Origin of the sequence: Klebsiella electrica, assembly GCF_006711645.1 — a bacterium.
Lineage (GTDB): Bacteria > Pseudomonadota > Gammaproteobacteria > Enterobacterales > Enterobacteriaceae > Klebsiella > Klebsiella electrica.
The window spans coordinates 3,950,723-4,006,700 of record NZ_CP041247.1 but is presented as its reverse complement, the minus strand read 5'-3'; the positions used below and the strand labels follow the sequence as shown (position 1 = coordinate 4,006,700).

General features: G+C 56.9%; 54 protein-coding genes, 1 tRNA gene, 4 pseudogenes and 1 other annotated feature (2 of these 60 cut by a window edge). Of the genes and pseudogenes, 25 read left to right on the top strand and 34 right to left on the bottom strand.

What is annotated here, in order from left to right:
• The 8 genes from apt to Electrica_RS19140 all read left to right on the top strand — a co-directional run.
• Positions 1 to 174: the 3' portion of an adenine phosphoribosyltransferase gene (gene apt, locus Electrica_RS19175; protein WP_100683178.1), read on the top strand. Its footprint begins 378 nt before the window's first position; only the last 174 of its 552 coding nucleotides appear in the window; its start codon lies off the left edge, out of view; the stop codon is at positions 172 to 174.
• A 91-nt stretch (positions 175 to 265) separates the two neighbouring features.
• Positions 266 to 2,176 (top strand): DNA polymerase III subunit gamma/tau, encoded by a 1,911-nt coding sequence (gene dnaX, locus Electrica_RS19170; RefSeq protein ID WP_141965198.1) that lies wholly within the window; start codon positions 266 to 268, stop codon positions 2,174 to 2,176.
• Positions 1,506 to 1,570, top strand: a sequence feature (DnaX frameshifting element). It overlaps the preceding gene by 65 nt.
• Positions 2,177 to 2,233: 57 nt before the next feature.
• Positions 2,234 to 2,566, top strand: coding sequence for a YbaB/EbfC family nucleoid-associated protein (locus Electrica_RS19165; protein WP_004858807.1), 333 nt, complete (start codon positions 2,234 to 2,236; stop codon positions 2,564 to 2,566).
• Complete coding sequence (gene recR / locus Electrica_RS19160) at positions 2,566 to 3,171, top strand: recombination mediator RecR (protein ID WP_100683180.1); 606 nt, start codon at positions 2,566 to 2,568, stop codon at positions 3,169 to 3,171. The genes Electrica_RS19165 and recR overlap by 1 nt, the downstream gene beginning before the upstream one ends.
• 111 nt (positions 3,172 to 3,282) lie before the next feature.
• The gene (gene htpG, locus Electrica_RS19155; protein ID WP_100683181.1) at positions 3,283 to 5,157 is read left to right on the top strand and encodes a molecular chaperone HtpG; all 1,875 of its coding nucleotides are present in this window, start codon (positions 3,283 to 3,285) and stop codon (positions 5,155 to 5,157) included.
• Between the two features lie 194 nt (positions 5,158 to 5,351).
• The gene (gene adk / locus Electrica_RS19150) at positions 5,352 to 5,996 is read left to right on the top strand and encodes an adenylate kinase (protein WP_100683182.1); all 645 of its coding nucleotides are present in this window, start codon (positions 5,352 to 5,354) and stop codon (positions 5,994 to 5,996) included.
• A 127-nt stretch (positions 5,997 to 6,123) separates the two neighbouring features.
• The gene (hemH, locus tag Electrica_RS19145; protein WP_131047527.1) at positions 6,124 to 7,086 is read left to right on the top strand and encodes a ferrochelatase; all 963 of its coding nucleotides are present in this window, start codon (positions 6,124 to 6,126) and stop codon (positions 7,084 to 7,086) included.
• A 63-nt stretch (positions 7,087 to 7,149) separates the two neighbouring features.
• The gene (locus Electrica_RS19140) at positions 7,150 to 8,454 is read left to right on the top strand and encodes an inosine/guanosine kinase (protein WP_100683184.1); all 1,305 of its coding nucleotides are present in this window, start codon (positions 7,150 to 7,152) and stop codon (positions 8,452 to 8,454) included.
• Positions 8,455 to 8,564: 110 nt separating this feature from the next.
• On the opposite strand, the gene ybaL is transcribed toward Electrica_RS19140, so the two are convergent.
• Positions 8,565 to 10,241 carry a YbaL family putative K(+) efflux transporter gene (gene ybaL, locus Electrica_RS19135; RefSeq protein WP_100683185.1) on the bottom strand — a complete coding sequence of 559 codons (1,677 nt, stop codon included), beginning with the start codon at positions 10,239 to 10,241 and terminating at the stop codon, positions 8,565 to 8,567.
• A 335-nt stretch (positions 10,242 to 10,576) separates the two neighbouring features.
• Positions 10,577 to 11,797 (bottom strand): MFS transporter, encoded by a 1,221-nt coding sequence (locus tag Electrica_RS19130; protein ID WP_141965197.1) that lies wholly within the window; start codon positions 11,795 to 11,797, stop codon positions 10,577 to 10,579.
• Positions 11,798 to 11,960: 163 nt separating this feature from the next.
• On the opposite strand from Electrica_RS19130, the gene ushA reads away from it, so the two are divergent.
• Positions 11,961 to 13,613 carry a bifunctional UDP-sugar hydrolase/5'-nucleotidase UshA gene (gene ushA, locus Electrica_RS19125; RefSeq protein ID WP_100683187.1) on the top strand — a complete coding sequence of 551 codons (1,653 nt, stop codon included), beginning with the start codon at positions 11,961 to 11,963 and terminating at the stop codon, positions 13,611 to 13,613.
• A 131-nt stretch (positions 13,614 to 13,744) separates the two neighbouring features.
• Here ushA and ybaK read toward each other — a convergent pair whose 3' ends face one another.
• The 14 genes and pseudogenes from ybaK to Electrica_RS19050 form a co-directional block, all read right to left on the bottom strand.
• On the bottom strand, positions 13,745 to 14,224 hold the full coding sequence (gene ybaK / locus Electrica_RS19120) for a Cys-tRNA(Pro)/Cys-tRNA(Cys) deacylase YbaK (protein WP_100683188.1): 480 nt from the start codon (positions 14,222 to 14,224) through the stop codon (positions 13,745 to 13,747).
• Between the two features lie 201 nt (positions 14,225 to 14,425).
• Entirely contained in the window at positions 14,426 to 15,220 is a 795-nt protein-coding gene (locus Electrica_RS19110) for a TraB/GumN family protein (protein WP_141965195.1), read from the bottom strand.
• Positions 15,221 to 15,271: 51 nt separating this feature from the next.
• Complete coding sequence (gene copA / locus Electrica_RS19105) at positions 15,272 to 17,773, bottom strand: copper-exporting P-type ATPase CopA (RefSeq protein ID WP_131047531.1); 2,502 nt, start codon at positions 17,771 to 17,773, stop codon at positions 15,272 to 15,274.
• 75 nt (positions 17,774 to 17,848) lie between these two features.
• Positions 17,849 to 18,465 (bottom strand): annotated as a pseudogene (locus Electrica_RS19100) (MgtC/SapB family protein).
• Positions 18,466 to 18,525: 60 nt separating this feature from the next.
• The gene (locus Electrica_RS19095) at positions 18,526 to 19,509 is read right to left on the bottom strand and encodes a nucleoside hydrolase (RefSeq protein WP_142255924.1); all 984 of its coding nucleotides are present in this window, start codon (positions 19,507 to 19,509) and stop codon (positions 18,526 to 18,528) included.
• Between the two features lie 10 nt (positions 19,510 to 19,519).
• Positions 19,520 to 20,551, bottom strand: a complete 1,032-nt coding sequence (locus Electrica_RS19090; protein ID WP_141965194.1) for a LacI family DNA-binding transcriptional regulator — start codon at positions 20,549 to 20,551, stop codon at positions 19,520 to 19,522.
• 106 nt (positions 20,552 to 20,657) lie between these two features.
• Positions 20,658 to 22,052 (bottom strand): MFS transporter, encoded by a 1,395-nt coding sequence (locus Electrica_RS19085; protein WP_004858838.1) that lies wholly within the window; start codon positions 22,050 to 22,052, stop codon positions 20,658 to 20,660.
• A 206-nt stretch (positions 22,053 to 22,258) separates the two neighbouring features.
• Positions 22,259 to 23,029: a heme ABC transporter ATP-binding protein gene (locus tag Electrica_RS19080; RefSeq protein WP_141965193.1), complete on the bottom strand. Its 771-nt coding sequence runs from the start codon at positions 23,027 to 23,029 to the stop codon at positions 22,259 to 22,261.
• Complete coding sequence (locus Electrica_RS19075; protein WP_208764233.1) at positions 23,026 to 24,018, bottom strand: FecCD family ABC transporter permease; 993 nt, start codon at positions 24,016 to 24,018, stop codon at positions 23,026 to 23,028. Before Electrica_RS19075 ends, Electrica_RS19080 begins: the two co-directional genes overlap by 4 nt.
• 51 nt (positions 24,019 to 24,069) lie before the next feature.
• Positions 24,070 to 24,693, bottom strand: a complete 624-nt coding sequence (gene chuY / locus Electrica_RS19070) for an anaerobilin reductase (RefSeq protein WP_141965191.1) — start codon at positions 24,691 to 24,693, stop codon at positions 24,070 to 24,072.
• Entirely contained in the window at positions 24,693 to 25,187 is a 495-nt protein-coding gene (gene hutX, locus Electrica_RS19065) for a heme utilization cystosolic carrier protein HutX (RefSeq protein WP_141965190.1), read from the bottom strand. Before hutX ends, chuY begins: the two co-directional genes overlap by 1 nt.
• 12 nt (positions 25,188 to 25,199) lie before the next feature.
• Positions 25,200 to 26,534 (bottom strand): heme anaerobic degradation radical SAM methyltransferase ChuW/HutW, encoded by a 1,335-nt coding sequence (gene hutW, locus Electrica_RS19060; protein ID WP_141965189.1) that lies wholly within the window; start codon positions 26,532 to 26,534, stop codon positions 25,200 to 25,202.
• A 19-nt stretch (positions 26,535 to 26,553) separates the two neighbouring features.
• Complete coding sequence (locus Electrica_RS19055) at positions 26,554 to 27,375, bottom strand: heme/hemin ABC transporter substrate-binding protein (RefSeq protein ID WP_141965188.1); 822 nt, start codon at positions 27,373 to 27,375, stop codon at positions 26,554 to 26,556.
• Between the two features lie 2 nt (positions 27,376 to 27,377).
• Positions 27,378 to 29,498, bottom strand: coding sequence for a TonB-dependent receptor plug domain-containing protein (locus tag Electrica_RS19050; protein ID WP_141965187.1), 2,121 nt, complete (start codon positions 29,496 to 29,498; stop codon positions 27,378 to 27,380).
• A 285-nt stretch (positions 29,499 to 29,783) separates the two neighbouring features.
• Between Electrica_RS19050 and cueR the strand changes: the two genes are divergently transcribed.
• The gene (cueR, locus tag Electrica_RS19045; protein WP_131047532.1) at positions 29,784 to 30,194 is read left to right on the top strand and encodes a Cu(I)-responsive transcriptional regulator; all 411 of its coding nucleotides are present in this window, start codon (positions 29,784 to 29,786) and stop codon (positions 30,192 to 30,194) included.
• On the opposite strand, the gene Electrica_RS19040 is transcribed toward cueR, so the two are convergent.
• Both Electrica_RS19040 and Electrica_RS19035 read right to left on the bottom strand, forming a co-directional pair.
• A complete protein-coding gene (locus Electrica_RS19040) occupies positions 30,191 to 30,655 on the bottom strand; it encodes an NfeD family protein (RefSeq protein WP_131047533.1) in 465 nt (154 codons plus the stop codon). The genes cueR and Electrica_RS19040 overlap by 4 nt on opposite strands.
• Entirely contained in the window at positions 30,652 to 31,569 is a 918-nt protein-coding gene (locus Electrica_RS19035; protein ID WP_004858844.1) for an SPFH domain-containing protein, read from the bottom strand. The genes Electrica_RS19040 and Electrica_RS19035 overlap by 4 nt, the downstream gene beginning before the upstream one ends.
• Before the next feature lie 139 nt (positions 31,570 to 31,708).
• Here Electrica_RS19035 and fetA point away from each other — a divergent pair, with 139 nt between their 5' ends.
• The gene (gene fetA / locus Electrica_RS19030) at positions 31,709 to 32,386 is read left to right on the top strand and encodes an iron efflux ABC transporter ATP-binding subunit FetA (protein ID WP_131047534.1); all 678 of its coding nucleotides are present in this window, start codon (positions 31,709 to 31,711) and stop codon (positions 32,384 to 32,386) included.
• Positions 32,373 to 33,155 (top strand): iron efflux ABC transporter permease subunit FetB, encoded by a 783-nt coding sequence (gene fetB, locus Electrica_RS19025; RefSeq protein ID WP_131047535.1) that lies wholly within the window; start codon positions 32,373 to 32,375, stop codon positions 33,153 to 33,155. The genes fetA and fetB overlap by 14 nt, the downstream gene beginning before the upstream one ends.
• 157 nt (positions 33,156 to 33,312) lie before the next feature.
• On the opposite strand, the gene Electrica_RS19015 is transcribed toward fetB, so the two are convergent.
• The 3 genes from Electrica_RS19015 to tesA are packed head-to-tail and all read right to left on the bottom strand — an operon-like array spanning position 33,313 to position 35,651.
• Complete coding sequence (locus Electrica_RS19015) at positions 33,313 to 34,167, bottom strand: thioredoxin family protein (protein WP_141965186.1); 855 nt, start codon at positions 34,165 to 34,167, stop codon at positions 33,313 to 33,315.
• 58 nt (positions 34,168 to 34,225) lie between these two features.
• On the bottom strand, positions 34,226 to 35,035 hold the full coding sequence (locus Electrica_RS19010) for an SDR family oxidoreductase (RefSeq protein WP_167686249.1): 810 nt from the start codon (positions 35,033 to 35,035) through the stop codon (positions 34,226 to 34,228).
• Entirely contained in the window at positions 35,025 to 35,651 is a 627-nt protein-coding gene (gene tesA, locus Electrica_RS19005; RefSeq protein ID WP_131047538.1) for a multifunctional acyl-CoA thioesterase I/protease I/lysophospholipase L1, read from the bottom strand. The genes Electrica_RS19010 and tesA overlap by 11 nt, the downstream gene beginning before the upstream one ends.
• Between tesA and ybbA the strand changes: the two genes are divergently transcribed.
• Both ybbA and ybbP read left to right on the top strand, forming a co-directional pair.
• Positions 35,619 to 36,305, top strand: coding sequence for a putative ABC transporter ATP-binding protein YbbA (gene ybbA / locus Electrica_RS19000; protein ID WP_141965184.1), 687 nt, complete (start codon positions 35,619 to 35,621; stop codon positions 36,303 to 36,305). The genes tesA and ybbA overlap by 33 nt on opposite strands.
• Positions 36,302 to 38,716, top strand: a complete 2,415-nt coding sequence (gene ybbP / locus Electrica_RS18995; RefSeq protein WP_141965183.1) for a putative ABC transporter permease subunit YbbP — start codon at positions 36,302 to 36,304, stop codon at positions 38,714 to 38,716. The genes ybbA and ybbP overlap by 4 nt, the downstream gene beginning before the upstream one ends.
• A gap of 13 nt (positions 38,717 to 38,729) precedes the next feature.
• On the opposite strand, the gene Electrica_RS18990 is transcribed toward ybbP, so the two are convergent.
• Positions 38,730 to 39,194 (bottom strand): hypothetical protein, encoded by a 465-nt coding sequence (locus tag Electrica_RS18990; RefSeq protein ID WP_141965182.1) that lies wholly within the window; start codon positions 39,192 to 39,194, stop codon positions 38,730 to 38,732.
• A 199-nt stretch (positions 39,195 to 39,393) separates the two neighbouring features.
• Positions 39,394 to 39,702, bottom strand: coding sequence for a monooxygenase (locus tag Electrica_RS18985; protein WP_141965181.1), 309 nt, complete (start codon positions 39,700 to 39,702; stop codon positions 39,394 to 39,396).
• Positions 39,703 to 39,911: 209 nt separating this feature from the next.
• On the opposite strand from Electrica_RS18985, the gene Electrica_RS18980 reads away from it, so the two are divergent.
• Positions 39,912 to 41,057, top strand: a complete 1,146-nt coding sequence (locus tag Electrica_RS18980) for a porin (protein WP_141965180.1) — start codon at positions 39,912 to 39,914, stop codon at positions 41,055 to 41,057.
• A 75-nt stretch (positions 41,058 to 41,132) separates the two neighbouring features.
• On the opposite strand, the gene mnmH is transcribed toward Electrica_RS18980, so the two are convergent.
• From mnmH to ppiB, 5 genes are all read right to left on the bottom strand, one after another.
• On the bottom strand, positions 41,133 to 42,251 hold the full coding sequence (mnmH, locus tag Electrica_RS18975) for a tRNA 2-selenouridine(34) synthase MnmH (protein ID WP_141965179.1): 1,119 nt from the start codon (positions 42,249 to 42,251) through the stop codon (positions 41,133 to 41,135).
• 184 nt (positions 42,252 to 42,435) lie between these two features.
• The gene (gene purK / locus Electrica_RS18970) at positions 42,436 to 43,503 is read right to left on the bottom strand and encodes a 5-(carboxyamino)imidazole ribonucleotide synthase (protein ID WP_141965178.1); all 1,068 of its coding nucleotides are present in this window, start codon (positions 43,501 to 43,503) and stop codon (positions 42,436 to 42,438) included.
• Positions 43,500 to 44,009, bottom strand: coding sequence for a 5-(carboxyamino)imidazole ribonucleotide mutase (gene purE, locus Electrica_RS18965; RefSeq protein ID WP_045854285.1), 510 nt, complete (start codon positions 44,007 to 44,009; stop codon positions 43,500 to 43,502). Before purE ends, purK begins: the two co-directional genes overlap by 4 nt.
• Before the next feature lie 118 nt (positions 44,010 to 44,127).
• Positions 44,128 to 44,850 carry a UDP-2,3-diacylglucosamine diphosphatase gene (lpxH, locus tag Electrica_RS18960; protein ID WP_131047545.1) on the bottom strand — a complete coding sequence of 241 codons (723 nt, stop codon included), beginning with the start codon at positions 44,848 to 44,850 and terminating at the stop codon, positions 44,128 to 44,130.
• Positions 44,851 to 44,853: 3 nt separating this feature from the next.
• Complete coding sequence (ppiB, locus tag Electrica_RS18955) at positions 44,854 to 45,348, bottom strand: peptidylprolyl isomerase B (RefSeq protein ID WP_141965177.1); 495 nt, start codon at positions 45,346 to 45,348, stop codon at positions 44,854 to 44,856.
• A gap of 174 nt (positions 45,349 to 45,522) precedes the next feature.
• Here ppiB and cysS point away from each other — a divergent pair, with 174 nt between their 5' ends.
• Positions 45,523 to 46,908, top strand: a complete 1,386-nt coding sequence (gene cysS, locus Electrica_RS18950; RefSeq protein ID WP_141965176.1) for a cysteine--tRNA ligase — start codon at positions 45,523 to 45,525, stop codon at positions 46,906 to 46,908.
• Positions 46,909 to 46,953: 45 nt separating this feature from the next.
• Here the strand turns inward: cysS and ybcJ are convergent, their stop codons facing one another.
• Entirely contained in the window at positions 46,954 to 47,166 is a 213-nt protein-coding gene (ybcJ, locus tag Electrica_RS18945; protein WP_100686602.1) for a ribosome-associated protein YbcJ, read from the bottom strand.
• 1 nt (position 47,167) lies between these two features.
• Positions 47,168 to 48,034: a bifunctional methylenetetrahydrofolate dehydrogenase/methenyltetrahydrofolate cyclohydrolase FolD gene (gene folD / locus Electrica_RS18940; protein ID WP_141965175.1), complete on the bottom strand. Its 867-nt coding sequence runs from the start codon at positions 48,032 to 48,034 to the stop codon at positions 47,168 to 47,170.
• Between the two features lie 355 nt (positions 48,035 to 48,389).
• Here folD and Electrica_RS18935 point away from each other — a divergent pair.
• Positions 48,390 to 48,466, top strand: a tRNA-Arg gene (locus tag Electrica_RS18935).
• Between the two features lie 72 nt (positions 48,467 to 48,538).
• Here Electrica_RS18935 and Electrica_RS28965 read toward each other — a convergent pair.
• A pseudogene (locus tag Electrica_RS28965) lies at positions 48,539 to 48,722 on the bottom strand (tyrosine-type recombinase/integrase); the annotation flags it as partial.
• Positions 48,723 to 48,841: 119 nt separating this feature from the next.
• On the opposite strand from Electrica_RS28965, the gene Electrica_RS28480 reads away from it, so the two are divergent.
• The 4 genes from Electrica_RS28480 (at position 48,842) to Electrica_RS18915 (ending at position 50,911) form a co-directional block, all read left to right on the top strand.
• A complete protein-coding gene (locus Electrica_RS28480; protein ID WP_165457115.1) occupies positions 48,842 to 49,015 on the top strand; it encodes a hypothetical protein in 174 nt (57 codons plus the stop codon).
• A 592-nt stretch (positions 49,016 to 49,607) separates the two neighbouring features.
• Positions 49,608 to 49,868, top strand: coding sequence for a hypothetical protein (locus Electrica_RS18925; RefSeq protein ID WP_100686648.1), 261 nt, complete (start codon positions 49,608 to 49,610; stop codon positions 49,866 to 49,868).
• Between the two features lie 282 nt (positions 49,869 to 50,150).
• On the top strand, positions 50,151 to 50,510 hold the full coding sequence (locus Electrica_RS18920; RefSeq protein ID WP_141965174.1) for a hypothetical protein: 360 nt from the start codon (positions 50,151 to 50,153) through the stop codon (positions 50,508 to 50,510).
• Positions 50,511 to 50,572: 62 nt separating this feature from the next.
• Positions 50,573 to 50,911 carry a hypothetical protein gene (locus Electrica_RS18915; protein WP_141965173.1) on the top strand — a complete coding sequence of 113 codons (339 nt, stop codon included), beginning with the start codon at positions 50,573 to 50,575 and terminating at the stop codon, positions 50,909 to 50,911.
• 116 nt (positions 50,912 to 51,027) lie between these two features.
• Here Electrica_RS18915 and Electrica_RS18910 read toward each other — a convergent pair.
• Positions 51,028 to 51,123: pseudogene (locus tag Electrica_RS18910) on the bottom strand (electron transport complex subunit RsxA); the annotation flags it as partial.
• Between the two features lie 78 nt (positions 51,124 to 51,201).
• On the opposite strand from Electrica_RS18910, the gene tnpA reads away from it, so the two are divergent.
• From tnpA to tnpC, 3 genes are read left to right on the top strand one after another with little or no spacing between them, the layout of a single operon-like run.
• Positions 51,202 to 51,876, top strand: a complete 675-nt coding sequence (tnpA, locus tag Electrica_RS18905) for an IS66-like element accessory protein TnpA (protein WP_141964153.1) — start codon at positions 51,202 to 51,204, stop codon at positions 51,874 to 51,876.
• Positions 51,873 to 52,220 carry an IS66 family insertion sequence element accessory protein TnpB gene (tnpB, locus tag Electrica_RS18900; protein WP_141964154.1) on the top strand — a complete coding sequence of 116 codons (348 nt, stop codon included), beginning with the start codon at positions 51,873 to 51,875 and terminating at the stop codon, positions 52,218 to 52,220. Before tnpA ends, tnpB begins: the two co-directional genes overlap by 4 nt.
• 19 nt (positions 52,221 to 52,239) lie before the next feature.
• Positions 52,240 to 53,796, top strand: coding sequence for an IS66 family transposase (gene tnpC, locus Electrica_RS18895; protein WP_141965172.1), 1,557 nt, complete (start codon positions 52,240 to 52,242; stop codon positions 53,794 to 53,796).
• A gap of 20 nt (positions 53,797 to 53,816) precedes the next feature.
• Here the strand turns inward: tnpC and rsxA are convergent.
• Positions 53,817 to 54,326 (bottom strand): annotated as a pseudogene (gene rsxA, locus Electrica_RS18890) (electron transport complex subunit RsxA); the annotation flags it as partial.
• Between the two features lie 165 nt (positions 54,327 to 54,491).
• Positions 54,492 to 55,391 (bottom strand): LysR family transcriptional regulator, encoded by a 900-nt coding sequence (locus Electrica_RS18885; RefSeq protein WP_141965170.1) that lies wholly within the window; start codon positions 55,389 to 55,391, stop codon positions 54,492 to 54,494.
• Between the two features lie 115 nt (positions 55,392 to 55,506).
• On the opposite strand from Electrica_RS18885, the gene Electrica_RS18880 reads away from it, so the two are divergent.
• Positions 55,507 to 55,978, top strand: the 5' portion of a protein-coding gene (locus Electrica_RS18880) for a serine hydrolase domain-containing protein (RefSeq protein WP_141965169.1). It continues 722 nt past the right edge of the window; 472 of the gene's 1,194 nt are visible here — the first part of the coding sequence; its start codon is at positions 55,507 to 55,509; the stop codon falls past the right edge of the window.

Genomic DNA, 55,978 nt, shown 5'->3' with positions numbered 1-55,978 from the left:
GATCTGCTGGCCACCGGCGGCACCATTGACGCCACCGTGAAGCTGATCCGTCGTCTGGGCGGTGAGGTTCATGATGCCGCGTTTATTATCAACCTGTTTGATCTGGGCGGCGAACAGCGCCTTGAGAAAGCGGGCATTCACTGTTATAGCCTGGTTCCATTCCCGGGCCACTAAGCATTTCCCGAGACATAGCCTCGCCGATCGGGCGGGGCTGTGATAGCATGACCCCTCGTGATTTCACCTTCCAGCGTTTCAGAGCCAGCCCATGAGTTATCAGGTCTTAGCCCGTAAATGGCGCCCACAAACCTTTGCTGACGTTGTCGGCCAGGAACATGTGCTGACCGCACTGGCGAACGGCTTATCGTTAGGGCGCATTCATCACGCTTATCTCTTTTCCGGCACCCGCGGGGTAGGGAAAACCTCCATCGCGCGCTTGCTCGCAAAAGGGTTGAACTGTGAAACCGGTATTACCGCCACGCCGTGCGGCGTGTGCGATAACTGCCGCGAAATAGAGCAGGGGCGCTTTGTCGATCTGATTGAGATTGATGCCGCTTCCCGTACCAAAGTCGAAGATACCCGCGACCTGCTGGACAATGTCCAGTATGCGCCGGCCCGTGGCCGCTTTAAAGTCTATCTGATCGATGAAGTCCACATGCTGTCGCGCCACAGCTTCAACGCGTTGTTAAAAACGCTGGAGGAGCCGCCTGCGCACGTCAAATTCCTGCTGGCGACCACCGATCCGCAGAAGCTGCCGGTGACTATCCTGTCGCGTTGTCTGCAGTTCCATCTTAAGGCGCTGGATGTCGAACAGATCCGCCATCAGCTTGAGCATATTCTCGGTGCAGAGCAGATTACTTTTGAATCCCGCGCGCTGCAGCTGCTGTCGCGCGCGGCGGACGGCAGCCTGCGCGATGCCTTAAGCCTGACCGATCAGGCGATTGCCAGCGGCGATGGTCGTCTGACGGCGGAGTCGGTCAGTACGATGCTCGGCACCCTCGACGACGATCAGGCGCTATCGTTAATTGAGGCGCTGGTGGCGGCCGATGGCGAACGCGTTATGGCGGGGGTCAACGAAGCGGCCTCCCGCGGCGTTGAGTGGGAAGCGCTGCTGGTTGAAATGCAGAGTCTGCTGCACCGCATTGCGATGGTTCAGCTCTCTCCTTCGGCGCTGGGCGCCGATATGGCCGCGGTGGAGCTGCGGATGCGTGAACTCGCGCGCACCGTGCCGCCTACCGATATACAATTGTACTATCAGACGCTCCTGATTGGCCGCAAAGAGCTGCCGTATGCGCCGGACAGGCGTATGGGGGTGGAAATGACGCTGCTGCGCGCGCTGGCATTCCATCCGCAGGCGCCGCTGCCGGAACCCGAGGTGAAGCCGCTACCGGCAACGCCGTCCGCGCCTGTGCAGGCGGCGCCCGTCTCCGCTCCGCCGGTGCAGCCGCCGCAGAATCTGCCGCAAACCACCAGTCAGGTACTGGCGGCACGCAGTCATCTGCAGCGCAACCAGGGAGCACCCAGTCCAAAAAAGAGTGAACCGGCAGCCGCATCCCGCGCGCGGCCGGTGAATAACGCTGCGCTGGAGCGACTGAGTTCAATCACCGAGCGCGTGCAGTCCCGTCCGGCCGTTGCTGCGGTGCAGGAAAAGGTTCCGGCCAAAAAAGAAGCCTATCGCTGGAAAGCGACGACGATTGTCGAAACGGTGAAAGAAGAGGTCGCGACGCCGAAGGCGCTGAAGAAAGCGCTGGAGCATGAAAAAACGCCGGAGCTGGCGGCAAAACTGGCGCTGGAAGCGGTCGAACGCGACGGCTGGGCGGCGGAAGTTAACCAACTGGTGGTGCCGAAACTGGTAGAGCAGGTGGCGCTGAACGCGTGGAAAGAGCAGGACGGTAGTCGTATCTGCCTGCATCTGCGTCCGAGCCAGCGGCATCTCAATTCCGCTGGCGCGCAGCAAAAGTTGGCTGAAGCGCTCGGCGTGTTGTACGGTTCAGCGGTTGAATTGACCATCGTGGAAGACGATAATCCTGCGATGCGCACGCCGCTGGAGTGGCGGCAGGCAATTTATGAAGAGAAGCTCGCGCAAGCGCGTGACGCGATTATTGCGGATAACAACATCCAGACGCTGCGCCGGTTCTTCGATGCGGATCTGGATGAAGAGAGTATCCGCCCCATTTGATTGCAAGTTTGACTTGCGGTCAGCATCCTTAACGATGACTTACTGAGAGAGAAGCCTATGTTTGGTGGAAAAGGCGGTCTGGGTAACCTGATGAAGCAGGCCCAGCAGATGCAAGACAAAATGCAGAAAATGCAGGAAGAGATCGCGCAGCTGGAAGTGACCGGCGAATCCGGCGCAGGTCTGGTTAAAGTGACCATTAACGGCGCGCATAACTGCCGTCGCGTGGAAATTGACCCGAGCCTTCTGGAAGACGACAAAGATATGCTGGAAGATCTTGTCGCTGCGGCGTTCAACGATGCGGCGCGCCGTATTGAAGAGACCCAGAAAGAGAAGATGGCTTCCGTCTCCTCCGGCATGCAGCTGCCGCCTGGCTTTAAGATGCCGTTCTGATGCAAACCAGCCCGCTGTTAACTCAGCTTATGGAAGCATTGCGCTGCCTGCCGGGCGTTGGCCCGAAGTCAGCGCAGCGCATGGCGTTTACGCTACTTCAGCGCGATCGTAGCGGCGGGATGCGTCTGGCGCAGTCATTGACGCGCGCGATGTCGGAAATCGGCCACTGCGCCGATTGCCGCACCTTCACCGAGCAGGAGGTGTGCAATATTTGCAGCAACCCGCGCCGCCGTGAAAACGGCCAGATTTGCGTGGTGGAAAGCCCCGCAGACATCTATGCCATTGAGCAGACCGGGCAGTTTTCCGGGCGCTACTTTGTCCTGATGGGCCACCTGTCGCCGCTTGATGGCATCGGGCCGGACGATATCGGGCTCGATCGTCTGGAGCAGCGCCTGCGCGACGAATCGATGCGGGAAGTGATCCTCGCCACCAACCCGACGGTGGAAGGCGAAGCGACCGCCAACTACATCGCCGAACTCTGCGCGCAGTATGGTGTGGAAGCCAGCCGTATCGCCCACGGCGTACCGGTAGGCGGCGAGCTGGAGATGGTTGACGGCACCACGCTGTCGCACTCCCTTGCCGGCCGGCACAAGATTCGTTTTTAACCAAACGGAGGCGCTTTTTGGCGCCCCCGCTTGAAAATTTCTCCCCCAGTCCCCATCTCCCCTTCATCGGTTTTTTTACCATTAACAATGGCATTGTTGAGGTTGATTTAGATGAAAGGACAAGAAACTCGTGGTTTTCAGTCAGAGGTTAAACAGCTTCTGCACCTGATGATCCATTCTCTTTATTCCAATAAAGAAATTTTCCTGCGTGAACTGATTTCCAACGCCTCCGATGCGGCCGACAAGCTGCGTTTCCGCGCGCTGTCCCAGCCGGACCTGTATGAAGGCGACGGCGAGCTGCGCGTGCGCGTCTCTTTTGACAAAGATAACCGCACCTTGACCATCGCCGATAATGGCATCGGGATGAATCGCGATGAAGTGATTGACCACCTTGGGACGATTGCCAAATCCGGCACCAAATCGTTCCTCGAATCCATGGGCTCCGATCAGGCGAAAGACAGCCAGCTGATTGGCCAGTTTGGCGTCGGCTTCTACTCGGCGTTTATCGTGGCCGATAAAGTCACCGTGCGCACCCGTGCGGCGGGCGATAGCGCGGAAAACGGCGTGTTCTGGGAGTCTGCCGGCGAAGGCGATTACACCGTTGCCGATATCACCAAAGCCGATCGCGGCACTGAAATTACCCTGCACCTGCGTGAAGGCGAGGATGATTTCCTCAACGACTGGCGCGTGCGTTCGATCATCAGCAAATATTCCGATCATATCGCGCTGCCGGTAGAGATTGAAAAGCGCGAAGAGGTTGACGGTGAAACGGTGATCTCCTGGGAGAAAATCAACAAGGCCCAGGCGCTGTGGACGCGTAATAAGTCGGAAATCAAAGACGACGAATATAACGAATTCTATAAACACATTGCCCACGACTACAGCGATCCGCTGACCTGGAGCCACAACCGCGTGGAAGGCAAGCAGGAGTACACCAGCCTGCTGTATATCCCGTCGCAGGCGCCGTGGGATATGTGGAACCGCGATCACAAGCATGGCCTGAAGCTGTACGTGCAGCGCGTCTTCATCATGGATGAAGCCGAGCAGTTCATGCCGAACTATCTGCGCTTTGTCCGCGGCCTCGTCGACTCCAACGATCTGCCGCTGAACGTGTCGCGTGAAATTCTGCAAGACAGCAGCGTCACCCGCAACCTGCGCACCGCCCTGAGCAAACGCGCGCTGCAGATGCTGGAAAAACTGGCCAAAGACGACGCGGAAAAATATCAGACCTTCTGGCAGCAGTTTGGCCTGGTGCTGAAAGAAGGCCCGGCGGAGGACAGCGCGAATCAGCAGACGATTGCGAAGCTGCTGCGTTTCGCCTCTACCCATACCGATTCCGCCGCGCAGAGCGTGTCGCTGGAAGAGTATGTCTCGCGCATGAAAGAAGGGCAGGAGAAGATCTACTACATCACCGCCGACAGCTATGCCGCGGCGAAGAGCAGCCCGCACCTCGAGCTGCTGCGTAAGAAAGGCATCGAAGTACTGCTGCTTTCTGACCGCATCGACGAGTGGATGATGAGCTACCTGACCGAGTTCGATGGCAAGGCGTTCCAGTCGGTCGCGAAAGCCGACGAATCGCTGGATAAGCTGGCGGATGAGGTCGACGAAAGCACCAAAGAGGCCGAAAAGGCGCTGGAACCGTTCGTTGAGCGCGTGAAAACGCTGCTGGGCGAGCGGGTGAAAGAGGTCCGTCTGACGCACCGTCTGACCGACACCCCGGCGATTGTCACCACCGATGCGGACGAAATGAGCACCCAGATGGCGAAGCTGTTTGCCGCTGCGGGTCAGTCTGCGCCGGAAGTGAAGTACATTTTCGAACTGAACCCGGCGCACCCGCTGGTGAAACGTGCCGCCGATACTCAGGATAACGCGCAGTTCGGTGAGTGGGTCGAGCTGCTGCTCGATCAGGCCCTGCTGGCTGAACGCGGTACCCTGGAAGATCCTAACCAGTTTATTCGCCGCATGAACCAGCTGCTGGCTTCCTGATCCCTTTGTTGTTTGTCCACACCGGTCCGGCCGGTGTGGACGCCTCCTCCGATAGCGTAAAATCTGCCTTTCAGGCAAAATAAACCTTCCATTAACCGTTTCAGCCGCTCTGCCTTCCTTGAGCCATCCGCATTCTGGTGGTATCGTTTAGCGCTTTTTGAAAAATTGAATCAACTTTTGAGGGGATTTTCGTAATGCGTATTATTCTGCTTGGCGCTCCGGGCGCGGGTAAAGGAACTCAGGCTCAGTTCATCATGGAGAAATACGGAATTCCGCAAATCTCTACCGGTGACATGCTGCGCGCTGCGGTGAAATCTGGCTCCGAGCTGGGCAAACAGGCCAAAGACATCATGGACGCTGGCAAGCTGGTGACTGACGAACTGGTTATTGCGCTGGTGAAAGAGCGTATCACCCAGGAAGATTGCCGTAACGGTTTCCTGCTCGATGGCTTCCCGCGCACCATTCCGCAGGCTGACGCCATGAAAGAAGCGGGCATCGCCGTTGATTACGTTCTGGAATTTGATGTGCCAGACGAACTGATCGTTGACCGTATCATTGGTCGTCGCGTTCACGCGGCTTCCGGTCGCGTATACCACATCAAATTCAACCCGCCGAAGGTTGAAGGCAAAGACGACGTGACCGGCGAAGAGCTGACCACCCGTAAAGATGACCAGGAAGAGACCGTCCGTAAGCGCCTGGTGGAATACCATCAGATGACGGCGCCGCTGATCGGTTACTATCAGAAAGAAGCTGAAGCGGGCAACACCCGGTACGCGAAGGTTGACGGTACCAAAGCCGTTGCCGACGTGCGCGTTGAACTGGAAAAAATCCTCGGTTAATCCCGTTGGTTCTCATCCTACGACGGTGGGATGAGAACATCTCTTATTATACCTTTTTCTATGATTGGTTCCGTTTAGCGCCATTTCAGCTACAATTGTCAGCGATTCAAATGGTTAAGAGGCGGTAATGCATCAGACGAAAACAGGTATCTTGTTAGCCAACTTAGGCACTCCCGATGCGCCCACGCCCGATGCGGTGAAGCGCTATCTGCGACAATTTCTCAGCGACAAGCGGGTAGTTGATACGCCCCGTCTGCTGTGGTGGCCGCTCCTGCGCGGCGTGATACTGCCCCTGCGCGCGCCGCGGGTCGCGAAACTTTATCAGTCCGTGTGGATGGAAGAGGGCTCGCCGCTGATGGTTTACAGCCGTCGACAGCAGCAGGCGCTGGCCGCGCGTCTACCCGATACGCCGGTTGCCTTAGGCATGAGCTACGGCTCGCCTGCGCTGGAAAGCGCGGTGGATGAACTGCTGGCCCAGGGCGTGGACCATATCGTGGTGCTGCCGCTGTATCCGCAGTACTCCTGCTCCACCGTGGCAGCCGTGTGGGATGAACTGGCGAGAATTCTGGCTAAAAAACGGGCCATCCCGGGTATCTCCTTTATTCGCGATTATGCCGATGATGCCAGCTATATCGATGCGCTGGCCGCCAGCGTGCGCGCATCGTTTGCCGTGCACGGCGAACCGGATGTGCTGCTGCTTTCTTATCACGGCATCCCGCAGCGTTTTGCCCACGAAGGCGATGATTACCCGCAGCGCTGCCGCGATACCACCCGCGAGCTGGTCTCCGCGTTGGGACTGGCGCCGGACCGTGTCATGATGACCTTCCAGTCGCGCTTTGGCCGCGAGCCGTGGCTGACGCCCTACACCGACGAGACTTTGAAAATGTTGGGCGAGAAGGGCGTGAAGCATATTCAGGTGATCTGTCCGGGCTTTGCTGCCGATTGTCTGGAAACGCTGGAGGAGATTGCGGTACAGAACCGGGAAGTCTTCCTCGAAGCTGGCGGGCAGAAATATGAATATATCCCGGCGCTTAATGCGGACAGCGCGCATATCGAAATGATGGTCAACCTGACGGCACCGTATCGCTAATCGCGTGCGGCAAGGGGAATATGCTATTATTCCCCGCTTGTTCACTGCCATTAAATCGCCACTATGAAATTTCCCGGTAAACGCAAATCCAAACACTACTTTCCCGTCAATGCCCGCGATCCGCTGCTGCAACAAACGCAGCCGGAAAATGAATCCAGCATCGCGTGGGTGGTCGGCATCGATCAAACGCTGGTTGATATCGAAGCCAAAGTAGATGAGGCGTTTATCGTGCGCTACGGCCTCAGCGCCGGCCATTCGCTGGTCATCGAAGATGATGTCGCTGAGACGCTCTATCAGGAGCTGGTACGGAATCATTTAATTACCCACCAGTTTGCCGGTGGTACGATCGGCAATACCATGCACAATTACTCGGTGCTGGCGGATGACCGCTCGGTATTGCTGGGCGTCATGTGCAGCAACATCGAAATCGGCGGCTACGCCTATCGCTATCTGTGCAACACCTCCAGTCGTACTGACCTGAACTATCTGCAAGGGGTCGACGGGGCCATTGGTCGCTGCTTTACCCTGATTAGCGACGCGGGCGAACGCACCTTTGCCATCAGTCCGGGCCACATGAATAAGCTGCGTCCGGAAAGCATTCCTGAAGAGGTGATTGCCGGTGCCTCTGCGCTGGTGCTGACCTCCTATCTGGTGCGCTGCAAGCCCGGCGAGCCGATGCCGGACGCGACGATGAAAGCCATCGAGTATGCCAAAAAGCATGATGTGCCGGTGGTGCTGACGCTGGGAACGAAGTATGTCATTGCCGATAACCCGCAATGGTGGCAGCAGTTCCTCAAGGAGAACGTCTCTATTCTGGCGATGAATGAAGAAGAGGCCGAAGCGCTGACCGGGCTGTCCGATCCGCTGCTGGCTTCGGATAAGGCGCTGGAGTGGGTGGACCTGGTCCTGTGTACCGCCGGACCTGCGGGGCTGTATATGGCCAGCTTTACGGAAGACGAGGCCAAACGTAAAACCCAGCATCCGCTGCTACCAGGGGCGATTGCCGAATTCAACCAGTATGAGTTTAGCCGCGCAATGCGTCATCAGGATTGCGTGAACCCTTTACGGATTTATTCGCATATCGCGCCGTATATGGGGGGGCCTGAGAAAATTATGAATACCAACGGTGCCGGTGACGGGGCGCTGGCGGCGCTGCTGCACGATATTACCGCCAATAACTATCACCGCAATAACGTACCAAACTCCAGCAAGCACAAGTGCAAGTGGCTGACCTACTCGTCGCTGGCGCAGGTGTGCAAATACGCGAACCGCGTCAGCTATCAGGTATTGAACCAGCACTCTCCGCGTTTAACTCGCGGCCTGCCGGAACGAGAAGATAGTCTGGAAGAGGCATACTGGGAGCGTTAAACCCGTTTCCCCTCTTGCGCCGCGAGAGGGGAATAAGGTAGCAACAGCAGGGACCGGCTGAGTACGCCTCTCGCTGCCCGAGAGGCGCTAAGGTAGCATCGGGAACGGGATTATCCGGTAACCACTTCACCCGCCGGCGGCGTCTCCAGCAGTAGCAGCATGGCGCGTGCGATTTCACGCTCGCCCATCACCACCTGATTCGCGCCGCGTTCGGTAATGTAATCCACTTCATCGTCATAATGCGCCCGAGCGATAATCTCGATATTCGGGCATTTCTCGCGGGCGGCAGCGACGATTTCCCCCGCCTCATAGCCGTTAGGAATGGTCAGCAGCAGCCAGCGGGCGCAGTCCAGATGCGCCAGATTCATGATCTCTTCATTCGCCGCATTGCCCAGCACCGCGCGAATACCGCGCGCGCGCAGTTCATCGACGCGGGTACGCGAGGTTTCGATAACCACCAGCGGAATCCCCTGGGCCATCAGCTTTTCGCCCAGCAGGCTCCCGACGCGGCCAAAGCCCACCAGCAGCGCGTGGTTGCAAATATCGACCGGAATCTGCTTCTCTTCCTCAAGCACTTCTTCGAAGGTCTGCTCGTCCAGCGTCTCGGTTTTATCGAGGTATTTTTCCAGCACGGCGAACAGCACCGGGTTAAGCATGATGGAGATAATCGCCCCGGCCAGGACCAGATTTTGTCCGGCCTGCGGCAGCAGATTCAGCGCCATGCCAAGCCCGGCAAGGATAAAGGCGAACTCACCGATTTGCGCGAGGCTGGCGGCGATAGTCAGCGCGGTGCGCGGCGAGTGGCCGAACATCCGCACGAGGAAAAAGGCGGCCACCGACTTACCGAAGATAATGATAGCCAGCGTCGCCAGCACCGCCAGCGGTTGCTCCAGCAGGATCATCGGATCAAACAGCATGCCCACGGAGACAAAGAACAGCACGGCGAACGCATCGCGCAACGGCAGCGTATCGTGCGCGGCGCGGTGGCTGAGTTCGGATTCGTTCAGCACCATTCCGGCGAAAAATGCGCCAAGCGCAAAGGAGACGTCGAACAGCTCAACCGCACCGAAGGCGATCCCGAGAGCGAGGGCCAGCACCGACAGGGTAAACAGTTCGCGGGAGCCGGTGGCGGCGCTGCGGGACATAATCCACGGTACCAGACGACGGCCCACCAGCATCATAATGGCGATAAAGGCGATCACTTTGCCGATGGTGATCCCCATATCGACGGCCAGCGACGCCAGGCCAACATTGCCTTTTTCCGCCATACCGGCGACGGCCGGCAGCAGAACCAGCGTCAGAACCATCACTAAATCTTCGACGATAAGCCAGCCGATGGCTATCTGCCCTCGTTGGCTATCAATAAGCTGCCGTTCTTCCAACGCGCGCAGCAGCACCACGGTACTGGCGGTAGAGAGACACAGGCCAAATACGATGCCGGTCATCAGCGACCAGCCCAGCACGGCAGAAAGCGCCATACCCAGCAGCGTTGCCACGGCTATCTGGGCAATCGCGCCGGGAATGGCTATCGACTTTACCGCCATCAAATCCTTTAAGGAGAAGTGCAGCCCGACGCCGAACATCAGCAATATGACGCCCAGCTCAGCCAGCTCCGGCGCCAGTTTGGTATCGGCAACGAAGCCTGGTGTAAAGGGACCAGATAACACGCCTGCTAATAGATAGCCCACCAGTGGCGAAATGCGCAGCTTATTGGCAATCATGCCGAAGATAAAAGCGAGTACGAGCCCACCGACAATGGTGGTGATAAGCGGTGTTGCGTGGTGCATTCCGTCTCCTTGTATGTGGTGAGCCAATCCATTTTCAGTATTAAACACGCCATCCTGCAGGCCGGTGCGCCGTTCTCCGGGGGATTTATGCACCCATGGATGCACACTCGCTGCCGCGCTGCAACGCGGATGGTGCGGTGTCTAAACCTAAAAAACCGAGTAATAGTTTATGACAGTTTTAGCCATTTTGTTTATGAATAATTGTTGAATTATGCAGAAAAGTGGAATTTAACTGCAAAAAGGCACAGATCGGAAAACTACGGCAGCTAATGAGCGCGAGTGCTGGCAGGATAAGGGATTACCGCGGCCAAAGTTTCACTTTAGCCGCCGGATAATCAGGATTTTTGACGGTTGTCAGGAAGGAATATCGTCAATATGCCGATAAGTGGCAGGAAAGCACAGATTTTATAAACCAGCTCGATACTGGTGTGGTCCGCTAACAGCCCCAGAACGGCGGCTCCGAGCCCCCCCATACCAAATGCGAAACCGAAAAACAGACCGGAAACCATGCCGATACGCCCCGGTAACAGCTCCTGAGCGTAGACCAGAATAGCCGAAAATGCCGAGGCGAGGATAAATCCAATGATCATGGTCAAAATCCCCGTCCACTCCAGCGTGGCGTAGGGTAAAACGAGGGTAAAGGGGGCTACGCCGAGGATCGAGCCCCAAATTACATATTTACGCCCAATCTTATCGCCAACTGGCCCGCCAATCACTGTACCTGCGGCAACGGCAAACAGGAAAATAAACAGATGAACTTGCGCATTCTGGATCGATAATCCGAATTTATGCATCAAATAAAAGGTGTAATAGCTGCTGATACTCGCCATATAGAAATATTTCGAGAAAATCAGCATCAGCAGGATGCCGACCGCCAGAATCACTTTGTTTTTCGGCAGCGGACTGGCGACGACGGTCTTTGGTTTACCTTTATTCATCCGATGCTGCGCGGCATACCAGCGACTGATTTGCGACAGCACGACGATGGCCAGCAGCGCGGCCAGGACGAACCACGCGACGTTACCTTTGCCGTAGGGCGCGATAATCACCGCCGCCAGCAGCGGGCCCAGAGAGCTACCAAAGTTACCGCCAACCTGGAATAGCGACTGCGCCAGTCCGTGACGGCCGCCGGAGGCCATCCGCGCCACGCGCGACGATTCCGGGTGGAAGACCGAAGAACCGGTCCCCACCAGCGCGGCGGCAAGCAGGACCGTGCCAAAACTCCCCGCCAGCGCCAGCAAAACCAGGCCGCAGAGCGTAAAACACATGCCGATCGGCAGCGACCATGGCATCGAATGTTTATCGGTCCAGTAGCCGACCACCGGCTGAAGCAGCGAAGAGGCCAGTTGGAAGGTCAGGGTGATCATCCCGATTTGCACGAAGGTCAGGGAAAACTCCGACTGAAGCAGCGGGTAAATCGCCAGAATCAGCGACTGGATCATATCGTTCAGCAGATGGGACAGGCTGATTGCGCCCAGAATACCAAACGAGGTGCGTGCTTTTTGCGGCGCAGCAGCGGGGCCGGATAAGGGTTGAACAGTCTGATTCGTCGCCATAGGTTCACTTTAAGAGCGTCATTGTGGATGCAGATGAAATTATTATCTGCCTAACATACCTGTCCCTGAGGTGTGAAGGAAGACTCAATGCGCAAAACATATTTGCCTGGCGACGTAACTCGCTATACTTTCGGCACTTGTTTATTAAGTCAGGGAGAGAAAGATGCATTTTTTAAAACGGGCGGTGGCACTGGGGCTATTTACCGCACTGTCTCTGGGAAGCTTATCTGCACGGGCTTATGAGCAGGATAAAACCTATAAAATCACTATTCTGCATACCAACGATCACCACGGGCATTTCTGGCGTAATGATTACGGCGAATATGGGCTGGCGGCGCAAAAGACGTTGGTCGACGGGATTCGCAAAGAGGTCGCCGCTGAGGGCGGCAGCGTTCTGCTGTTATCCGGCGGCGATATTAATACCGGCGTACCGGAGTCCGATTTACAGGATGCGGAGCCAGATTTTCGCGGCATGAACCTGATTGGTTATGATGCGATGGCGGTAGGTAACCACGAGTTTGATAACCCGCTCAGCGTGTTACGCCAGCAGGAAAAGTGGTCAAAGTTTCCGTTCCTCTCCGCCAATATTTACCAAAAAAGTACCGGTGAGCGTCTGTTTAAACCCTGGGCGCTGTTCAAACGCGGCGGGTTAAAAATCGCGGTCATTGGCCTGACCACCGATGACACGGCGAAGATAGGCAACCCGGAGTATTTCACCGACATCGAATTCCGCAAACCGGCGGACGAGGCCAAACTGGTTATCCAGGAACTGCAGCAAAATGAAAAACCGGATGTGATTCTGGCAACCACTCACATGGGCCATTATGACAATGGAAATCATGGTTCTAATGCCCCGGGCGATGTTGAAATGGCGCGCAGCCTGCCGGCAGGAGCGCTGGCGATGATCGTCGGCGGCCATTCGCAGGACCCGGTCTGTATGGCTTCTGAGAATAAAAAACAGGTCGATTATGTGCCGGGCACGCCGTGCGCGCCGGACAGACAGAACGGGATCTGGATCGTGCAGGCGCATGAGTGGGGGAAATATGTCGGACGCGCCGATTTTGAGTTCCGCAACGGCGAGATGAAGCTGGTGCACTATCAGCTGATCCCGGTCAACCTGAAGAAGAAAGTGACCTATGATAACGGCCAGAGCGAGCGGGTGCTCTATACGCCGCAAATACCGGAAAACCCGCAGATGATGTCGCTGCTGACGCCATTCCAGAATAAAGGCAAAGCCCAGCTTCAGGTCAAAGTGGGCAGCGTGAACGGGCATCTTGAAGGCGATCGCAGCAAGGTGCGTTTCGTGCAGACTAATATGGGACGTTTGCTGCTGGCGGCGCAAATGGCGCGTAGCAATGCCGATTTTGCCGTGATGAGCGGCGGCGGTATTCGCGACTCCATCGAAGCCGGGGACATTACCTATAAAGATGTCATGAAGGTGCAGCCGTTCGGCAACGTGCTGGTGTATGTCGATATGAGCGGCAAGGAAGTGACGGAATATCTGACCGCCGTGGCGCAGATGAAACCAGACTCCGGCGCCTATCCGCAGTTCGCCAACGTCAGTTTCGTGGCGAAAGACGGCAAGCTGAATGATTTGAAAATCAAAGGCGAACCGGTCGATCCGACGAAGACTTACCGGATGGCGACGCTGAGTTTTAACGGTACCGGCGGCGACGGCTATCCGCATATCGACAATAAGCCGGGTTATGTGAATACCGGTTTTATCGATGCCGAAGTGCTGAAAGAGTATATCCAGAAAAACTCACCGCTGGATGCGGCCGCCTATGAGCCGAAAGGCGAGGTGAGCTGGCAGTAACGCGCGAGGATTTCCCGGCGGCGCGGCGCTGAGCGAGCTACGGATTTGCCACGATCGGGGGGATCCGTCGTCTGGTCAGACGCCACGCGCCGCCTTCGGGATTATCCCGGTCTGTCTACGCTGAAGCGTGATTAATCGCGGCGGGCGATATCGGCGAATTTGGCGTCGAGAATCTTCGCTAAATCGCTGGCCGCCAGTTCAATATCCAGCCCGCGTTTGCCGCCAGAAATATAAATGGCGTTAAACGTCTGGGCCGGGGCATCAATCAGCGTCGGTAGCCGTTTCTTCTGCCCGAGCGGGCTGATGCCGCCGACCAGATAGCCGGTCGTACGCTGGGCGACCATGGGATCCGCCATGTCCACCTTCTTCGCGCCGAGGGCTTTGGCCACTTTTTTCAAGTCCAGCTGTCCGGCTACCGGCGTCACCGCCACGGCGAGATGTTTCATATCCCCGTTGACTGCAACCAGCAGCGTCTTATAAACCTGGTCTGCATTCAGCCCCAGTTTGCGGACTACTTCGTCGCCAAAGTTGGTTTCATTGGGGTCGTGATCGTAGCTGTGGATCTTAAAAGCAATTTTGTTTTTTTCGAGTAACTTAACGGCGGGAGTCATACTTATCCTTCTTACCAACCGATCTCATGTGCTGTCAGCATACGCCTGTTGAATGTGTAAAAAATAGTACTATCTTGCGCAATAGTATTGGCAGTGATGGTCGCTTTGAGCGACAATCGAACGAGCCGGAATGTCAATTCCGGGATAATAATAATGATGAAATTCCTCTTTGACGGGCCAATAGAAATATTGGCCATTTTTTTACGTCAGCATATCAGGCAGATTCCCTTCACCGTATAAATGCAGCGCGCCGACGGCGACAACATAGCGCCCCGGCGGCAGCGCCAGCAGCGTCTCGCGCCACGCCTGGTTACGCTGGTGCATGAGCACATCGTACAGCGACTGGCTAAAGGTTGTCGGCAGCGTGGTGACGCCTTTAGCGGGCGGCTGCTCCAGCCACCAGCCGATCATCACCTGCAAAAGTCGGGCATTCGTGCGCCAGTGGGTCAACGTATCCGCCAGCAGCGCCAGTCCGCCATCCGGAAGGTCGCGCAGCAGCGCTATCTGGCTGTCGGTTCCTTCAAGCTCCATGACCCGCACGTGACTCTCACGCGCCGCCATCAGCAGCTGGTAGTCAATACCGTAATCCGCACGCAGCCCCAGCTTCTGCGCCTGGGTTGCCTGCAACACCATGGCGACCTGCCAGAGCGGCTGGCTGTCAAACGGCGCCGTCGACAAGCCAAGTTCCGCAGCCCGGCTTTCCAGTTCGACGAGCTGTTGTGGACTTAAACGTTCAGCCAGCGGCGGGCAGGCGGGGAGGCCAGCAAAGGGCGTTTCGTTTCCGGTAATATCCGCCTCAACGATAAGGGCGTCGGCCTGACGAATTTTTTTCAGCAGCCTGGCGGGGGGAGGGGACATATCGCGGGTGCCCATATGAATACTGCCGACCAGATGCAAATAGCGCTCTCCGGGAAGGGTAATATCCAGTGCGGGCCAGGAATAAGACGCGCCGACGGCGGCACGCCACAGCATTTTTATTCGGTTTAACAGGCCCATACGCGCTCCGTAGTGTGAAGCCTTCATGCTAGCGCGTATGGGTCATAACATCTAGTCCTTCGGCTTAAAGCGCAGCAGCCGGTTTGCGTTGCTGACCACGGTAATGGAAGAGAGCGCCATGGCGGCACCGGCTACCACCGGGTTAAGCAGAGTTCCGGTCAGCGGCCATAAGATCCCGGCGGCGATGGGGATCCCCAGCGAGTTGTACACAAAGGCCCCCAGCAGGTTCTGCTTCATGTTGCGCAGCGTGGCTTTTGAAATCGCCAGCGCATCCGCCACGCCGTTCAGGCTATGGCGCATCAGGGTGATGGCCGCCGTCTCAATCGCCACATCGCTCCCGCCGCCCATCGCAATCCCGACGTCGGCCTGGGCCAGCGCCGGCGCGTCGTTGATGCCGTCACCGACCATCGCCACCTGATGCCCCTGGCTTTGCAGGCGCTTGATAGCGTCAGCTTTGCCGTCCGGCAGCACGCCGGCAATCACGTCGTCGATGCCTGCCTCTTTGGCAATCGCGTTAGCGGTCGTCGGGTTATCTCCGGTCAACATCACCAGACGATAGCCCTGGCGGTGCAGACGAGCCAGCGCAGCGACGCTATCGTCGCGCAGCGGGTCGCGAATAGCGAACAGGGCGGCGACCTGGCCATCGATCGCCAGTAGCACTGGCGTTGTCCCTTGCGATGCCTGGGCGGCTATCTCGCTTTCTACGGCGGCGGTGGCAATCTTTTGCTCGTTGAGCAGCGCCTGGTTGCCGAGCAGCAGGGCATGGCCTTCGGCCTCGCCGCTGACGCCGAGTCCGCGCAGGGTACGGAAGTTATCGACTACCGGCAGCAGGCTATCGGCAGCTTTTTCGAGGATCGCCCGCGCCAGCGGATGGCTGGAGCCTTGCTCCAGCGCCGCCGCGAGACGTAACGCCGTAGGCTCATCAACATCGGCAAAGGTTTTTATCGCCACAACCTGCGGTTTACCTTCGGTCAGGGTACCCGTTTTATCAAAAACAAGGGTATCGAGCTGGCTGGCGCGCTGGAGCGCATCGGCATCGCGAACCAGTACGCCATATTCCGCCGCGCGGCCCACGCCGGAGATAATCGACATTGGCGTCGCCAGACCCAGCGCACAAGGACAGGCGATAATCAGCACCGTGGTGGCGATCACCAGGGTATAGACAATTTGCGGCGCCGGTCCGAAGAAGTACCAGATTGCCGCACTGAACAGGGCGATAGCCACCACGGCCGGCACGAACACGGCGGAGATTTTATCCGCCAGCTGGCCGATTTCCGGTTTGCTGCTTTGTGCCTGACGCACCATGCGAATGATGCGGGCCAATGTCGTCTGGCTGCCGACGGCGCTGGCGGTGAACAGAACGCTGCCGTCCTGGACCACGGTGCCGGCATGCAGCGTGTCGCCATCCGCTTTTTGTTGCGGAATGGGTTCGCCGGTCAGCATCGCCTCATCCAGCCAGGCTTCGCCCTGGCTTATCACGCCGTCCACCGGAACCCGGTCGCCGGTCGTCAGGCGCAGGGTCATCCCCGGCTGAACCTCGGCCAGCGGCACGCTTTTCTCACCCTCTTCGCTGACAACCCGCGCCGACGGCGGCGTCAGGTCGAGCAGTTTTTCCAGCGCTTTTGAGGAGCGCTGACGGGCGCGGGCTTCCAGCATATGACCGAGGTTAATTAAACCGATAATCATCGCGCTGGCTTCATAGTAGAGATGGCGAGCCTCCATCGGGAACCACTGCGGCCACAGGTTGACGCTCATGGAATAGAGCCATGCTACGCCGGTTCCCAGCGCCACCAGCGTATCCATGGTGGCGGTACCGTTTTTCAGGCTTTTCCATGCGCTGCGATAGAAATGGCCGCCGGCGAAGACCATCACCGCGAGGGTAGCAAGCCCGATAGCCAGCCACAGGGAACGGTTATCATCGCTGACCATCATATTGTCACCGATCATGCCCCAGACCATGACCGGCACCCCCACCAGCAGCGCAACGATCGCCTGCCAGCGGAATCGTTTCATGGTGGCGATAGCGGTTTCCTGCTGGCGTTCGCGGCGAAGCTGGTCATCTTCGATCGCTTCCGCGCCGTAGCCTGCCTTCTCCACCGCCTGGACTAATTCTGCGGCGGACGCGCTGCCCATAACCAGCGCAGTGCGTTCCGCGAGGTTTACCCGTGCCTGCGTGACGCCCGGTACGCTTTGCAGCGCATTTTGTACCCGGGAAACACAGCTGGCGCAGCTCATGCCGCTTAACAGCAGCTGTTGGCTTTCATCATCAGCCGTCGCTGCCGGAAGCTCAGAAGAGACCGCTGTCAGTGCTTCCGACGGGATTGATGACTCCGCCAGCGGTTTAGCCTTTGGGTGGCTTAACTCTGCGCCGTAACCGGCCTGTTTGATCGTGTCGATAAGCGCTTCGGCACTGGCGCTACCGGTGACGTGTGCTTCGGTGACGGTGACTTCCGCCAGCTCAACGTCCGGGCGCTGTTCGAGACTTTCTTTCACGCGTTTGACGCAGTGACCGCAGGACAAACCGTCCAGGGCCAGGTCGATAGTTTGAGACATAACACACTCCTTTATGACAGGGATGACTGACTGTGATAAAGGTTAAACCTTCCAGCAAGGGGAAGGTCAAGGTGTTTATTGGCGACGGCGTTTTTCGTGTTCCAGCGCAATCGCGCAGACATGTTCCAGAGAGGGAAGGCTGCGGTACCGTTCGGGTAAAGTCATTTTTTTCTCACCACCATCTTGAGGTTGAGCCCTGTTTTCCTTTTTTAAATCATGAATGGTGATGGTTTCGATAATATTTTTTTGCTGCGTAATACTCGCTATTAACGTTTCTAAGCCGGATGTTTCATCAAGAATAATGCGGATTTTTACTTTACCGGGTGACTGATTTTTAGTTTGTAAAAAAATAACGCAATAGCTGAGCTTGATTGCCAGCAGAAATAATCCGGTGGCGAGAAGAGCATGCAGATAAAAACCGGCGCCGCTGATGATCTGTGCCGCCAGGCGCATTGGATCGCTGCGGATATTGGCGAAGATCTCAGCGTAATACTCCGCTGACTGATCGAGACAATCGTCAGGGCGCAGCTGGCTACGGAAATAATCACGCAGGTTTTAAAACCAACCGGTTTACCTTTTGATTCTATCTCCAGACCGATGATTCCGCCGAGAATAAAAGCCACGCCAATTTTGCATAGCGTAATGAAAACAGATTCTCCCTCGCCAGATAAGATGACCGCCAACGTATTCATTTTTCCTCCGCCAAACCCTGCCCGCGAAGGCATGGTATTTCTCTTGCCAGTGCCGGAATGCTAGGCGCGGTAACGGTGAATATAGTGTTCGAGCAGCGCCAGAAGATGGGTGTTATCGATACTTTCGAGGATGCGTACTCTCGCGCCTTGCGGCTCGGGAATACCCACGTCCAGGCGCAGGCCGTCGCGGCCGTAGCGGCAGGTCATACCGCGAGTGATGCCTTCCAGAGAGACGTCGAGGTAATCTTCTGTCGTCGTCGCCATCGTCGGATCGAGCAACCAGGCAACGGTTACAACATCATGGATCCAGCATCCGGGCAGGTTGCGGGTCTGAATCGAGTAGGCGATCCACGGGCGAACAGTCTGGGCCAGGTAACGGCTAAGCCCGTTTTTTACCGAAGTCAGACGATCCAGATCGCGATGAAGCATTTGCGTTTTCGTGGTGACATCCATCGGCACCAGCGTGACAGGCGCGCCGCTGGTGAGTACGGCGTGTGCCGCTTCAGGATCCAAACCAAAATTGGTGTCTTTGATATAGCCGGCAACGTTGAACACCCCGCCCATGATCACGATGTTTTTAACCGTATGAACGATTTCGGGATAGAGTTGCAGCGCTATCGCCACGTTGGTGAGTGGCCCGGTGGCAATCAGCGTTATCTCGCCGGGATGGTTGCAGATCAGCTCACCGATGGCCTGCGGTGCCAAAGGCTGCGCGGCCTGACACGTTGGCGGCACAGGGACGTCCGACCATAGCTGACGTAAGCCAGCGCGATCGACGCCACGATCGAGTTTTTCGCGCCAGGGCTGCGGGTCTTCTCTTAGGGCGCGGGCAGCGCCGCGGTAGACCGGAACGGGGATATCCAACTGACGGACGAGGGCTTTGGCGACGGCATAGCCGGTTTCTACCGGCGTATTGCCTGCCACGGTGGTGATCATTTCCAGGGTGATTTGCGGGGTGGCAATCGCCAGCGCCAGCGCCAGGCCGTCATCGATATTGGCGCCCGGAACGCCGTTCCCCGGGTCGCAGTCGATAATCACGCGCATGGATTCATTTTCATCTTGTCTCAGGTTGTACTTCATGTCCCTGGCAGCCACACGACTCTCCCACTCGTAAATAAAACTCAAATTCAACGCGGCGAACCTTGCCGTCCCAGTTTTTCAGCATGTCGATCGCCGCCTGGGCCATTTTGTCGACGGGCTGGCGGACGGCCGTTAAGGAAGGGACGTTGTAAGCCGATTCTTGTGTAGCGTTAAAGCAGACCAGCGCCACATCCTGGGGCACACGCAGCCCGTGCTCTGCCAATGCGCGTAAGCAGCCCAGCGCCTGCTGTTCATTGGTGGCAAACAGCGCGCGCGGCGGCTTACCCTGCAGCATACGTTTTGTCGCCTCATAGCCTCCTGCCCGCGTGTAATTGGTCGAAAAAATCCAGCCAGGGGTGACTGCAAGCGACGCTTCTTCCAGCGCTAACTGCCATCCCCGAATACGATCCTGGGTGTTGAGCATTTCACGCGGACCACAGATGATGCCGATATCGCGGTAGCCGTGCTCGATAAGATGTTTCGTCACCTGCCAGGCCGCCAGCTGTTCATCCACCTGAATAACGCTGACGTTTAATCCGGCATCGACGCGATCCAACATCACGCAGGGCGTGCCGCTCTCTGCAATCAACTCAATATACGGGTGCCGGTCAACGCTGGTATAAATCAGGCCGTCGACCTGGCGATTGAGCATGTTGTTGATCAGTTCACGCTCTCGTCCGCTGTTATCTCCCGCATCCCCCAGCAGGAGCACCTTACCGTCAGCAAACGCTTCGCGCTGCAGGGCGTGCGCCATGGAGGCAATAAACGGGTTTGAGATATCCGGGGCCACAAGCCCGTATGTCTGCGTGCTCCCCGAGGCCAGCGCGCGGGCGATACCATTGGGCCGGTAACCGGTTTTCTTAATCGCCTGCAGCACGCGCTGTCGGGTCGTTTCAGCAACGGGGCGTGGACCGTTATTAATAACGTAACTCACGACCGCGACAGATGTTCCCGCCTCCTTTGCGACATCGGAACGTGTTACGCGCTGTGAATGTGATTGGGTCACGGGGCACCTACCTGGTTGAGTTCAGAGCATTCTCTTTTCCGCACAGCATAAGGTGTTGTCAGCCAAAAATCTTTGGTAACGCACGCGCACTCGCCGTTCTCCGTACTCAAATCGCGTCCTCAGGTAAATTGAGATCGCGCCCGCGCGTCTCCGGAGCGAAAAAGGTGGTCACCAGACCGATGGCGGCCATCAGCGAGAAATAGACGGCGATAGGCCACCAGTGCCCGTAGAACGAGAGCAGCGCCGAGGCCACCAACGGCGCGGTACCGCCCGACATAATCGAGCCCAGCTCTTTGGCGAAGGCCATTTTGGTATAGCGGTTAGTCACGCCAAACAGCTCAACGCCCCAGGCCGCCTGGACACCGAAAATACCCAGCGAAGCGAGCCCCATGCCGGTAATAATGGTGGGGATAACAATCCACGGCTCACGGGAGTCGAGCAGCATAAAAGCCGGAAATGCGTACAGGATCAGTAACAGGCAGAACCAACGATAGATGATGCGTCGACCGAAGCGATCGGAAAGCCAGCCCGCCAGCGGAATAATGGCGAATCCCAGAATCGAGGCGATAAACACCGCCACCGTCGGGACCGATTTATCAACCATCAGAACCTTGGCGACATAGCCAATGATAAAGCCCTGGGCGAGGTAGGAAGGGCCATTTTCGCCGATGCGTAAGCCGACCATCGTCCAGAACGCACGGGTGCGTCGCCAGAAGCTACGGGTGTCGTGTTGTTTCATTACCTGGCCGCGGCGCAGCGATTTTTCACGTTCGGCCTTGAGCAGCGCTTTTTGCCGTTCAAAGACCGGCGTTTCACGGATATGGCGGCGAATGAACAGCGCCGTCGCGGCGATGAGAATGCTGCTGAGGAAAGGGATGCGCCATCCCCAACTGAGCAACGCATCTTTGTCCATTTGTAAGACGACGAGCCACACCAGAGAGGCGAGTAAAGTGCCGCTGTTGGAGCCGAGAGCGATAATGGAAGAGACCAGCCCGCGGCGCTTCACGGGGGCGTATTCTCCGAGCATCACGGTGCCGCCTGAGAGTTCTGCTCCGGCCCCCAGCCCTTGAGAGAATCGCAGAATAACCAGGCACACCGGCGCCCATACGCCAATCTGGGCGTAGCTGGGAATTAAGCCGATTAGCATGGTTGAGAATCCCATCAGGCCGATGGTGATCACCATGACAATTTTCCGCCCGTGCCGGTCGCCTATCCAGCCAAACAACAGCGCGCCGATGGGGCGCGCAATAAAACCAACGGAATAGGCGGCAAAGCTGGAGAGAAGCGCCATGACAGGGGTAGCCTGCGGAAAAAAGACATCGCCAAAGATAATGCCGGCGGCAAGCCCGTAGAGGGCAAAATCGGCATATTCCATCGTGGTGCCTAACCAGCAGGAAAACGTCGCTCGCCAGAATTCGCGGCGCCCTTCGGGTGTTTCCATGCGCTCCTGGGCAGCCTGCTGGCCGTCAGTCAGGGGAACAGAGGATGAATGCGTGTTCATAACAACTCCTTGAAGTAAGCTGTCGACAAAAGTCGCAGGTTTTAACGCTTTATGTTCTACCCGCGTAGATATTATATTTTTTCGGTAAATTAATAGATCTACCCGCGTAGAATTGAAAGATGAAAGAGTCAGGATTGCGAAAGCGATCACTTATAACAGGCAATTGTTACAGAAAATGGAGCACCGGAATCGATGCCCCACAAGCTTTACCGATCGAGGACGATCAGCGGTGAGTGGTTCGATGGATCGTTTAACACCGTGATGTCAGCGCCGTAGAGTGCGTTCAGCGCCCGCTGTTTCAATACCGCCTGCGGCTGACCATTATCAACAACCCTGCCTTTTTCCATCAGCACGACACGATCGGCGTAGCGCGCGGCAAGATTGAGATCGTGGAGCACGCAGCAGACGTTGAACCGCCGTTCGCGTACCAGTTGACGCAGCAGGCGAAAAAGGTGCTGCTGGTGGTGAATATCCAGCGCGGAGGTCGGTTCATCGAGAAACAGCCATTTGGGGGAGGGAACGGGCTCCCAGAGCTGTACCAGCAGACGCGCCAGCTGTACCCGCTGCTGTTCGCCGCCGGAGAGCCGCCGGTAGTCGCGGGAGGCCAGCTCGCGGCAGTCGCACAACGCCATGATGTACTCCGTTTCATCAGCGGAATGATGTGTGCCATAGGGATGTCTGCCCATGCGGATCACTTCCTGCACGCGAAAAGGAAACGCCATCTGGCTATTCTGACGCATCACCGCGCGGCGCTTTGCCAGTTCGCTTATCGACCATTCTGCCAACGGTTTACCCAGCAGCGCGCAGCGCCCGCTGTGCGGTTTCAGATAGCCCGTTAACTGGCGCAGCAGCGTGGATTTTCCAGCGCCGTTCGGCCCGAGAATGGCGACGATCTCTCCACCCGTTAAGGTCAGGGAGACATCGTCAGTCAGGCGCCGGCCCCCGGCGATATAAACCAGATTTTGCGTCTCGATCATGACGGCCTCCGGCTGCGTAGTATCAACCACAGAAAATAGGGGCCGCCGATCAGACTGGTCAACAAGCCGACGGGCATTTCCGCAGGCTGTACCAGGGTGCGAGCCAGGGTGTCGGCCAGCAGGAGTAAACAGGCGCCAGCCAGAGTAGCACAGGGGATCAGCCAGCGATGATCTGCCCCTGTGGTCATGCGAATCAGATGCGGGATTACCAGCCCGATAAAGCCGATCGCGCCGCTTACCGATACGGCGGCACCGACCAGCAGCGAGCTGAGCAACAGTAGCTGCTGGCGTTTGCATTTGACGTTGACGCCGAGGTAGTGCGCTTCTTCATCGCCAAGCTGCAGCAGGTTCAGCGTTCCGGCGAGGCAGATCGTTGCGGCAATCGCTGGCAGGACAAATGAACCGGCTACCAGCAGCGTAGGCCATTGGGCATGGCCAAGATTGCCCATCAACCATAAGGTGAGCTGGCGAAGCTGTTGGTCATCGCCGATATAGCTCAGCACGCCGATCGCCGCGCCGCACAGGGCGTTGATGGCGATGCCGGCTAACAATAGCGGCATCATGCCGCCGTGGCTGTGGCGCTGGCCGATCAGGAAGATTACCGTACAGACCACCATGCTGCCCGCCACGGCAAAAATCATCTGCTCATATAGCGCCAGAATCACGGGAAACGAAAACGGCAGTACAATCGCCACCCCGACCATCAGCGCAGAGCCGCTGCTGACGCCAGGCAGGCCGGGATCGGCCATCGGGTTACGAAAGAGGCCTTGCATAATGACTCCCGCCGTGGCTAGCGCGCCGCCGACCAGTACCGCCAGCAGAACCCGCGGCAGGCGAATGTTCAGCCAGATAGCACGATACTCCTCAGTGAGAAGGACGCTGAAACTGATGTGCAGCGCCCCCTGGCTGGCGCCGAGCAGCACTAGCGCGATCAGGAGCAGTGAAAGACCCGCCAGTACGCTGACGGAAGAGAGTGAATCCTTGAGCACGCGAAACTCCATTACGTCTTTACGGCACGGATGTTCCGCGCCGTGAGGGGATTACGCCGGTTTCAGTTCAGGTTCAACCAGGCTGTAGATCTGGTTGTTGAGTGCTGGCGCCGCGGCCAGTTCAGCAATGTGGGTGGCGACATCCGCGCGGCGCACGAAGCCGTGGCACTCCCGATTCTGTATCCTGAGCGCTTTACCGGTCGCTTCACCATTGAGCAGCCCGCCGGGGCGAAGAATGGCGTAATCCAGTGTGCTGGTTTGCAGCCAGTTTTCCGCCAACGTTTTTTCGCGCACGGCCTGGCCAAAAGCGGCCTTCGCACGTGCTGAGAGAAAGGGCCAGCCGTCGCCGCAGCCCAGCGAGGTCACCAGAATCATCCGCCGGATGCCTGCTTTTTCGGCTTCATCGATAACGGTACGGTGCGCCAGGTAATCCTGCGATCCGCCTATTGATGAGATGATGAGGGCATCCGGCCCGGCGGCCCGACAGGCGCTGGCCACGATGCTCGCATCGCAGGCATCGCCGTTGAAAACCTGTACGCCTTGTTGTTGTCGCTCAGTGGCGGCTTGAGGGTTGCGTATCACGGCAATGACCGGGCGGCGTTCGGCCAGCGCGCGCTCTAGCGTGTGGGCCCCGACGCCGCTGCCGCCGGGACCGAAGAGCAACCATGGCGTCATCAGGCATGCTCCTTTAGAGCGGCGGCCAGGGTATGGAAAGCGTTGACCTGTTCGCTCAGTAGCTGGCGGTGCTCATCGCGACCAAGGAAGATTTTGAGCATGGCGCTGCCTGCCTTGTTAAAGAAAAGGATGGAGGCGGTATCCATTGCCATAAATTGACGTTCGATCAAGGCGATATGCGTGCAGTTTTCTGCCTTGATGTGCCCCGTCATGCCCTTTTTACCGCGCAGATTGAAGTAGCCGTGGCGGTGGAAGCCGGAAGGTAGCTCGCCGGTAAACTCAAGGATGACATCCGCAGTATGGACCAGGGTGGTGACTTTGCCCCATTCGCAGACGGTTTCCCAGACGGTGTCAAACCGGTCGCCGGAGACCAGCGTCGGAGAAGGCAGGTTTCGCACCACCTCCAGAAGGGGGATATTGTACCGCTCGGCGATCGCTTCCAGCGTGCCGTCCGGCTCGGTCTTTAAAAAATCCTGCAAAGAAACATGGCTCATAAATTACTCCTGTTAGGGTTTCCCGACCGCAATACGCGGCGCATTAAGTTCCTGAATCAGTTCATCAAGAGACTGCAAAATATTGCTTGCCCAGAAACGACCCTCGTTGGTCAGACGTAGGCAGGTAGAGGCGTCGCGGGTGAGTCCCGCTCGGTGCCATTGGCTCAGTAAAGGGGCTAACTTTTCGGCATGGGGCGTCAGTTCAGCCAATGGGATGCGCGCCGTTTCAATGCCCGCCTGTAGGGTGTGACGCCACGGGTAACTGCGCTCGGCGGTCCGCATCATCATCAGCGGTTTTTTCCCGGCGGCGATGGATTCATGCCAGGCCGCGAGATTACGTTCGACCATCCACGAGTAGCCGTTGGCCGAACCGCCCGCGCCGGAGCCAAATGCCAGACAGTCGGCACCCTGTTTAATCAACAGGTTGTAAAGGTTGCGTTCGCGCGTGGTGCGCGCCCAGTGGCTATTGCTGATGCAGCGCCAGCCTGCATCGTCCATGAAATCACAGCCCTGAAGATAAAGGTCGCGCCGCTCGGTCGGAGAAGGGACCACGGTTCGGCCGTTTTCCACGGCTTTTCCCAGCGGCGTATGAGGGATCACATTGAGGGCATAGAGATCGACGCCGTCGAGACCAATATCGCTGGCGATCGCCAGATCTTCTCCCCACAGTGCCGCATTCTGGCCGGGCAGGCCGAATAGCAGATCGCACACCACGGCGGCGCGATCGCGTTTCAGCAGTCTCTGCATAAAGTCTACCGCCGTAGGGCCGTCGGAGGTGCGGGCCATCTTCTTACGGATCTTGCTGTTGAAGGACTGAATGCCGATGGAAAAACGATTGGCGCCGGCATCCAGACAGGCGTCAATCCGGTTCGCGTCAAAGTTAAGCACCCGGCCTTCAATCGTGATTTCACAATCCGGTGCCAGCGGCAGCTGTTCACGTAGCGCGGTGACGATTCTCGCCAGATCCCGCGCCGACAGCGCAGACGGCGTACCGCCGCCGAAGTAAACCGCATGGATGGGGGCCGACTGATGCAGCGCGCTGTCGGCTTCCATGGCGATTTCCCGCAGCAGAGCATCGGTATAGCGGGCGCAATGATCCTCCGCAAAACGGTTTTGATAAAAACCGCAGAACGTACAGTGGGTGGCGCAAAAGGGAATGTGTAAGTACACCAGTCTTTTACGATGGGGCACGCTCTGGCTGATGACCTCTTGCCAGGTTTGCGACAGCAGCTCTTTTGCTATGGGGATCACGCCACGCCACGGCATGGTGGCGCGACGATCTTTAAATGGCTGGTTGCCCTCCAGCGCAAAATGCGGGGTGAGATCCAGCGCGTTGTGAGTATTCATACGTCTATATTAAATCCATCTATTGAGGCCAAAATTGCTGGTGCAGGGACTCAACCGCGTCAGCGACGCGAGGGCCCATGCCGAGGATCAGCGCTTGATCGACGATGACAATGCGCTGATTTTTCCAGGCGGCGGTGTGGGTTAGACCAACTATCGTGCGCAGACGATTAAGATCGCCATCGACCATTTGCGAAGTCACGACAATCACCTGTGGATTGGCCGCAATCAGCGATTCCGCGCTATAGCTTTTGTACTGCCTGTGCGTCGCCACATTCCGGGCACCTGCCAGGGCCAGAATGGCGTCTGCGACGCTGCCTTTGCCGGCGACCTGCGGCGCGCTGCTGCCAGCGGAGAGAATAAACAGCGCTTTGACCGGCGCGCTTCTCGCCGCCACGCTGCGCTGGACGCGTTCCAGGCGCTGCTGGATACGGTTCACCAGCGCTTCGCCTTGTTCCTGTGCCTGTAGCGTTTTTGCCAGCTCGCGAATATTGGCGTACATCTGTTCCACCGTAGCCGGTACGCGCGGCAGAGTGACGACGTTGACCTGTTGCGCGCGTAGCTGGTCGAGAACGATTTGCGGCCCGGCATCCTGCCAGGTGATAAAGCGCTCCGGGCGCAGGGACAAAATGCCTTCACTACTGAGCTGCTTCCAGTAGCCGATATGCGCCAGCGCGGCGGTTTCCGGCGGATAAGAGGTGGTTTCATCTACTCCGACCACGCGGTTGCCAGCTCCCATCGCGAAGATAATTTCGGTCAGCGAACCTCCCGCGACGACCAGCCGTTCGGCCTGTGCACTACAGACGCAGGCGAGAGCCAGTAAGGCTGCGATAAGTCCCTTCATCGTCAGAAATTCCATGCGAAGCCCACCGCGGCGTTAAAACCTGCGGCAGGAATCGTTTCATGGGCGGTCTGGTAGCGCTTGTCGGTCAGGTTATTGAGCGCCAGGTTGACCTGATACTGATCCTGCGGGCCAAACTCGGTCGTGAGGGCGAGGTTAAGGGTGGCCCAGCCCGGATAGTTAATCTCCTTACTGCCGGTGTTATCTTTGGCACTGGAGGCGGCGCGAACGAAGAGATCGGAAGAAACGTTGACTGCATTCAGCAGCAGCGTATGTTTCAGGCCTGCTCGTCCCGTCAGCGTCGGTTCACCGGTATCCCAGGTTTTAAGGGCCTCGCCCTGGTACTGACGACGAATAATATTGCCGCTCAGATAGGGGGATACGGCCCACCCGTTGTATTCCGCTGTCAGCTCCATGCCCCAGGTTTTGGCGCGGTCAATATTGTCGTAGTAGTAATATTCACCGCGTGAGGAGCTACTGTTGCCGTTACAGATCGCGTTTCCTGAGCAGGCCAGACTGGCGATATAGTCTTTGGCTTCGGAGTAGTAAATCGCCCCGTCTATCAGCCACATATTCCCTTTATACCGGGCGCCCAGCTCATAGTTACTGGAGTGTTCCGCTTGCAGATTCGGGTTGCCGTAGGTCACGCCGCCGCCAGCAGACGTCTGCATAAACAGCTGGGTCAGCGTCGGGAAGACATACCCCTGCGCATAGGCGGCGCGCAGTTCAATATCTTTAAAACCGGAATAGCGCAGGCTGGTGGAGGTGACGAACTCATCGTCATATGCTGATTTTCCAGCGGAGGACTGTCTGATCCTGTCGCTACGATCGAGTCGCGAGGAGAGCCAGTACTGACGCGCGCCGACGGTCCATGTCCAGTCGTCGGCGAAATGCCAGTCGTTTTGCGCAAATAATGAGGTGTTACTCTGCTGGGCTTCAATATGCGACAAGGTATGGGTCTGGGTATCGAAGAAGCCAGTGGCAGCAGTCTGGCGCGTGCTGCTGCTGGAGTCCTGCTTCACCTTGTCATGCTGATACTGGGTGCCGAGAACCAGCTCGTTGTTCGCCGGCAGCGAGAAGTTGCTCTGTAACGTGACACCCTGAGTGTACTGCTTATCCTGGGTATGGGTCTGATTACTGACCGTCAGGGCCTGGATTAGCGGGCTGGGAATCGGCTGGGTGGTCTTGACCCGGTTTTCAAATTTACGCTCGATGGTCTGGGTATAAGCGTCGAAATGAATTTTTTTCAGGTAATCGCCGTCGGCAGCATAGTCATAGAATACCCCGACCTTTTCGCGCTCCAGTTTCGGGATGCGGACGCTGAATTCGTCATACTGGTTATCGGCGTCGCTAAGCCAGGTTTGCGTCGCGGTTTTGTAGCGATCGAGCGACAGGCCGAACTGATGGCGATCGAGATGGTAGCCCAGCCAGACGCCCTGAGCGTTATTGTGAAAGTGGGTATCGGGCAACCTGCCGTCAGGGGTGTCGCGATCGCCCTGATCGGAGTAGCTGCCGTTGATACGATAGTCAAAGCTGTCGATGCTGCCCCAGGTGGCGGCAGACTCTTCCCAGCCAGCGGTGGCCGAGTTATAGACGGCTTTGATACTGCCTGCGAGCGGCTTATCTCCGCCTTTTTTGGTGATGAAGTTGACGACGCCGCCAATGGCCTGTGAGCCGTAAAGAACCGAGTATGGGCCTTTTACCACCTCGATACGCTCGAGAGCCGATTCGTCAATCAGCAGCCCGGCGCCGTAGTTCTGCCCGGCGCGCTGGTAGCTGACAACCTGACCGTCGATCAAAATCAACACCCGGGAAGAGGCTTCGCCGCGAATACGAATTTGCTTGCGACCGGCCAGCGCGTTGTCGGTCACCTCAACCCCGGGAATATCCTGCAGATCGTCGGCGATTGAAACGCTGGTTGATTTATCCAGCGTGGCCCGGTCAATCACCTGGATCGTCGCCGGGCTTTCCCAGAGGCTGGATTCTGCACGATTAGCGGTAATGACCAGCGTCTCTTCGCCGGTATTTTGCACTGAGGAGGTCGGGCTTGCCCCCGCAACGGTAGCGGCAACAAATAACGAGAGAGGGGAGAGCCACAGGCTTCCCAGGTGTGTCCTTGGCATCATCAAAGTAACCTTTAATTGTAATGATAATTAATCGCATTCGCGTTTATAGGGTTTTATCAACTGTGCGTCCAGTCATTAAGGGGTAAACAGAATGCACCTTTGATGTGGGTCAATTTCTCACGCGAGGTAAGTTATTTTTTGTGATGAATATCGCGTCAGGGTGGAGCGGAGGAAACATTAACATGATGAAATATATGACTTATATTCATTCATCAAGGAAATAGTGGGGGTTGGCGAGATTAGTCCTACAATAGAGATCAGAGGATGCAGCAGGGTGGAGGAAAAATGAATATCAGCGATGTGGCAAAAAAAACCGGCTTAACCAGTAAAGCGATTCGCTTTTATGAGGAGAAGGGACTGGTCACGCCGCCGCTGCGTAGCGAAAACGGTTATCGCAGCTACAGTCAACGGCACCTCGATGAACTGACCTTACTGCGCCAGGCGCGGCAGGTCGGCTTTAATCTGGAGGAGTGCCGCGAACTGATTTTTCTGTTTAACGACCCGTCGCGGCACAGTGCGGACGTTAAGCGCAGAACGCTGGATAAAGTGGCGGATATTGAGCGCCATATCAGCGAGTTGCAAAATATGCGCAGGCATCTGTTGGCGCTGGCGGAATCCTGTCCCGGCGATGACGGCGCCGATTGTCCAATTATCGACAACCTTTCCGGCTGCTGTCACCGCAAGACGCGGGCTTAGCGGCGCAGCGCGGAGGCCCGCACGCGTAGCGTAATACCTTCGACGGCCAGTACCTCAACGTGGCTGCCTGCGCCGAGGTCCTCATCGGCGACCACCGGCCACCAGCTGTCGCCGACGCGCACGTGACCATGGCCGTTGATCAGCGGGCTTTCCAGCATAAAGACGCGACCGACCAACTGCTTGCCGCGCTGGTTGAGCTGCGCGTCGGCCGGTTTCTGGCGCGCGACCTGCCTGCGCAGCCAGTGTGACCACAGCCAGGCGGCCAGCAAGGTCAGCGCGGCGAACAGCGTGCCTTGCCACTCCCAGCCGAAGGGCAGTCCCCAGGCGAGAAGCCCGGTGACCACGCCGGCGATGCCGCTCCACAGCAGATAGCCGTTGCCGCCCAGCATTTCAGCGGCCAGCAGCAGCCCGCCGAGGCTCAGCCAGAAAATATGCGGATGGGCGAGAATGAGCGCGATCATGATTTTTTCCGTTCGCCTGAGCCTTCTTTAATAAGTTCGCTGATACCGGCGATGGAGCCCATCAGGCTGCTGGCATCGAGCGGCATCATCACCACTTTGCTGTTATTGGCGGAACCAATTTTCTGCAGCGCATCGGTGTATTTCTGGGCCACAAAGTAGTTAATCGCCTGAATATCGCCGGAGGCGATCGCGGACGAGACCATCTGCGTCGCGCGGGCTTCCGCTTCCGCCGAACGTTCGCGGGCCTCGGCCTGCAAGAATGCCGACTGGCGTTCCCCTTCCGCTTTCAGGATCTGCGACTGCTTTTCGCCTTCGGCTTTGAGGATTTCGGCCTGGCGTATCCCTTCGGCTTCAAGAATATAGGCGCGTTTGGTTCGTTCGGCTTTCATCTGAGCGTTCATCGAGGCAATCAGTTCAGCCGGCGGACGCACGTCGCGAATTTCAACGCGGGTAATTTTGACGCCCCACGGGTTCGTTGCTTCGTCGACAATATGCAGCAGGCGGGTATTAATGCTGTCGCGCTGAGAGAGCATTTCGTCAAGTTCCATCGAGCCAAGAACGGTACGAATGTTGGTCATCGTCAGGTTAACAATCGCCTGCTGTAAATTGCTGACCTCATAAGCCGCTTTTGGCGCATCAATGACCTGAATAAAGCACACCGCATCAATGGTGACGTTGGCGTTATCGCGTGAAATAACCTCCTGGGAGGGAATATCAAGCACCTGCTCCATCATATTAATCTTACGGCCAATGCGATCCATAAAGGGCACCACCAGGCTTAAACCCGGCTGTAGCGTCATGGTGTAGCGGCCGAAACGCTCAACGGTCCACTGGAAGCCCTGGGGGACGATTTTGACGCCGGCCATGACCACAACCAGCGCGACGAAAATGAGTACGGGGATAAAGATCAGCATCAAAAAACCTCCTGTTTTATTGCCTGATGAGGCGCCAGAAAAAATGACGCAAGTTTAAATTAAGTATATCTTTCTCCTCATCCAGGCGAAAGGAAACTAGAGTAAACTAGCAGGGTTGTAGGAAAAAAGTGGAACAATAATGAAGGAAAATAACGCTATTTTGCGTCTTGAGAATGTTGGCTTTCAGGTCGACGAGACGGTCATTCTTAATAATATAAACCTCCAGCTGCGCGCCGGGGAATTTAAGCTGATTACCGGACCTTCCGGCTGCGGGAAAAGCACCTTGTTGAAAATTATCGCCTCGCTGTTGAGCCCCACCTCCGGGCAGATTTTTTTTGCCGATCGTGATATTACGACGCTGTCGCCGGAAACCTATCGCCAGCAGGTCTCCTACTGCGCGCAGACCCCGGCGCTGTTTGGCGACTCGGTCTATGACAATCTGATTTTTCCCTGGCAGATTCGCCGTCAGCAGCCGGATCCTAAGGCGCTGGTCGCTGATTTACAGCGCTTTGGCCTTGCGGAAAATACGCTGGAAAAATCAATCAATGAGCTTTCCGGTGGCGAAAAACAGCGGGTTTCGCTGATCCGTAATTTGCAATTTTTGCCCCAGGTCTTGTTGCTCGATGAAATTACCAGCGCGCTGGACGAAAGTAATAAACACAACGTCAACGATATTATTCATCGTTATGTGACGGAAAAAAATATTGCGGTGCTGTGGGTCACCCACGATCGTAATGAAATTGCCCATGCTGATGAGGTGATTACGTTGCAGCCCGCTGGCGGCAGCGCTCAGGAGGTGTCTCATGAACGGGCATAATATTACCAACGAATCGCTGGCGCTTTCGATGGTGCTGGTGCTGGTGGCAATTATTGTGAGCTACCGGGAAAAACTGGCGCTGGAAAAAGATATCGTCTGGAGTATCTGTCGGGCGGTGGTGCAGCTGATTATTGTCGGCTACGTCCTGAAATATATCTTCAACGTCAATCACGCGCTGCTGACGCTGCTCATGGTGCTGTTTATTTGCTTTAACGCGGCATGGAATGCGCAAAAGCGCAGCAAATATATTGATAAGGCCTTCCTGTCGTCATTTATTGCTATTACCACCGGCGCCGGGCTGACGCTGGCGGTGCTGGTCTTCTCCGGCTCCATTGCTTTTGTGCCGATGCAGGTGATCCCGATAGCCGGGATGGTGGCCGGGAACGCAATGGTGGCGGTTGGGCTGTGCTACAACAATATGGGACAGCGCTTCAACAGCGAGCAGCAGCAAATTCAGGAGAAGCTCAGCCTGGGCGCCACGCCGAAAATGGCGGTCGCCGGGTTAATTCGCGACAGTATTCGCGCATCGCTGATCCCGACCATTGATTCGGCCAAAACGGTGGGGCTGGTGAGTTTGCCCGGCATGATGTCAGGGCTGATTTTCGCCGGGATTGATCCGGTGAAGGCCATTAAGTATCAGATTATGGTGACGTTTATGCTGCTGTCCACCGCCAGCCTGTCGACGATCATCGCCGGCTATCTGACCTACCGGAAGTTCTTTAACACCCGCCATCAACTGGTGGTGACATCGTTGAAAAAGCGTGCGTAAGCTGCCCCCGGATTGCGGCTGACGCCTTATCCGGGCTACAGGGCTACCGGCCCGCAGACGATGGTGAGTCCGTAGCCCGGCTAAGCGCAGCGCGAGCCATCGGCCCGTAGCCCCGGTAAGCGTCGCGCGACCGGGGGGATTGACGCGGATAAGAGGATTAGTACAGCAGTGAATAGAGCTGGCGGCGATACTTCGCCGCTAAGGCATCGCCGGTACCGAGTGCGGCAAGGATCTCCTGCAACATCTTGCGTACCTGGCCGTCGCCGGCGGCTAAATCTTTCTGCAGGTGGCTGAACAGCAGCGCCAGCGCTTCTTCATTGCGGCCAACCTGATGCAACTGTAGCGCGAGCTGAGCGGCCAGCGCGGCGTCTTCCGGATGCTGCTCAACCTGCTGCTGCAGCTGTTGAATTTCCGGCGTATCCGCCGCCTGTTTCAGCAGCTCAATCTGCGCGACCAGGCCCTGATAGCGGGTATCCTGATCCTGCAACGGAACGGTTTTCAGCACCGCTTCGGCTTCGTCGGAACGCTGTAGCGCGATCAGCGTTTCCGCCAGCAGCAGGCCAATCTGGCTCTCCTGGTTCGACAATTGCCACGCCTCTTTCAGCAGCGGCAGCGCCTCAAGATAGTTTTCTTCTTGCATCAGCACCAGCGCCTGCTGAGCTTTCAGCTCTTCTTCGCGGGGCAGGACTTTATCCAGCAGCGCACGGATGGCTGATTCCGGCTGCGGGCCTTCAAAGCCGTCTACCGGCTGGCCGTTCTGGAACAGATAAACCGTCGGGATAGAGCGCAGGCCAAACTGTGAGGCAAGCATCTGCTCAGCGTCGCAGTCCACTTTCGCCAGCGTAAACTGTCCGTTGTATTGCGCAGCCAGCCCTTCCAGAACCGGCGTCAGCTGCTCGCAGTGCTGGCTGCGCGCTGACCAGAAATAAAACAGCACCGGCGCGGTAACGGATTGCTCCAGCGTCTGGTGCAGGTTAGCTTCGGTAATATTGATAACATTCTGTACTGACATGAGCGCATCTCTTTAGTCGATTTTGGGTATACATGGGGGCGACAGCCGGAGCTTCAACTCAGCCCTGGATAATTTTGTCCATCAGTCGCGTCGGCAGCAGGCGTTTGAGCAGCGCCACGGCGTGGGTGACAAACGTCACCGGATAGCGCAATTGCGGTTTGTCGCTGGTAAAAGCATGGCGCACTTTTTCCACCACCGCTTCCGGGCCGAGGGTAAAGCGCGCGGCGATACCGGGGTTCTCCACCGGCTTATCGCGTTGGGTCTGGTTGATATTGGTAGTAAAACGGGTGGTGATGGGACCGGGCTCAATCAGGCTGACCTTGATGCCGCTATAGCGTAGTTCCATACGCAGCGCATCGGACCAGGCTTCCAGCGCATATTTACTGGCGGCGTAGGCGCCGCGACCGGGGCTGGAGATGATCCCCATGACCGAGGAGGTCATCACGATACGCCCTTCGCCGTGCGGCTCCATCGCCGGCAGCAGCAACATCGTCAACTGGTGTGCGCCGAAAAAGTTGGCGGAAAACTGCGCCTCCATCTGCTGACGGCTAATGGTGGTGAGTGGGCCATAGACGCCGTATCCGGCATTATTAAACAGCCCGTACAGGCGATTATTGGTCAAGGCGATGACCTCCGCGGCGGCGCGTTCAACGCTTTGCGGGTCGTCGAGGTCCAGCAAAATACCGGTCAGCCCGAGCTCCTGCATCCGCGCCACGTCGTCCGCTTTACGGCAGGCGGCCAGGACGTTAAAGCCCTGGCGTTTTAAATCGAGGGCGCTTTCAAGACCAATACCGCTGGAACAGCCTGTTACTAAAACCGATTTTTGCATAACTTTACCTGCAAGCGACGCCTGAAGATCAGGAGTCATGATTAACTAAGGGAGCCAGCCGGGTTGCCATCCAGTCGGCAATAAAGGGCTGGGCATCACGATTGGGATGGATGCCATCATCCTGCATCCACTGGGGCTTCAGATAGACCTCTTCCATAAAAAAGGGCAGCAGAGGAATATCGAACTCTTTCGCCAGAGCCGGATACAGGGCGCTAAAGGCTTCATTATAACGACGGCCATAGTTTGCGGGCAGGCGAATTTGCATCAATAACGGCTGGGCATTAGCGGCTTTGATATCCTGAATCACCGTACGCAGAGTCTGCTCCGTCTGCTGCGGCGGGAAGCCGCGCAGCCCGTCGTTGCCTCCCAGCTCGACCAGCACCCAGCGCGGCTGATGCTGTTTGAGCAACGCCGGGAGTCTTGCCAGCCCTTGCTGCGAGGTGTCGCCGCTGATGCTGGCGTTGATGACCGGCGTGGTGGCCTGCCACTTATCGTTGAGTAGCGCAGGCCAGGCGGCGCTGGCGGCCATGCGATAACCGGCGCTCAGGCTATCGCCAAGAACTAATAGCGTGTCGGCGGCGATGGCGCGGCAGGCAAAAAAAATCAGAAACAGGAAAGGCAAATGCCAGCGGAAAACATACTTGAAGTTCATCATCTTAAGAAGTCCGTCGGTCAGGGAGAGCATCAGCTTTCCATCCTTACCGGAGTTGAGCTGGTTGTCAAACCGGCGCAGACCATCGCCCTGATTGGCGAGTCGGGTTCGGGGAAATCCACGTTGCTGGCGATACTTGCCGGGCTGGACGACGGCAGCGGCGGCGAGGTCTCTCTACTTGGCCAGCCGCTGCATACGATGGATGAAGAGGCGAGGGCGCGGCTGCGCGCTAAACACGTCGGCTTTGTCTTTCAGTCATTTATGCTGATTCCAACGCTTAACGCTCTGGAAAACGTCGAGCTTCCGGCGTTGCTCCGGGGGGAGAGCAATAACCAAAGTCGTGGCAGCGCCCGGGCATTGCTGGAACAACTGGGGCTGGGGAAACGCCTCCATCATCTGCCGGCGCAGCTTTCCGGCGGCGAGCAGCAGCGGGTAGCGCTCGCCCGCGCGTTTAACGGGCGGCCCGAACTGCTGTTTGCCGATGAGCCTACCGGCAATCTTGATCGCCATACCGGCGACAAAATTGCCGATCTGCTGTTCTCCCTTAATCGAGAGCATGGTACCACGCTGATCCTGGTGACCCACGATCCGCTGCTGGCGGCGCGCTGCGACCGACGGCTGCGTCTGGTGGACGGCCAGCTGCGGGAGGAAGCATGATTGCCCGCTGGTTCTGGCGCGAATGGCGCTCGCCCTCGCTGCTGATTGTCTGGATGGCGCTGAGCCTGGCGGTGGCCTGCGTGCTGGCGCTGGGGTCGATCGGCGACCGGATGGAAAAGGGACTCAGCCAGCAGAGCCGCGAATTTATGGCCGGGGATCGGACGCTGCGCAGCTCGCGCGAGGTGCCTGCGGAGTGGATTGACGAGGCGCGCAGGCTCGGGCTCACCGTCGGAGAGCAGCTGAGTTTCGCCACCATGACCTTTGCTGGCGATACGCCGCAGCTGGCGGATGTGAAGGCGGTCGACGATAGCTATCCGCTCTACGGTCAACTGGAGACGCAGCCGCCGGGCCTCAAACCCCAGGCCGGCAGCGTGCTGCTGGCACCGCGCCTGATGGCGCTGCTGAACTTAAAAACTGGCGATACCCTTGATGTCGGCGATGCCACGCTGCGCATTGCTGGCGAGGTGGTACAAGAGCCGGATGCCGGGTTCAACCCCTTCCAGATGGCTCCCCGGCTAATGATGAATACCGCCGACGTGGCGAAAACCGGCGCGGTACAGCCCGGCAGTCGCGTCTCGTGGCGCTATAAGTTCGCCGGAACCCCGCAGCAACTGGCGGACTATGAAAAGTGGCTCCTGCCAAAGCTGGGGTCTGAACATCGCTGGATCGGCCTGCAGCAGGACGACAGCGCCTTGGGCAAATCACTGGAGCGCTCGCAGCAGTTTTTACTGCTGTCCGCGCTGCTCACGCTGTTGCTGGCGGTTGCCGCAGTGGCGGTGGCGATGAGCCATTACTGCCGTAGCCGCTACGATCTGGTGGCGATCCTCAAAACCCTTGGTGCCGGACGCGCGCAGCTGCGTAAGCTTATTGTCGGCCAGTGGTTGATGCTACTGGCGCTGGCGGCGGTGGCTGGCGGCGCGATGGGGGCAGGGCTAGAGCAGATTTTATTGCTGATGCTGAAACCGGTGCTACCGGTGGCCTTACCGCCGGCCAGCGGCTGGCCGTGGCTGTGGGCGATCGGCGCGATGGTGGTGATTTCGCTGCTGGTGGGGTTACGACCTTATCGCCTGCTGCTGGCAACGCTGCCGCTGCGGGTTCTGCGTCGGGATGTCGTTGCCAACGTCTGGCCGCTAAAAGTCTATATTCCGCTGGTGTCTGCAGTGGTGGTGATGCTGCTGGCCTGGCTGATGGGCGGAAGTCCGCTGCTATGGGCGGTGCTGGCCGGTGCCGTGGTGCTGGCGCTGCTGTGCGGCGTGTTGGGCTGGGGGCTGCTGTGGCTGCTGAAGCGGTTGACGCTGAAAGCGCTACCGTTGCGTCTGGCGGTGAACCGTCTGCTGCGCCAGCCGTGGTCAACCCTGAGTCAACTGGCGGCGTTTTCGCTGTCGTTTATGCTGCTGGCGTTGCTGCTGGTGCTGCGCGGCGATCTGCTGGATCGCTGGCAGCAGCAGTTGCCGCCGGAAAGCCCCAATTACTTCTTGATCAACATTGCGCCGGAGCAGGTGGCGGCGGTGAAAACGTTCCTTGCCGGGCACCATGTTACGGCAACCGAGTTTTACCCGATTGTCCGCGCCCGCCTGACGCAAATTAACGGACAGGCGGCGGAGAGCAATAAAGACGAAGCGTTGAACCGGGAGCTGAATCTGACCTGGCGCAGCGAGCGGCCGGATCATAATCCGCTGGTGGCCGGTAGCTGGCCGCCTAAGGCCGGAGAAGTGTCCATCGAGGAGGGACTGGCGCAGCGGCTGGGAATCAAACCCGGCGATAGCGTGACCTTCACCGGCGATACGCAGGAATTCAGCGCGACGGTCACCAGCGTACGCAGGGTGGACTGGGAGAGCCTGCGGCCAAACTTCTTCTTTATCTTCCCGCCGGCTGCGCTTGACGGGCAGCCGCAGAGCTGGTTGACCAGCTTCCGCTGGGATAACGGCAATACGCTGTTGACGCAGCTTAACCGCGAGTTCCCCACCGTCAGCCTGCTGGATATTGGCGCGATTCTCCGCCAGGTGGGCCAGGTGTTGACGCAGGTCAGTCGGGCGCTGGAAGTGATGGTGGTGCTGGTGACCGCGTGTGGTATTTTACTGCTGCTGGCGCAGGTCCAGGTCGGTATGCGCCAGCGCTATCAGGAGCTGGTGGTCTGGCGCACGCTGGGGGCCGGCAAGTCGCTGCTGCGTACCACGCTGTGGGCGGAGTTTGCGCTGCTGGGCGTGGTCTCCGGCATCGTCGCGGCCATCGGCGCGGAGGTTGCGCTGGCGATGCTGCAAACCAAAGTGTTTGATTTTCCGTGGGCGCCGGACTGGCGACTGTGGGTGATGCTGCCGCTGTGCGGCGCGCTGCTGTTGTCATTATGCGGCGGCTGGCTGGGATTGCGTCTGTTAAAAGGCAAGGCGCTGTTTCGCCAGTTTAGTCAGTGATTGAACCGGGGCGTCATCGGGCAAACGCCCGGCGGCGCTGCGCTTGCCCGGGCCTACGGGAAACGCAGGCTGTTGATATATTGGCGCCGCAGGCCGGGTAAGGCGCCAGCCGCCACCCGACAAAATGCGGGCACTTCCCGCGATGGCAAAGGGCGCAGGCCGGGTAAGGCGCCAGCTGCCACCCGGCAAAATGCGGGCACTTCTCACGATGGCAAAGGGCGCAGGCCGGGTAAGGCACCAGTCGCCACCCGGCAAAATGCGGGCACTTCTCACGATGGCAAAGGGCGCAGGCCGGGTAAGGCACCAGTCGCCACCCGGCAAAATGCGGGCACTTCTCGCGATGGCAAAGGGAGTTGGCCGGGTAAGGCGCCAGCCGCCACCCGGCAAAATGTGGGCACTTCCCGCGATGGCAAAGAGCGTAGGCCGGGTAAGGCGTCAGCCGCCACCCGGCAAAATGCGGGCACTTCTCACGATGCAAAGGGCGTAGGCCGGGTAAGGCGTCAGCCGCTACCCGGCAAAATGCGGGCACTTCTCGCGATGGCAAAGGGCGTAGGCCGGGTAAGGCGTCAGCCGCCCCCCGGCAAAATGCGGGCACTTCTCACGATGCAAAGGGCGTAGGCCGGGTAAGGCGCCAGCCGTCACCCGGCAAAAATACGAGCGCCGTCGCTAAAGGAATGCTATTGCAGATGACCAAGGTTCAGCGCAGTGAGCGGTTCATTGACGTCGAAAACTTTGCAGATAACGTCATCCACGCCGAGTGATTTCAGGCGCGCGGTATGCTTCTTGAGGTAAGCGAGGGCGGTGTCTTCATCTTCGAAAAGGTAGATCCCGCCCGCCTCGTGGTTCTTTTCGCTTTCAGTCCATACCTTCCAGATAAACCCTGGCTCCTGATTGATGGACTCGGCCAGCTCCCCGAGCTGGCGGGACATCTCGCTGCCGAAGGGGCCGTTAAAGGCAAAGTGCAACTGCAGTAGTTTTTTCGACATGATTCCTCCATGGATGATATTTGAGCGGTAATACGTCATTTTAATGACCGAACGATGAAATGATAATCGTTGATTTTTTAACGGCACAAAATGGTAACTTACTGATTTTAAACCGCACTAAACATTAAAAACCCAACAACACGTCATGCCAAATCACGGTTAATATTCAACTGGAAACTATAAGGTTACTTATTACTCAAGGAAAAAGCATGGCACATAAAATAAAAGCGCTGGCAATGACGATCGGCGCAGCTCTGGCGTTAACTTCTTTCGCCTCCCAGGCGGAGATTACGTTACTGAAACAGGACCCGCAGGCCGGAGATCCGCTGAGCCGCCTCAACTTTACCGTCGGTGGGAGTATTCGTCCGCAGTTCAACATGATGACCGGCGACGGCGATAAAGGCTCTTATAAGCGCAATGGTTTTGATGGCGGGACCCGTTTCCGCTTCGCCGCTGATTATTATCTGTTTGATGATATTAGCTGGATCAGCTATTACGAGCTGGGGGTCAATATTCCGGCGCTGTTTGACTGGGACAACCACTATGCGGAAGGCGCTAATAATACCACCCGTCGTATGTTATACACCGGGCTGAAGAGCGACACCTGGGGAACATTAACTTACGGCCAGCAAAACAGTATTTACTACGACGTGGTCGGGGTGAAAACCGATATCTGGGATTACGACATGATAGCCCAGGCGCCGGGTAACGGTATCAACGGCGACTACGATGGTTCGTACCGTTCCCGTAATATGTTGAAATATAAGAAAACGGCGGGTGATGTTGACCTCTATGCCTCTTATTTGTTTGAAGATAATGAATATCTGCCGGGCAATGGCCTGCGCTATAAGCGTAAAGGCGGTGGCTCCGTGGGCGCGGATTATCACATCACCAAAGATCTGACCTGGGGGACCGCGTGGAACTACACCCGTGCTGAGATGCGTAACCCGTCATCATCAGACAATAAAACCTATGATCAGAATATCCTCGGTACGGCGCTGAGCTGGAAGCCGGATAACTGGACCTTCTCCTTCGGCGGCGGTTGGTATCAGAACTTTTTGACCACCAAAAAAACCGATGTTCATGACTATTTCGCCGGCGATGCCTGGGGGATTGAGTACTTTGCCGGCTATACCTTCCCGATTGGTCAGTACGCGGTGAAAACGATTCAGCCGTACTTTATGGGGGACCGCCTGGAGTACGTCAATGGCCGCAATTATCAGCGAATTGATAACGGCCTGGGGATCAGCTTCCAGCTGGATTACGGCTTCCGCGTTGATTATGAGCACGTCTTTACGTCCAGCACCGACAACCTGGGAGATATGAACCTGGTGCGTCTGCGCTACGACTTCTAAGCGGGAACGGCTCCCCGGTGGCGCTGCGCTTACCGGGGCGACAGGTCCGTGCCGTTGTGTAGTCGCGTAGCCCGGCTAAGGCGTTGACGCCGCAAGCCGGGGCGGTAGGGTGTTGAATGACTTCTCCAGCCATGAGGCGACGTCATTCCAGCTGCCGCGGAAGATAATTTTTTCCGCTTTTTTGTTCAGCTGATAGCGATACATCGGGTCGTAGTACTCTTGCAACAGCGGGACCAGCCAGGCAAAATGGGCATCGGTAGCGGCACCTCGCCGCTGCGCAGCCAGCGCCCCGTCAAGCAGGGCGGTAAGCCGGGCAAAACGCTGTAACCCCAGGCGACGGCGAATGGCGAACAGGCCGTGATGCAGATATTCACTGTACGCCTGCCAGCCTTCCTCTTCACCGTAAGCATTAATAAAATCATGGTGCATACGGTCAAAATACTCTTCCCGCAGGCGCTCAAGGCGAATCTCAAATGGGTCTTCGACTACCGCCAGCGGCGATTGCGCCATACGCTCACGCAGGCATTCCGGCAGGTGGTTGGCGCCTATCATATGTCCTTCATCTTCCAGCACCCAGCGACGATGCTGCCCGGCTTTTTTCAACATTGCCACCGCCAGGTGGTTTTCAAACGTTGCCTGGGCATGCTGTTCACGCAAGGTGCGGCCGAACGACGAGCCGCGATGGTGGGCGAGCCCCTCAAGATCGATACCGTCGGGGCGGGAGCAGACCAGCTGGGTCTTGCCGTTGCCGGTACAGCCGCCGATCAGCACGATCGGCCGTTGGACCAGCTCTTCGATGATTTGGATGGCGACCTGGCGCAGCGCCTTGTAGCCGCCGACGATCAGCGGGTACTCAATGCCAGCTTCATGTAGCCACTGCTGTACGATGTGCGAGCGCTGGCCGCCGCGGGCGCAGCACAGATAGCCCTGCGGATAACGTAAGCAGGCGTCGCGCCATGCGGCGATACGCTTTTCCCGCACCTCGCCGTTGACTAACCGATGGCCCAGCGCTAGGGCCGCGTCCGCGCCATGGCGTTTATAGCAGGTGCCGACGGCGGCACGTTCGGCGTCGTTCATCAGCGGCAGATTCAGTGCCGCGGGAAGTGCGCTTTGGCGGAATTCGATCGGGGCGCGGACGTCAATGATTGGCGTGTCCGCCGTGAGAATGGTGCGGTAATCCGTCCCATTTTTCATGGCTCATCCTTCTGAAGTCAAACTGACAGCGTCTTTTAAATAAGAAAATCGTTAAAGCAAGGAGGGGATTCTACGCGCCATAATCTCTGCCGGGGAAGGGCGAAGATCAATTCCCCGGCAAATAGCCGTTTTCATGCGGGCGAACGGGCGGCGGATGCGCTGGCCGCCCGAATGGGTCAGAGGATTACGCCAGCTGGGATTGCGCCCAGAAGATACCGCTGGCGTACTCTGGCGGCAGGATAGGTTTTAAGGCTTCCAGCGTGGCGCTCAGGCGGTCGGTATCGCTGTCGGTCAGGTTAAGGTGACCCACTTTGCGTCCCGGACGCACCTCTTTGTCGTACCAGTGCAGATGCACCAGCGGCAGCTTCAGCCAGTCGTAGTTCAGATCGGTACCGATCAGGTTGATCATCACCGAAGGGCTGTTCACGACCGGCGGCGGCAGCGGCAGGCCGGTAATCGCCCGCAGATGCAGTTCGAACTGGCTGATCGAGGCCCCGTTCTGGGTCCAGTGACCGCTGTTGTGCACGCGCGGCGCCAGCTCGTTAATCAGCAGGCCATCAGCGGTGACAAAACACTCCATCGCCATCACGCCCACGTAGTTCAGCTCGTGCATAATGGCGGAAAGCATGCTTTCCGCCTGGTCCTGCTGGCGGGCATTGGCCTGCGGGAAGGCGACGCTGGTACGCAGAATGCCCTCCTGGTGCAGGTTGCGGGTGAGCGGATAGAACACCGTGCTGCCATCCTGCGCGCGGGCGCCAACCAGCGACACTTCGGCGGAAAAGTTGATGCCTTGCTCAACGATGCATTCGCCATAGTTCTCTTCCGGCAACTGCGCAATGTCGTTTTCGCGCAGTCGCCACTGGCCGCGACCGTCGTAACCACCCACGCGACGCTTAACGATAGCCAGCTCGCCCAGACGTGCGAATACCGCCGGCCACTCGTTTTTATCTGCCAGCAACTGCCACGGCGCGGTGGCGAGCCCGAGCTTATCAAACAGCTGTTTTTGCGTCAGACGGTCGGCAATGATCGGGAACACATCGCGGTTAACAAACGCCGGGTGGCGCGCCAGTTCACGCGTGAGCGCCGTTTCCGGCCAGCGTTCGATTTCGGCAGTGATCACGCTTTGCTGAAACGGCACCGCTTCAGGATCGGCTTCCAGCCCGACTGGCCAGACGGCGATGCCCAGCGGTTCCCCGGCCTGACGTAGCATCCGGCCTAGCTGGCCGTTGCCAAGGATGCAAACCTGTTTCATGCCGCACCCCGTGGGTCCGGATTCTCCAGCACCTCATCGGTCTGGGCCTGACGCCAGGCGCTCAGGCGCTGATGCAGTTCAGCGTCGTGCACCGCCAGAATCTGCGCCGCCAGCAGGGCCGCGTTGGCGGCGCCGGCTTTGCCGATGGCCAGCGTACCGACGGGAATTCCGCGCGGCATCTGAACAATAGAGTAGAGACTGTCTACGCCGCTTAACGCCGCGCTTTGGACCGGCACACCTAACACCGGCACCAGGGTTTTCGCCGCAATCATGCCCGGCAGATGCGCCGCGCCGCCCGCACCGGCAATAATCACCTGGTAACCGTTGCTTTCCGCGCCTTCGGCAAAGCTAAACAGCTTATCGGGCGTCCGGTGTGCGGAGACCACTTCAACATGGTACGGAACGTTCAGGGCATCAAGGATTTCTGCGGTAAATTGCATGGTAGCCCAGTCGCTTTTGGACCCCATCACGATGGCGATACGCGCCGAATTATTGCGGGAAGACATGCGTCTTAAAACTCCTGTGGGTGTGCTTCACACTGCTTTAGAGGCCACAGAGAATAACATGATCTTTCGGCAAGGAAAACGGTTGCGTCACCGGTGATGGGGGGAAATGCGCGGGAAATTAAAACGGGAAGGAGATCAGTTCAACGTCGTCTTTGCTGACTTTGACCATCGACCCTTCGCTGTGCCAGGCGCCGAGGACCACGCGAAACGCCGGCTTGCCGTTGGCCTCTAACGGGTGGACGTCAGGGCGATGCGTGTGGCCGTGAATCAACCACTGTACCTGATGCCTTTCCAGCGCCTCGACCACGGCCTGCGGATTGACATCCATAATTTCCAGCGACTTGCTGCTGTTGGCCGCTTTGCTGTCGGCGCGCATTCTGGCGGCGATGCGGCGGCGAATAAACAGCGGCAGGGCAAGGAACAGACGCTGAATCCACGGAGTATGGACTTTGGCGCGAAAAGCCAGATAGCCCGGATCGTCGGTGCAGAGCGTATCGCCGTGCATAATCAGGACCCGACGACCGTACAGGTCGAGCACTTTTTCTTCCGCCAGCAGCGTCATCCCGCAGACGCGTGCGAAGCGCTGGCCAACGAGAAAGTCGCGGTTGCCGTGAACAAAATAGCAGGGCACGCCTGATTGCGTTAATGCGTTGATTGCCGAGGCGATTTGCTGATGCAGCGGGTTCGGATCGTCATCGCCAATCCAGGCTTCAAACAGGTCGCCAAGGATATACAGCGCATCCGCCTCGCGGGCTTCGCCGGCTAAAAAGCGCAGAAAACCGGCGGTGATCGCCGGTTCTTCTGTTTGCAGATGTAAATCCGCAATAAACAGTGTCGCCACGAATTACTCGCTGACGGTGACGCTTGTGATCACAACATCTTCTTTCGGCACATCCTGATGCATGCCGCTGCGGCCGGTAGCCACCGCTTTGATTTTGTCGACCACGTCTAAACCTTCAACCACTTCGGCAAATACGCAGTAGCCCCAGCCCTGCAGGTTTTCACCAGAGAAGTTCAGGAAGTCGTTATCGACAACGTTAATAAAGAACTGCGCGGTGGCGGAGTGAGGCGCCTGAGTACGGGCCATGGCCAGAGTACCGCGGGTGTTTTTCAGACCGTTGTTAGCTTCGTTCTGGATCGGGGATTTGGTGGCTTTCTGCGCCATGCCCGACTCAAAGCCGCCGCCCTGGATCATAAAACCGTTGATAACACGGTGGAAAATGGTGTTGTTGTAGAAACCTTCGCGGCAGTAATCCAGGAAGTTTTTAACTGTTTCCGGCGCTTTGTCGTCAAAGGTTTTGATGACGATATCGCCATGATTAGTGTGGAAAGTAACCATTTTTGCATCCTGTTCCGATGATTGTGGTGCTTAAACCCAACGTTGGGCGTGACATAGGGGGCTGTTATAGCATAACCGCCGGGTTCGATCACCTTGCATTGTGTGCTGCTTCGGGGTTGAATTAAGGTTAGAATACGCGACTTAATATTCACACACGTCTACACGGAATCTTCGATGTTAAAAATTTTTAATACCCTGACGCGCCAAAAAGAAGAGTTTAAACCTATCCATGCCGGGGAAGTAGGCATGTACGTGTGTGGAATTACCGTTTACGATCTCTGTCATATCGGCCATGGCCGTACTTTCGTCTCTTTTGACGTGGTCGCCCGCTACCTGCGTTTTCTCGGCTATAAGCTGAAATACGTCCGCAACATTACCGATATCGACGATAAAATCATTAAGCGTGCGAATGAGAACGGCGAAAGCTTTGTCGCGCTGGTCGATCGCATGATTGCCGAAATGCACAATGATTTCGATGCGCTGAATATTCTGCGTCCGGATATGGAGCCTCGCGCTACCCACCATATTCCCGAGATTATTGAAATCACCGAACAACTGATCGCGCGCGGTCATGCGTACGTGGCGGACAACGGGGATGTGATGTTCTCGGTACCGACCGATCCGAATTACGGGCAGCTGTCGCGCCAGGATCTCGACCAGTTGCAGGCCGGCGCGCGCGTTGATGTGGTTGACGTCAAGCGCAACCCGATGGATTTCGTGCTGTGGAAAATGTCGAAAGCGGGCGAGCCGAGCTGGCCGTCCCCGTGGGGTAACGGTCGTCCTGGCTGGCACATTGAATGTTCGGCGATGAACTGCAAACAGCTGGGCAACCATTTTGATATCCACGGCGGCGGATCGGATCTGATGTTCCCGCATCATGAAAACGAAATCGCCCAGTCTACCTGCGCCCACGATGGCGAGTATGTGAACTACTGGATGCACTCCGGGATGGTGATGGTTGACCGTGAGAAAATGTCAAAATCGCTGGGCAATTTTTTCACCGTGCGCGACGTACTGAAGTACTACGATGCGGAGACCATTCGCTACTTCCTGATGTCCGGCCACTATCGTAGCCAGCTGAACTACAGCGAAGAAAATCTCAAGCAGGCGCGTTCTGCGCTGGAGCGTCTGTATACCGCGCTGCGCGGAACCGAAAAATCGGCAGAGCCGGCCGGCGGCGACGCCTTCGAAGCGCGCTTTATTGAAGCGATGGATGACGATTTCAACACGCCGGAAGCCTATTCGGTGCTGTTCGATATGGCGCGTGAAGTGAACCGTCTGAAGACGGAAGATGTCGCTGCTGCTAACGCCATGGCCGCACATATGCGTAAGCTCTCCGGCGTGCTGGGGCTGCTGGAGCAGGAGCCGGATGTCTTCCTGCAAAGCGGCGCGCAGGCTGACGATGGCGAAGTTGCGGAAATCGAGCAGCTGATTCAGCAGCGTCTGGATGCGCGTAAAGCGAAAGACTGGGCCGCTGCGGATGCCGCGCGTGACCGTCTCAATGAGATGGGGATCGTGCTGGAGGACGGCCCGCAGGGAACCACCTGGCGCCGTAAGTAAGCGAGAATAAAAAGCCCGGCTTGCCGGGCGTTTTATTGAGTAGAATCAGTCAGTAACGGTCACGCTCTGGCCTTCAAAACTCACCGTCTGACCGGCGACGATTTTGCAGCGTTTGCGGGTTTCTACCGCGCCGTCAACCTTCACCAGACCCTCGGCAATCGCTATTTTGGCCTGCGCGCCGCTCTCACTCCAGCCTTCGAGCTTCAGCAGATCGCACAGTTCAACGTGTGGGTGTTTGCCCAGAGAAAAATTCGCCATCTCAGGCCTCCTGAATATCGTGATATTCTTCGCACGCCTGCAGCGTGTTTTGAATGAGCGTAGCAACGGTCATCGGGCCGACGCCGCCGGGCACCGGTGTGATGTATGACGCGCGTGCGGCGGCATCTTCATAGACGACATCGCCAACCACTTTGCCGTTTTCCAGACGGTTAATACCGACATCCACCACGATAGCGCCTTCTTTAATCCATTCGCCCGGAATAAAGCCCGGTTTACCCACCGCGACGATCAGCAGGTCGGCGTTTTCGACGTGATGACGCAGGTTTTTGGTAAAGCGGTGGGTGACGGTGGTGGTGCAGCCCGCCAGCAGCAGCTCCATGCTCATCGGACGGCCCACGATGTTCGATGCACCGATAACCACGGCATTCAGGCCGTAGGTGTCGATATTGTAACGCTCAAGCAGGGTGACGATTCCGCGCGGCGTACACGGGCGCAGGCGCGGGGCGCGCTGGCACAGACGGCCGACGTTATAGGGGTGGAAACCGTCAACATCTTTGTCCGGGGCGATACGCTCCAGCACTTTCACGTTATCAATTCCGGCAGGCAGCGGCAGCTGTACCAGAATACCGTCGATAGTGGTATCGGCATTCAGCGTATCAATCAGCTCCAGTAATTCCGCCTCGCTGGTGGTTTCCGGGAGATCGTATGAGCGGGAGACAAATCCCACCTCTTCACACGCTTTGCGCTTGCTGCCGACATAAATCTGCGACGCCGGGTTGCTGCCGACCAGTACGACGGCTAACCCTGGGGCGCGTTTTCCGGCCGCAGTACGGGCCTTCACTTTTTCCGCAACCTCAGAGCGTACCTGCTGCGCAATCGTTTTACCGTCAATAATTTTTGCTGCCATCAGAGAGAGGATTCCATCTGTATCTTAACGAAAGGGGGATGTGGATATTTTGTCAGAAGCCAGCCTCGCTGTCAGTCCTCGTTTGAATTTTTATCCCTCTTTGACAAAATTAAGGGCTAAAGACACCGCTGTTTAAAGGGATATTTGGCACATTTAAGGGGAGCTGGAGCTATTTATTGTCGTCGAGCGCGATAAGTGCTGAAAACCGGTGCTGGATGAACTTTGCGCAACCTTTGTCGTATATGTAGGCAAGTTAGTTATGCCGCAGCAGTTTCATGGCAAAATGCATTGACTCACTGAGCGTTGACCGTATAATTCCAGGCGGTTTCACTCCATGAAACATCCGCATTTCAGTGCGCCCTTAGCTCAGCTGGATAGAGCAACGGCCTTCTAAGCCGTAGGTCACAGGTTCGAACCCTGTAGGGCGTACCATTAAGAATCAACTACTTATCAACTTCCTCCAGCCGCTGATTTTTCCGTGTGGGACATATTTGGGAGATTTTCCTAAAAAACTGAGTCAATTTGCCGCGCAGGCTCCGTTAATGGTCAGTTGCATGGTGGGCATATCGACGTACCATCCCAATACTCTCCCGGCTACCCATTTCCCGTAGCACAGACGGCGGAACGCCGGACTGAATTAATCAACTGGTCCGGTGTGTCTCAGGCCATGAAAACGAAAGTCTGTAATCAGCGGTATTGAACTTCGCCAGGTTATTGCAAATCTGGGGCGCCAGGCGAAGAATGCCAGAATGCATCTGCGTTCGCTGCGGACAGTGGGTTCAGGAACTTCGCACAAGGGAGGCGGTAATGTTCAAAATATATTTACCTTTAAGTTTTCTTGGAGGTGCCCTGATAGGGACTGATAACCTGCAAACCGGTGAGGTGGAAGGAACTATCTTTGGTGTGATGTTTATTGTGGTGGCCGTGATTATCATTCTCTCTGAGGTTATCAGAACCCATACGCTCAACCGGGATAAGTGACCAAATTCATCTCAGAATGTAAAGCATGTACCTGCCAGTCTGTTGCCAGCAAACACGGATTTAAGTGGGGCCGGGCGTGCGGGAACCAGTGATGCTGGCACGTAATGGTGTCTCCCCAGTTAGCGGGTATTTACGCAGCAGGAGCATTGTGGGTAGTGTACCCAGCGCCAGAGCGTTGTGTAAGCACACCCGTTTTTGTTCTACCCACTTTTTGCGGTTTTTCAGCCATCAGCCAGTACCCTTCCGGTGTCAGGGGGTAATGATGAAGGCGGTATAAATCAGAATCGAGTGTGTTCTCCAGATGACGAAAAAGGCGTTTAATTGAATGGTTAAGCGACTTGAGAGGTTGCGGGCCGACTCTGGCATCGCCGTAACGCCTGACATGCGTGCTGGATAGGGCTTCTCACGTTTTTGCGGGCAATATTCGAACCTCTCTGAACTACCGCTTCCGGCTGAGAATTGACAGGGGGCTGTTCGTACCGTTCATGTTCATGGTGGCTTGAGCAACCCTGAAACGTCCACGCCAGCTGGCGTTAATAATGATTCCGCGTTGTGTCAACGATGGCAACCTTTAAAAAGAAGAGGTGAGACGATGATTACGGATTACCTGTTTATGTCTTATGTTGCGGTCGCTTCCTGCTGGCCTGTCACGCTGATCCTGCTGTCGGTTGCCATAATTTTGTTATTGCATGCTGAGCGTAAGGTGTTGAGAGTGACTATCGTTGCCCTGGTGGGTTTTCTGGCTTTTGCCGCCTGGCAGTTTGGGACTGCAATGCATAAACCTCCTTTAATGCTGGCCGGTGGGACCGCATGGCTCTCTGAGCAGATAGCAATATGGGATCAGAGGCAGTAATCTTATCCATGGTTTCTGTCATCCCTCGCCAGCCTTCATTGCCTTCTTCAGCGCCGTTATCAATTTGCGACAGTATCTCTTCGCCTGTCCGCTAATTTTTTAAGTGTCTGGTGGTTTATTTGGTCTGGTTTCATGCGCTCGGGTAATTTATATCAAAGGGTTGGCTGTCAGTTTGATGTATTTCCGGACAAAGGAAATAATCAGCATTAAGATTCTATTGATGCCACGTATAAGAAAAATTGGTTAATATGAGCGGCATTTATACAAAGGAGGGTTATGTTGATGAATAAAATCATTATAAGCATTATGGCCGTGATGTTGTGCGGTTGCGTGGACCTTGGTCGCGTTGGTCTTCACCCGGAATTAAAAACGGCGTATTTCGACGGACAAAAGCATATCGTAGAAAGTTGTCTGTACTCCGCTGCGCTCTCGCAAAAGCTGTCATTAATGAAGGATGACTCGTTGCCCGGAGAGACGGAGCGTTACTATTTACAGGACGCTAATTATGAAAATGTAGCGTGGGTCGATATCTCCCCTTCTGGTGAAAAACAAACCAGTGCGTACTTTTTTTACGCACCCCATGATCCCGATGTGCACAAGTCCATTTTGTCTATGATAGCAAAGTGTCAGAATCCTTTTTAATGACCCGTCAGGTCATGTAGTGGTTAACCGGGCACAAGCATTGCGTCAGTGAGATAATGAGTATGACATTCAAATTAATGACGATTATTGGCGCAGTACTGGTCGCGTTAGCAATAGTCCTGTTTTTCCCCAAAATACTCCGTGAATCACAGACCAATACTGAAATAGAAAAAATGTTACAACATCCCGACAGTACTTTTATTGTTTTCAGCAACTGCAAAAAGGACGTGTCAGATGTTGAGCGTTGCTACAACGCATACAGTGCTGCGGTACAGATTGCGGACTCGAAAAGTTGTACTCCCTCTGGGATTAAGCTCAAGCGTCAATTTAAGCGACTTGTGGAGCACGCGGAAGACAGAGACATTGAGAATGAAATAAGCAAAGAGTGCCAGTTAAAATGATAACGTTTATGCTAACAATGAGTTGTGGCTGATTCTGAGCTGCCAGGTGCTGTTAATGTCCTCCTCCCATGCCTTACCCGCCTTATTAAGCCGTTTCGCGATAAATACGGCGGATACTACGCCTCCGTTAACCCAGTGAATCCCATAAAAGCCAGCGACATCAGACCCGCGGTAATAAGCGATATCGGAGAACCTTTGAAAGGGGCCGGTAAGCGCCCCATCTGCGACGTCTTGTGAAAATTGTCCTGTCTGGCAACAATCGCGCCCATCTATTTTGATGGACACGAACGATGAATTCCCAGACAACAAAAGATATTCCCTGCTTCCGTTCTTATTTGCCTGATGCCCTGCGTTTAAGATTTGAAGATAAACTGACCATCCGGGCCATCGCTCAGCGCCTCGGTCTCAGTCATTCCACAATACATACGCTTTTTCAGCGCTTTATTGCATCCGGTATCGCATGGCCATTGCCCGATTCAGTCTCATTCGCTCAGCTTGACGCCATCCTTTATGCCAACAGAAAAAATGAATCCACTCGCCCTGAAATCAGCGAGGAAAAATGGCGAAAAGAACGGCGAGCCAGCTACAGCCGTGAATTTAAGGTCAGTCTGGCTAAGCAGGCATTACAACCCGGTGCTGTTGTTGCCCGGATCGCCAGAGAGCACGATATCAATGATAACCTGCTGTTTAAATGGAAAAGCCAGTACGAGGACGGCTTACTGAGCGATGATGATATACAGGAATGCATGCCTGTCCCGGTGGCACTGACTGATACGCCAGAGCCGATCAGACCAGTTACAAATCCCTTCTGGCGTAACAAGCCTGATGAGTGCCCTGAGTGCGATCCCGAAAACGTCCCACGGTGCGAGCTGCATCTTAAATCAGGTGTGGTAAAACTGTTTGACCCTCTCACTCCGGAACTGTTACGGGCGCTAATCCGCGAAATGAAAGGCGGTGCCCGATGATAACTCTGCCAACCGGTACCAGAATCTGGATCATCGCTGGCGTCACAGATATGCGTTGTGGCTTCAACGGGCTGGCTTCGAAGGTGCAGAATACGCTGAAAGATGACCCGTTCTCCGGGCATATCTTCGTCTTCCGGGGCCGCAGTGGCAAAATGGTGAAAATACTGTGGGCCGATCGTGACGGGTTGTGCCTGTTCGCCAAACGCCTCGAGCAGGGCCGCTTCGTGTGGCCGGTGACCCGCGACGGGAAAGTGCATCTGACACCCGCCCAGTTGTCCATGCTTCTGGAGGGGATCGCGTGGCAACATCCAAAACGGACGGAACGGCCTGGTATACGGATATAACCCGTGATAAAACAGGGGAATGAACAACACACTCCCCGACGACATCGAGCAACTGAAGGCCCTGCTGATCGCACAGCAGGCGGTTATCGTCCGTCTGTCCGGTGAAATAACCGGCTATGCCCGCGAGATCGACTCACTCAGGGCGCTGGTCGCTAAACTGCAGAGAATGTTGTTCGGCCGCAGCAGCGAGAAAAACCGCGAGAAGATAGAAAAGAAGATCGCGCAGGCAGAAAAGCGCATAACCGAGCTCCAGAACAGGCTTGGCGAGGCGCAGTCGCAACTCACCTCAATGGCCGGAGATACGGGATCAAAAACATCAGACACTCCCGCCCGCAAAGCGCTTCCGGTAACACTCCCCCGTGACAGGCGGGTTATCTCCCCGGCAGAAACCGAATGCCCGGTCTGCAGCGGCAAACTAAAACCGCTGGGGGAAAGCATCTCTGAACAGCTGGATATCATCAACACTGCGTTCAGGGTAATCGAAACGGTCCGCCCAAAACTGGCCTGCAGTCGGTGCGACTGCATCGTGCAGGCACCACTGCCACCAAAACCCATCGAGCGCAGTTACGCCAGTCCGGCTCTGCTGGCACGCATTATCATGGCGAAGTTCGCTGAACACCTGCCGCTGTATCGTCAGTCGGAAATCTACGCCCGGCAGGGCGTGGAGCTGAGCCGCAATACGATGGGGCGCTGGGTTGACATTATGGGAGAACAACTTCGTCCGCTGTATGATGAACTGAACCACTATGTGCTGATGCCGGGTAAAGTGCATGCAGACGACACGCCGGTGAGTGTACTGGAGCCTGGTCAGGGTAAAACCCGTACCGGGCGGCTGTGGGTCTATGTTCGTGACGATCGTAACGCCGGCTCAACCATGCCGGCTGCCGTGTGGTTCTCCTACTCTCCCGACCGCAAAGGTATCCATCCACAGCAACATCTGGCGGACTACAGTGGTATCCTGCAGGCCGATGCCTACGCGGGTTACAACGCTCTTTATGAAAGCGGGCGGGTAACCGAAGCGGCCTGTATGGCACATGCCCGACGCAAGCTCCACGATGTTCACGTTCGCCATCCAACGGCGGTAACAGCAGAGGCGCTGAACCGTATCGGGGCGCTGTACGCCATCGAATCGGAGATCCGCGGTAGTCCGGCAGAAGAGCGACTGACAGCCAGGAAAGCCAGAAGTGTTCCGCTGATGCAGTCGCTGTACGACTGGATACAACAGCAGATGGGCACGCTGTCGCGTTACTCAGATACGGCGAAAGCGTTCGCATACCTGCTGAAACAATGGGATGCACTGAACGAATACTGCCGCAATGGCTGGGTGGAGATCGACAATAATCTGTGCGAAAACGCACTTCGAGTGGTGGCGCTGGGACGGCGTAACTACATGTTCTTCGGCTCTGATAGTGGTGATGACAGTGCGGCAGTGATGTACAGCCTGCTCGGAAGCTGCAAACTCAACGGCATCGAGCCGGAGGCCTGGCTGCACCACGTGATCAGTGTCATCAATACCTGGCCTGCCAACCGCGTGAAAGATCTGTTGCCCTGGAACGTCACCCTCTCTGTAAACTAATTTTTACCCCACGTCCTTCACGAGGCGCTTACAGGGGCCGGCACATTCGCGGCTTTCAGACGATCGCGAAGCGACGAGAAGAGCACCAGTACGAGTGAGAAACCAAAGGCGGCGCTGAAGCCATAGAACGTAGAAAGAAGGAATCCGTTGTTCTGAGTAATGTTGATGAGCGGCACTGCCAGAACTGCGCAGTTGGTGGTGATCAGTGGCAGGAAGATACCTAACAGACGATACAGGGCTGGGCTGGTTTTTCGGATAATAGTCTCTGTGAGCTGAACCACAACCGCGCTGGCAAAAATATAGACCATCACGCGGAGATAGGTCAGTTCGTAGGGCACCAGCAGATAGTTATCAAAAAACCATGCCAGTGCGCTGACCAGCGTCAGGACGAAGGTTGTCGCAAACGACATTCCTGTTGCCATCTCCGGTTTCCCTGAGGCCCCCATAAACGGGCATAGCCCAAGGAAGCGGGACAGGACAAAATTGTTAACCAGTACCGCGCTGATAAAGAGTATGCCGAATTCTTGCATGGGTAAGCTCGTGTTTTTTGACATATTTGCTTACATAATACTGATTATCCTTTCTGGTATCGACCATGAAAAATTTAAGGGAACCTGGATTTTGTCGCCGATGGTGAGATTTGCATTGTGGCTCGTCTCACCGCGTCATCAGCCGCCGAAAGCTCAGTGAGCGGATTATCTGCTTTCAGATGACGGAAATACCCGCGCACAGAGGAAATCGACCATCGCCCGAATTTTAGGCGAGGGATGCCTGCTGGCGGGCCAGAGCACGTAGAAGACGCCAGTACGCTCCACGCGATCGGCCAGAATGGTGCGCAACCGTCCATCTGCCAGCGGTTCTCTGATCGAGAATTCCGGCAGACAGGCGATTCCCAGGCCCTGAAGCGCAAAGCACACCCGCGTCTCAATATTGTTGCAGATCATTGAGGTGGGGAGCTGCAGATCGGCTTCTCCCGGCGCTTGCCGCAGCGCCCACGGCTCCAGCTTGCCGCTGTTGGGAAAGCGGTAGTGCAGGCAGGTGTGCTCTAGCAGATCGGCGGGCACTTCGGGTATACCTCGTCGCGCCAGATAATCGGGCGAGGCGACCAGCATCGAGCGGAAGGTGCCCAGCTTCCGCGCGGACAGGCGCGAGTCCGTCGGATCTCCCGTTCTGACCACCACGTCGAACCCCTCTTCGATCACCTCGACCAGCCGATCGGTGAAGTCCAGATCCAGCTCAATGGCCGGGTATTCGCGCATGAACTCGCCAAGCACCGGTAACACCAGCGAGCTGACCAGGGGCAGGCTGATCCGTAACCGGCCCCGCGGCGCGGCCGTCGCCTGCGACAACTCCATTTCCGCGGCTTCGATCTCGGCAAGGATACGTCGGCTGCGCTCCAGGAACAGCGTTCCCTCGGCCGTCAGGGTGATGCTGCGCGTGCTGCGGTGAAACAGGCGCACGCCAAGCTTCTCTTCCAGCCTCGCCACGCTTTTGCCGATGGCGGATGCCGACACGCCCAGCAGCCGACTGGCCGCGACGAAGCTGCGTGTCTCGGCGACCCGGACGAACACGACGAAGCCATTCAGGTTGTCCACTTCATACCTCCATTGCGGACAAATAGTTCCGCTAAGAACGGAACTGTACCCTACTTTTTCTTTAATAGCTGCGTTTCTATCATGCGGGAATGTTCACTGATGAAAGGAGTTGCCCATGTCTGTTCCCGCCTTGTCTCTGCACGCAGGCGTCCCGCTTGCACATCTGTCCGCCCGCATTCAGGCCGCTGTTCAGAAGGCGCTGGATGAACGCCGTCTGGTCGGCGCCGTGGTCCTGGTCGCCCGCGACGGCGTGCTTCTTCACCGCCAGGCCGCTGGCTGGGCCGACAGCGAAAGCCGTCGGGCAATGACCACGGATGCTATCTTCCGTCTGGCATCGGTGAGCAAGACCATCGTCTCAACGGCGGCGCTGGTGCTGGTGGCTCAAGGTCGGCTCAATCTGGATGACGCTCTCGAACGCTGGTTGCCCGAGTTCAGACCACGGTTAGCCGACGGCCAGCCTGCGCGGATCGCCGTATGGCAATTGCTGAGCCACACCGCAGGGCTGGGCTATCGCTTCTTCGAGACGGATACCCGGGGGCCCTATGCGCGGGCCGGCGTGTCGGACGGTATGGATATGTCCGGTATTA

What these genes read in the sequence shown, in the direction of transcription:
- dnaX (WP_141965198.1), top strand. Translation starts at nt 266, where the DNA reads ATGAGTTATCAGGTCTTAGCCCGTAAATGGCGCCCACAAACCTTTGCT.
- Electrica_RS19165 (WP_004858807.1), top strand. Translation starts at nt 2,234, where the DNA reads ATGTTTGGTGGAAAAGGCGGTCTGGGTAACCTGATGAAGCAGGCCCAG.
- recR (WP_100683180.1), top strand. Translation starts at nt 2,566, where the DNA reads ATGCAAACCAGCCCGCTGTTAACTCAGCTTATGGAAGCATTGCGCTGC.
- htpG (WP_100683181.1), top strand. Translation starts at nt 3,283, where the DNA reads ATGAAAGGACAAGAAACTCGTGGTTTTCAGTCAGAGGTTAAACAGCTT.
- adk (WP_100683182.1), top strand. Translation starts at nt 5,352, where the DNA reads ATGCGTATTATTCTGCTTGGCGCTCCGGGCGCGGGTAAAGGAACTCAG.
- hemH (WP_131047527.1), top strand. Translation starts at nt 6,124, where the DNA reads ATGCATCAGACGAAAACAGGTATCTTGTTAGCCAACTTAGGCACTCCC.
- Electrica_RS19140 (WP_100683184.1), top strand. Translation starts at nt 7,150, where the DNA reads ATGAAATTTCCCGGTAAACGCAAATCCAAACACTACTTTCCCGTCAAT.
- ybaL (WP_100683185.1), bottom strand. Translation starts at nt 10,241, where the DNA reads ATGCACCACGCAACACCGCTTATCACCACCATTGTCGGTGGGCTCGTA.
- Electrica_RS19130 (WP_141965197.1), bottom strand. Translation starts at nt 11,797, where the DNA reads ATGGCGACGAATCAGACTGTTCAACCCTTATCCGGCCCCGCTGCTGCG.
- ushA (WP_100683187.1), top strand. Translation starts at nt 11,961, where the DNA reads ATGCATTTTTTAAAACGGGCGGTGGCACTGGGGCTATTTACCGCACTG.
- ybaK (WP_100683188.1), bottom strand. Translation starts at nt 14,224, where the DNA reads ATGACTCCCGCCGTTAAGTTACTCGAAAAAAACAAAATTGCTTTTAAG.
- Electrica_RS19110 (WP_141965195.1), bottom strand. Translation starts at nt 15,220, where the DNA reads ATGGGCCTGTTAAACCGAATAAAAATGCTGTGGCGTGCCGCCGTCGGC.
- copA (WP_131047531.1), bottom strand. Translation starts at nt 17,773, where the DNA reads ATGTCTCAAACTATCGACCTGGCCCTGGACGGTTTGTCCTGCGGTCAC.
- Electrica_RS19095 (WP_142255924.1), bottom strand. Translation starts at nt 19,509, where the DNA reads ATGCGCGTGATTATCGACTGCGACCCGGGGAACGGCGTTCCGGGCGCC.
- Electrica_RS19085 (WP_004858838.1), bottom strand. Translation starts at nt 22,052, where the DNA reads ATGAACACGCATTCATCCTCTGTTCCCCTGACTGACGGCCAGCAGGCT.
- Electrica_RS19080 (WP_141965193.1), bottom strand. Translation starts at nt 23,029, where the DNA reads ATGATCGAGACGCAAAATCTGGTTTATATCGCCGGGGGCCGGCGCCTG.
- chuY (WP_141965191.1), bottom strand. Translation starts at nt 24,693, where the DNA reads ATGACGCCATGGTTGCTCTTCGGTCCCGGCGGCAGCGGCGTCGGGGCC.
- hutX (WP_141965190.1), bottom strand. Translation starts at nt 25,187, where the DNA reads ATGAGCCATGTTTCTTTGCAGGATTTTTTAAAGACCGAGCCGGACGGC.
- hutW (WP_141965189.1), bottom strand. Translation starts at nt 26,534, where the DNA reads ATGAATACTCACAACGCGCTGGATCTCACCCCGCATTTTGCGCTGGAG.
- Electrica_RS19055 (WP_141965188.1), bottom strand. Translation starts at nt 27,375, where the DNA reads ATGAAGGGACTTATCGCAGCCTTACTGGCTCTCGCCTGCGTCTGTAGT.
- Electrica_RS19050 (WP_141965187.1), bottom strand. Translation starts at nt 29,498, where the DNA reads ATGATGCCAAGGACACACCTGGGAAGCCTGTGGCTCTCCCCTCTCTCG.
- cueR (WP_131047532.1), top strand. Translation starts at nt 29,784, where the DNA reads ATGAATATCAGCGATGTGGCAAAAAAAACCGGCTTAACCAGTAAAGCG.
- Electrica_RS19040 (WP_131047533.1), bottom strand. Translation starts at nt 30,655, where the DNA reads ATGATCGCGCTCATTCTCGCCCATCCGCATATTTTCTGGCTGAGCCTC.
- Electrica_RS19035 (WP_004858844.1), bottom strand. Translation starts at nt 31,569, where the DNA reads ATGCTGATCTTTATCCCCGTACTCATTTTCGTCGCGCTGGTTGTGGTC.
- fetA (WP_131047534.1), top strand. Translation starts at nt 31,709, where the DNA reads ATGAAGGAAAATAACGCTATTTTGCGTCTTGAGAATGTTGGCTTTCAG.
- fetB (WP_131047535.1), top strand. Translation starts at nt 32,373, where the DNA reads ATGAACGGGCATAATATTACCAACGAATCGCTGGCGCTTTCGATGGTG.
- Electrica_RS19015 (WP_141965186.1), bottom strand. Translation starts at nt 34,167, where the DNA reads ATGTCAGTACAGAATGTTATCAATATTACCGAAGCTAACCTGCACCAG.
- Electrica_RS19010 (WP_167686249.1), bottom strand. Translation starts at nt 35,035, where the DNA reads ATGACTCCTGATCTTCAGGCGTCGCTTGCAGGTAAAGTTATGCAAAAA.
- ybbA (WP_141965184.1), top strand. Translation starts at nt 35,619, where the DNA reads ATGCCAGCGGAAAACATACTTGAAGTTCATCATCTTAAGAAGTCCGTC.
- tesA (WP_131047538.1), bottom strand. Translation starts at nt 35,651, where the DNA reads ATGATGAACTTCAAGTATGTTTTCCGCTGGCATTTGCCTTTCCTGTTT.
- ybbP (WP_141965183.1), top strand. Translation starts at nt 36,302, where the DNA reads ATGATTGCCCGCTGGTTCTGGCGCGAATGGCGCTCGCCCTCGCTGCTG.
- Electrica_RS18985 (WP_141965181.1), bottom strand. Translation starts at nt 39,702, where the DNA reads ATGTCGAAAAAACTACTGCAGTTGCACTTTGCCTTTAACGGCCCCTTC.
- Electrica_RS18980 (WP_141965180.1), top strand. Translation starts at nt 39,912, where the DNA reads ATGGCACATAAAATAAAAGCGCTGGCAATGACGATCGGCGCAGCTCTG.
- mnmH (WP_141965179.1), bottom strand. Translation starts at nt 42,251, where the DNA reads ATGAAAAATGGGACGGATTACCGCACCATTCTCACGGCGGACACGCCA.
- purK (WP_141965178.1), bottom strand. Translation starts at nt 43,503, where the DNA reads ATGAAACAGGTTTGCATCCTTGGCAACGGCCAGCTAGGCCGGATGCTA.
- purE (WP_045854285.1), bottom strand. Translation starts at nt 44,009, where the DNA reads ATGTCTTCCCGCAATAATTCGGCGCGTATCGCCATCGTGATGGGGTCC.
- ppiB (WP_141965177.1), bottom strand. Translation starts at nt 45,348, where the DNA reads ATGGTTACTTTCCACACTAATCATGGCGATATCGTCATCAAAACCTTT.
- cysS (WP_141965176.1), top strand. Translation starts at nt 45,523, where the DNA reads ATGTTAAAAATTTTTAATACCCTGACGCGCCAAAAAGAAGAGTTTAAA.
- ybcJ (WP_100686602.1), bottom strand. Translation starts at nt 47,166, where the DNA reads ATGGCGAATTTTTCTCTGGGCAAACACCCACACGTTGAACTGTGCGAT.
- folD (WP_141965175.1), bottom strand. Translation starts at nt 48,034, where the DNA reads ATGGCAGCAAAAATTATTGACGGTAAAACGATTGCGCAGCAGGTACGC.
- Electrica_RS28480 (WP_165457115.1), top strand. Translation starts at nt 48,842, where the DNA reads ATGTTCAAAATATATTTACCTTTAAGTTTTCTTGGAGGTGCCCTGATA.
- Electrica_RS18925 (WP_100686648.1), top strand. Translation starts at nt 49,608, where the DNA reads ATGATTACGGATTACCTGTTTATGTCTTATGTTGCGGTCGCTTCCTGC.
- Electrica_RS18920 (WP_141965174.1), top strand. Translation starts at nt 50,151, where the DNA reads ATGAATAAAATCATTATAAGCATTATGGCCGTGATGTTGTGCGGTTGC.
- Electrica_RS18915 (WP_141965173.1), top strand. Translation starts at nt 50,573, where the DNA reads ATGACATTCAAATTAATGACGATTATTGGCGCAGTACTGGTCGCGTTA.
- tnpA (WP_141964153.1), top strand. Translation starts at nt 51,202, where the DNA reads ATGAATTCCCAGACAACAAAAGATATTCCCTGCTTCCGTTCTTATTTG.
- tnpB (WP_141964154.1), top strand. Translation starts at nt 51,873, where the DNA reads ATGATAACTCTGCCAACCGGTACCAGAATCTGGATCATCGCTGGCGTC.
- tnpC (WP_141965172.1), top strand. Translation starts at nt 52,240, where the DNA reads ATGAACAACACACTCCCCGACGACATCGAGCAACTGAAGGCCCTGCTG.